Raw genomic sequence first — 57,671 nt, forward strand, 5'->3', positions numbered from 1 at the left:
CCTTAGTGAAGAACCTATTGGCTTAGGTTCAGTAACAGTGGGTTCAGCATGCTGAACCCACTGGTTTATTTTTAATGCGAACTGCCCTGGGAAATTCCCAGTCCGGTTTGCGAACGAACAAACTGGGCACGGAAGCGTTCACGTTCCTGTTGCCCGGCCAGTGAGCTGTCGCTGACCGAGAACAGCCAGGTGCCGATAAAGGCGACCAGCATCGAGAACAGTGCCGGATACTCATAAGGGTAAATGGCTTTTTCGTGTCCCAGGATCTGTACCCAAATTGTCGGGCCAAGGATCATCAGGAGCACCGCCGTCAGCAGGCCAAGCCAACCTCCAACCATGGCGCCGCGAGTGGTCAGGCGTGACCAGTACATCGAAAGAATGATAATCGGGAAGTTACAACTGGCAGCGATAGAGAAGGCCAGCCCGACCATAAAGGCGATGTTCTGTTTCTCAAACAAAATCCCCAGCGCAATGGCCACGATGCCCAGGATGATCACGGTAATTTTGGAAACCCGCAGTTCATCACGTTCAGTTGCCTTACCGTTTTTAATCACGCTGGCGTACAGATCGTGAGATACCGCAGAAGCCCCTGCCAGCGTCAGGCCGGCAACCACCGCCAGAATGGTGGCGAAGGCGACCGCCGAAATAAAGCCGAGGAAGAAGTTACCGCCGACGGCGTTGGCCAAATGCACCGCCGCCATATTGGTGCCGCCTAACAGCGCGCCGGTTGCATCTTTGAACGCCGGATTAGGGCCGACTAATAAAATCGCGCCGAAGCCGATAATAAAGGTCAGGATATAGAAGTAACCGATAAAACCGGTAGCATAGAACACACTCTTGCGGGCTTCTTTGGCGTCGCTGACGGTAAAGAAACGCATCAGAATATGCGGCAGGCCGGCGGTACCAAACATCAGTGCCAACCCCAGCGAAAGCGCAGAAATGGGGTCAGAAACCAGGCCACCCGGGCTCATGATAGCTATGCCTTTCGGATGCACCTTCACGGCTTCGGCAAACAGGGTATTGAAGTCAAAATTGACCGACTTCATCACCATCAGCGCCATAAAACTGGCACCGGCCAGCAACAATACCGCTTTGATAATCTGTACCCAAGTGGTTGCCAGCATGCCGCCGAACAAGACGTACAACACCATCAGGATGCCGACCAGGATCACCGCCACATGGTAGTTGAGACCGAACAACAACTGAATGAGCTTACCGGCCCCAACCATCTGTGCAATCAGGTACAGCGCGACCACCACCAGTGAACCGCAGGCCGAAAGTGTGCGGATGGGTTTTTGCTTCAGGCGGTAGGAAGCCACGTCGGCAAAGGTATAGCGGCCCAGGTTGCGCAGGCGTTCCGCAATCAGGAACAAAATGATCGGCCAGCCGATCAGGAAGCCGATGGAGTAAATCAGCCCGTCATAGCCAGAGGTGTACACCAGTGCGGAAATACCCAGGAAAGAAGCGGCTGACATAAAGTCGCCGGCAATCGCCAGACCGTTCTGCAGGCCGGTGATTTTGCCGCCGGCGGTGTAATAGTCCTGCCGTGAACGAGTTCGTTTGGAAGCCCAGTAGGTGATGTACAGCGTGGCTCCGACAAACAGCACGAACATCACGATCGCCTGAATGTTCAACGGCTGGCGATGTACTTCGCCACTGATGGCATCGGCAAAAGCCAGGCCCGGCAGCATCAGCAGGGCGGCGACAGACAATAAAGGCCTCATTTCTTCACCTCACGCAAAATTTCTGCAGTCAGGCGATCGAACTCGCCGTTGGCGCGGAATACGTAGATCCCGGTCAACACGAAAGAGATCACGATCAGGCCGACACCTACCGGGATCCCGCGGGTAATGGTCGATCCTTCAGCGATCGGTGTGCCCAACCACTGTGGTTCGAAGGCGATCAATAAAATAAAGCTGACGTACAGCGCCAGTGTAATCAGTGAAAGCAGCCAGGCGAATCGGCTACGTTTTCGCACCAGTTTTATAAAGCGCGGGTTTTCCTCAATCCCTTGATAAATGGTGTCATTCATCAGAGCATCTCCAGTAGGTATTGATAGAGTACGCCGCGCTTAATGCCGAACACCGGGTTATTTTCCCGCTGCTCGGCCTGAGGCGGCGGAAATTACGACGGAACTTTCATTGATTGTTTTTCTTCCAACAGCTTATCGACTACGGCCGGATCCGCTAGCGTTGAGGTATCACCCAAATTGCTGGTATCACCGGCGGCAATTTTGCGCAGGATGCGGCGCATGATCTTGCCGGAGCGCGTTTTTGGCAGAGAGTCTGTCCAGTGCAGCACGTCCGGTGTGGCGATCGGTCCTATTTCTTTACGTACCCAGTTACGTACTTCGGTATATAGCTCAGGCGTCGGTTCTTCACCGTGATTCAGCGTGATATAGGCGTAAATCGCCTGGCCCTTGATGTTATGTGGAATACCGACCACCGCCGCTTCGGCAATTTTCGGGTGGGAGACCAGGGCCGACTCGATCTCGGCGGTCCCCAGACGGTGGCCAGACACGTTAAGTACGTCATCGACACGGCCAGTGATCCAGTAATAGCCATCTTCGTCACGGCGTGCGCCGTCACCGCTGAAATACATCCCTTTAAAGGTGGAAAAGTAGGTTTGTTCGAAACGATCGTGGTCGCCGAACAGCGTGCGAGCCTGCCCTGGCCAGGAGTCGGTGATCACCAGGTTGCCTTCACAGGCACCCTCCTGCACAGTGCCGATATTATCGACCAGCGCCGGCTGAACACCAAAGAACGGCCGCGTAGCGGAACCGGCTTTCAACTCGGTGGCTCCGGGCAGTGGGGTGATCATAAAGCCGCCGGTTTCGGTCTGCCACCAGGTGTCGACGATCGGGCATTTGCCGTTGCCGATTTTATTGTAATACCACTCCCAGGCTTCCGGGTTGATTGGCTCGCCGACCGACCCCATGATGCGCAGTGAGTCGCGTTGGGTGCTTTCGATAGCTTTGTCACCTTCGGCCATCAGGGCACGAATGGCGGTAGGAGCGGTATACAGGATATTGACCTGGTGTTTGTCGATCACCTGTGACAGACGGTTAACGCCAGGGTAGTTGGGCACCCCTTCAAACATCAGGGTAATGGCACCGCAGGCCAACGGGCCGTATAACAGATAGCTATGGCCTGTGACCCAACCGACGTCGGCGGTACACCAATACACATCGCCGTCGTGGTAATCGAAGACGTATTTAAAGGTCATGGCGGCATACACCAGATAACCGCCGGTGGTGTGCAACACGCCCTTGGGTTTACCGGTCGAGCCAGAGGTATAAAGGATAAACAGCGGATCTTCCGCATTCATCTCTTCTGGTGGACAGTCGGCTGACACACCCTGAGTCAGTTCATGCCACCACAGATCGCGGCCTTCCTGCCAGTAACCCGGTTTGCCGGTACGCTGGAACACGACGACGTTGGTAATGCTTTTCACGCCTGGATTTTTCAGCGCGTCATCGACATTTTTCTTCAGCGGAACCGCGCGTCCGGCGCGCAGGCCTTCGTCGGCGGTGATAACCAGTTTGGAGTTAGAATCAATAATGCGCCCGGCCACGGCTTCCGGCGAGAAACCGCCAAAGATCACCGAATGTACGGCCCCGATGCGGGCGCAGGCCAGCATGGCGACAGCTGCTTCCGGCACCATTGGCATATAGATAGCTACGACGTCGCCTTTCTTGACGCCCAGTTTTTTCAGCACGTTGGCGAATTGGCAGACATCATGGTGCAGCTGTTTATAGGTCACCTGTTTTGACTGGGTGGGATCGTCACCTTCCCAGATAATGGCGGTTTGGTTGCCGCGTTCGGCCAGGTGGCGGTCGAGGCAGTTGGCTGCCAGGTTCAGGGTGCCGTCTTCAAACCAGCGAATGCTGATATGGCCCGGATCGAATGAGGTGTTTTTTACCCGGGTATAAGGTTTTATCCAGTCGAGGATTTTTCCCTGCTCACCCCAGAACGTTTCTGGGTCTTGCACAGATTGTTGATAATATTGTTGGTATTGCGTCGGATTAATCAGGGCGTGTTCTGCAATTGCAGAAGGAATAGCGTGTTTATGCACTTGGCTCATGGCTTTTCTCCTTGAAGTTGTTAATGATATGTCAAATGAAGGTTAAGTATAGTTTGCTCCGATTCTTTGTTTCTTTTTTGGGCGGCAGATCACGCAACGAAGATATTGATTTGTAATAGTTCTACCCCATTTGTGTGGGGTATCTACCTGTTTGGCGGGAGAAAACGGTTAGATAGGAAGTTTTAGTCAGAAAACGTTATATAAAGAACTAAAAAGAATAACCAATTCGGTCATGAATGTACGTTTTATAGATAATAGTGAATATAAAGAACGCATTTAAACTATTCAGGAATATAGTTTGACTGAATTGCTATAAGTAAAGCGCCTAGAAATTGTTATTAATTAAATAGAGTGTGGCTTCTCCAGACGATGATCATCATTATTTTTCATTTTAAAAACTTACGCGTAACATAATAGAAACATAATCATCAGACTAAATATGCAGGATTAGCGAAAGTTAACGTACTTTTATCCACCTTGGAACGCCGGGTCTTGGAAGGTTCTGTGAGATATTTCACAGGAAATTATGCTTTTAATTACAATAAATTATGCCTTTCGAAATTGACAATCAGATTCTGTATGGGGTGTGATTTACAGAAAAGCCAGCTAAAACAAGTCTTGCAGACCATGCTGTCCAAATGGTACAGATTTAGACAGCGTTGCACTAAGGGCAGGTGGGCGCCTCCTGGTTATTAACATAAGCCTGTATTAAATGATTAAGTATTCTTTTCGGCGCGTTATTATAAATGTGCCGAAAAGAGTCTTTGAGGACTTTTTGGGTATGAAGAGTGTAAAAATAAGTCTTGCCTGGCAAATTATGATTGCATTGGCGTTGGGTATTGTCGTTGGGGCGGTGCTCCATAATCAAACTGAATCCCGAGAGTGGTTGGTCAGTAATATTCTCAGCCCGGCCGGTGATATATTTATCCGCCTGATTAAGATGATTGTGGTGCCGATCGTTATTTCGACGCTGGTGGTGGGTATTGCCGGAGTGGGGGATGCGAAAAAGTTAGGCCGGCTCGGGTTGAAAACCATTATTTACTTCGAAGTAATCACTACTATTGCCATCGTGGTCGGGCTGACGTTGGCTAATGTTTTTCAACCCGGTCATGGCATCGACATGTCGACGCTGACTGCGGTGGATATCTCGCAGTATGAACAAACCACCGAGCAGGTGCAAAGTGGCTCACACAGCCTGGTTGCCACCATTTTGTCGTTGATCCCGTCAAATATCTTCGCCTCAATGGCGAAAGGCGACATGCTGCCGATTATCTTTTTCTCGGTGCTGTTTGGCCTGGGTCTGTCGTCACTACCGAAAGAAACCAAAGAGCCATTGCTGAAGGTGTTTAAAGCGGTTTCCGAAAGCATGTTTAAAGTTACGCATATGATTATGCGTTATGCGCCGATTGGGGTGTTTGGTCTGATTGCAGTGACGGTGGCCAACTTTGGCTTCGCCTCGTTGTTACCCCTGGCCAAACTGGTACTGCTGGTGTACCTCGCGATTGTCTTCTTTGCGTTGGTGGTACTGGGGGCAGTCGCCCGTTTCTGTAACCTGCGTATCTGGACGCTGATCCGCATCCTGAAGGATGAGTTGATCCTGGCCTTTTCCACTGCCAGTTCGGAAACGGTGTTGCCGCGTATCATTGAAAAGATGGAGGCTTATGGCGCGCCGAAGGCGATCACCAGTTTTGTAGTACCGACCGGTTACTCCTTCAATCTGGACGGTTCAACGCTGTATCAGAGCATTGCCGCTATCTTTATTGCGCAGCTGTATGGGATTGAGCTGTCCCTGGGCCAGGAAATTGTGCTGGTGGTGACGCTGATGCTTACCTCCAAGGGGATTGCCGGTGTGCCGGGTGTTTCCTTTGTGGTGCTGTTGGCGACGCTGGGAAGTGTGGGGATCCCGTTAGAGGGTCTGGCGTTTATCGCCGGCGTAGATCGAATCCTGGACATGGCGCGGACCGCACTGAACGTGGTAGGCAATGCGCTGGCGGTGCTGGTGGTAGCAAAATGGGAACATCAGTTCGACAGTAAAAAGGCTTTGGCCTTCGAGAAAGAGTTCTTGTCTGGCAAGGCCAGGCAGATAACAGACTCTTAACCACTTTTGGGCGAGATCGTTATGACGAATAAACCCGCCTGATGGCGGGTTTAGGTTGCTGACAAAGCAGGAAAAAGCGTGGTTTTTCCTGCTTTGTGGTGAGCAGCCGAAAATCAATAAATTGATTTTCCTGATTTTTTTTTATCGGCCTCTACTCGCTCTGGGCAGGAATGAGGTTTGTCATCAGTCTGAACCCGCCTGATGGCGGGTTTTTTATCGTATCGGGCTCAGCAGGAAGGGGAAGAACCCTGAGCCGGCAGGAAGCGCAGCGGATCCAATGCGGTAGCACGATAACGGATCTGGAAGTGCAGCATCACCTTATCGGTTCCTGTGCTGCCCATGGTGGCAATCTTCTGCCCGGCTTTCACTTCCTGAGCATTGCGAACCAACAGGGTATTGTTGTGGGCATAGGCACTGATGTACTCATCATTGTGTTTGATCATAATCAGATTGCCATAACCGCGCAGTTGGTTGCCGACATACACCACCCGTCCTTTGGCTGCGGCAAAGACCGGTTGTCCGCGGCTACCGGCGATATCGATGCCTTTATTGCCCCCGTCGGCGGTCGAATACTTGCTGATAATGTTGCCCTGGGTGGGCCAGCGCCAGCATTTGATACTGCTGCGGATCGGTGGCGCAACGGCTGCAATCTGGCTGGTTGACTGTGTTTTGCGTGTCTTGCCTTTCTTTGCCGTCGCGTTATTTAATGCCAGCTTTTGGCCAATCTTGAGGTTGTAGGGTTTGGGGATTTTATTGCGCCGGGCCAACTCGCTGACTTCGCTGTTGGTGATCCAGGCAATGTAGAAGAGCGTATCGCCACGTTTGACGGTATAAGTGTTGCCGTTATAGCTGCCTCTGGCCAACCGATCATAATCGCGGTCATAGCTGTTCGATTTCTTTCCGGAGCCGCACCCCAGTAATCCCAGACTGATTACGCACACGGCAATCAGCCGCCATACAGCGAATGTGCTTCCCATACTCAAATATCGTCCTTAAACGTCGTCGCGTTCTATTGTGATCTGCCTATAGTAACATCAACGGTCAGGTGGTCAAAAACGCCGCCATGGACTAAATTTTGCCGGCTCAGGCCGAAGGTTTTGCCGTTTGGCTCAAAAATGTTCATGGATTGGGAACAACTGATATGCAAGAAACCTTAACGCTTTCCGGTTATCTGGTGCTGGCCGCCACACTATTAGTGGCTTATGTGATCTTCGGCATTGCCGGTTTTGGTTCCGCGTTAGTCGCCAGTCCGATAATGGTACTCTATATGCCGGTGGCGAAAATCGTCCCGTTGCTGGCTCTGCTGGATATGTGCGCGGCTATTGTTAACGTCAGTCGCGATGGGCGGAATGCCCAATGGCCTGAATTAAAAAGGCTGGTCCCATTGATGGTTATCGGCAGCCTGTTGGGGGCAGCGATTCTGCTAAAGACTCGACCCGAAATTCTGTTGCTGGCGCTGGGGGTTTTTGTGGTGTTCTACGCGCTCTATTCACTCAGTGGTTTAAAGCCCGCTCGGCAATTTTCACCCAGAGCGGCCGTGCCTTTTGGTTTGGTGGGGGGAATATTCAGCGCACTATTTGGCAGCGGTGGCTTTATCTACGCCATTTATCTCAGCGGCCGGATCGAGAAAAAAGAGGCTTTCCGCATAACCCAAACCACGCTGATTGGTATGAGTACCCTGACTCGGGTGGTCATTTTTGCTCTGGCGGGTGTTTATCTGGACGTTGACTTATTACTGCTGGCACTAGTGCTGGTGCCGGGCATGCTGGTGGGGATTATCCTGGGCCGTTACTTCACGCTGAAGATGTCGCGTGAGCAATTCCTCAAGCTCATCAATGTGATCTTGTTTGCTTCCGGCGCTATGTTGATTGTTAAGTACTTTAGTTGACGGCGATGGCGGGGCGAAGTTGAACTCCCAACGGTTATAGCTCACCAGATTGTTCACGATGATTTTTTTATCAAATTGACATGGACTGCTGCTTTTATAATCCCAGCTCAAACCTTTAAACACATTGATCACACCTCGCTCAATGCTGGTGTACCAACAGTGGATTCGCTGTGGCGTGGCAGCCTGTGGGGAGAAGGCATTATACCCACCAGGATTCCCCTCGACGATATGTCAATGGATGGGTATTTGAGGCAGAAAAAAATTTCCGAATGTCGTTGAGTATTCGTATGAAAATTAGATGGATAATTGTTTTTAGACTGAATGCTTGATTTTGCAAATAATATTATTCTACGGATATTTTTATACATAAGTAACGTATGAGTAGAGACCGATTATTTTTTTTTTGCTGGCAAGTTGCTAATGCATCACCTATAACTAACTGGGTTTTTAATTATTGCAATTGTAAGCGTGCTAACGATTAATAATACATTAATATCTAATCGATAGGATATTTATTTAAGGAACAGGCCAAGTCTGAACTGGCAGTGATTAAAAACTTCGAGCATGATCTTTTGGATAAGGTGTGTTGCCTTTTTTATTGTAAAAATACAGTAAAAATAATGTGTTGTGCGTAAATTACTTGGAGGTGGGCAGGGGCGTTACAAGGGTTGATTTTATTATTTAGAATAATGAGGTGTTCTTGTTTTTCCTGCTTTACCCGTAATTATAACCGGTTGAAAATAATATTTTTTAACCGGTGGTGGGGTTGTGGGTAATTAGGTTTTGAGGGGGCGACTCGTGTGAGGATATATCGCAGAGTTAATTCTGAAACGGAATTTGCACTTTTTAGATTAGATTCTAGTCTGAATTAGAACCTAATTTAACATCTCCACTACTTCCTATGGGAGAGTGTCATGAGCAAACCGATCAAGAATATCGTCATTGTGGGCGGCGGTACTGCGGGCTGGATGTCCGCCTCATACCTCGTCCGGGCGCTCCAACAGCAGGCGCACATTACGCTCATCGAATCTGCGGCGATCCCCCGGATCGGCGTGGGCGAGGCGACCATCCCGAGTTTGCAGAAGGTGTTCTTCGACTTCCTCGGGATACCGGAACAGGAGTGGATGCCCCAGGTGAACGGTGCGTTCAAGGCTGGCATCAAGTTCGTTAATTGGAGAATGTCTCCCGACCACTCGCGTAACGATTACTTCTACCATTTGTTCGGCAATGTGCCGAGCTGCGACGGCGTGCCGCTTACCCACTACTGGCTGCGCAAGCGCGAACAGGGCTTTCAGCAGTCGATGGCGTACGCCTGCTACCCGCAGCCCGGGGCGCTCGACGGCAATTTGGCACCCTGCCTGCACGACGGCACCCGTCAGATGTCCCATGCGTGGCACTTCGACGCGCACTTGGTGGCCGATTTCTTGAAGCGCTGGGCCGTCGATCGCGGGGTGAACCGAGTGGTCGATGAGGTCGTGGAGGTTAACCTGAACGAGCACGGCTTCATATCCAGCCTGATCACCAAGGAGGGCCGGAAGCTGGAGGCGGATCTGTTCATCGACTGCTCCGGCATGCGGGGGCTCTTGATCAACCAGGCCTTGAAAGAGCCCTTCATTGACATGTCCGACTACTTGCTGTGCGACAGCGCGGTCGCCAGCGCCGTACCCAACGACGACGCGCAAGTGGGGGTCGAACCCTATACCTCCTCGATCGCCATGAACTCGGGGTGGACCTGGAAGATCCCGATGCTGGGCCGGTTCGGCAGCGGCTACGTCTTCTCGAGCAAGTTCACCTCCCGCGACCAGGCCACCACCGACTTCCTCAACCTGTGGGGCCTCTCGGACAATCAGCCGCTCAACCAGATCAAGTTCCGGGTCGGGCGCAACAAGCGGGCGTGGGTCAACAACTGCGTCTCTATCGGGCTGTCGTCGTGCTTTTTGGAGCCCCTGGAATCGACGGGGATCTACTTCATCTACGCGGCGCTTTACCAACTCGTGAAGCACTTCCCCGACACCGCGTTCGACCCGCGCTTGGCCGACGCGTTCAACGCCGAGATCGTCTACATGTTCGACGACTGCCGAGACTTTGTTCAGGCGCACTATTTCACCACGTCGCGCGAAGACACGCCGTTCTGGCTCGCGAACCGTCACGACCTGCGGCTCTCTGACGCCATCAAAGAGAAGATTGAGCGCTACAAGGCGGGGCTGCCGTTGACCACCACGTCGTTCGACGATTCCACGTACTATGAGACCTTCGACTTCGAATTCAAGAACTTCTGGTTGAACGGGAACTACTACTGCATCTTTGCCGGCCTGGGCATGCTGCCCGACCGGTCGCTGCCGCTCTTGCAACTGCGACCGGAGTCGATCGAAAAGGCCGAGGTGATGTTCGCCCGCATCCAGCGTGAGGCCGAGCGTCTGCGGGCGAGCCTGCCGACGAATTATGACTACCTGCGGTCGCTGCGAGAGGGGGAGGTGGGGCTGTCTCGATCCGGGCCGACGCCCGCGTCGCCGGGGTTCCGGTAGTGGAGCGCGCTCTGGACCGAGCATGCGTATTCGCGGCCACGCACGCTGCCGTGGCGGCCTGCGATCCGCTGCAGGCCCGCTCGCTCGTTCTGCAACTGCCGAACCTGAACCGTAACAAGGACGTGCCCGGCATCGTCGGCCTGCTGCGTGAGTTCCTCCCGGTGCACGGCGTGCCCTCCGGCTGGGGCTTCGTCGAAGCTGCCGCCGCGATGCGGGACATTGGGTTCTTCCTGGGGTCGCTCAAGCGGCACGGACACGAGCCGGTGGACGTGGTGCCCGGGCTCGAGCCGGTGTTGCTCGACCTGGCGCGGATGACCGACCTGCCGCCGCGCGAGACGCTCCTGCATGTGACGGTCTGGAACCCCGCGGCAGCCGACGCGCAGCGGAGCTACACTGGGCTCAGCGACGAAGTGCACCTGCTCGAGAGCGTGCGCATCTCGATGGCGGCCCTCGAGGCGGCCATCACGGTGACCGTCGAGCTGCACGAGGTGCCCCTGAGATCGCCCGCGTTCGCGCAAGGGTGCGACGAGCTGGCAGCCTATCTGCAAAAAATGGTCGAATCGATTGTCTATGCGTACCGCTTCATTTCGCCGCAGGTTTTCTACGATGAGCTACGTCCCTTCTACGAACCGATTCGCGTCGGGGGCCAGAGCTACCTTGGCCCCGGCGCCGTAGAAATGCCCCTTTTCGTGATGGATCACGTCCTGTGGGGCTCGCAATCGGACCACCAGGCTTATCGAGAATTCAAAGAGACGTACCTGCCTTATGTGCTTCCCGCGTACCGGGCGGTCTACGCTCGGTTCGCTGGGAAGTCGTCGCTCGTCGACCGCGCGATCGGTGAGGCGCGAGCGGCCGGTGCGCAGGGTGAACCCGTCCGGGCCGGGCTGGCGGCCCTCAACCGGGTCTTCGTGGTCCTGCTGCGCTTCCGGGCACCTCATGTTCAATTGGCGGAGCGGGTGTACGAAGTCGGGCGAAGCGGCCCGGCAATCGGCAGTGGGGGGTACGCGCCCAGCATGCTCGGCGATCTGGCCACGCTCACGCTTGACGCGCGCTCCCGCATCCGCGCCGCTCTCAACGCGTCCTGACGCGCGTCCATCTGTTCCCTTTCATAAGGAGATTTGCCTCCATGACTCAGAAGAGCCCCGCGAACGGGCGCGATAACAACCACTTCGACGTGATCATCCTCGGCTCGGGCATGTCCGGCACCCAGATGGGAGCTATCCTGGCCAAACAGCAGTTTCGCGTGCTGATCATCGAGGAGTCCTCGCACCCGCGGTTCACCATCGGCGAATCGTCGATTCCCGAGACGTCTCTTATGAACCGCATCATCGCCGATCGCTACGGCATTCCGGAGCTCGACCACATCACGTCGTTCTACTCGACGCAGCGTTACGTCTCGTCGAGTACGGGCATCAAGCGCAACTTCGGCTTCGTGTTCCACAAACCCGGCCAGGAGCACGACCCGAAGGAGTTCACACAGTGCGTCATCCCCGAGTTGCCCTGGGGACCGGAAAGCCATTATTACCGGCAAGACGTCGACGCCTACCTGTTGCAAGCTGCCATTAAATACGGCTGCACGGTCCGCCAGAAGACTAAAGTGACCGAATATCACGCCGATAAAGACGGCGTCGCGGTGACCACAGCCGAGGACGAACGGTTCACCGGCCGGTACATGATCGACTGTGGAGGACCCCGCGCACCGCTCGCGACCAAGTTCAATCTTCGCGAAGAGCCGTGTCGCTTCAAGACGCACTCGCGCAGCCTCTACACGCACATGCTCGGGGTCAAGCCGTTCGACGATATTTTCAAGGTTAAGGGGCAGCGTTGGCGCTGGCACGAGGGGACCTTGCACCACATGTTCGAGGGGGGCTGGCTCTGGGTGATCCCGTTCAACAACCACCCGCGGTCGACCAACAACCTGGTGAGCGTCGGCCTGCAGCTTGATCCGCGTGTCTACCCGAAAACGGACATCTCCGCGCAGCAAGAGTTCGACGAGTTCCTCGCGCGGTTCCCGAGCATCGGGGCGCAGTTCCGCGACGCTGTGCCGGTGCGTGACTGGATCAAGACCGACCGTCTGCAGTTCTCGTCGACCACCTGCATCGGCGATCGCTACTGCCTGATGCTGCACGCGAACGGGTTTATCGACCCGCTCTTCTCCCGGGGGCTCGAGAACACTGCGGTAACCATCCACGCGCTCGCGGCGCGCCTTATCAAGGCGCTACGCGATGATGACTTTTCCCCTGATCGCTTCGAGTACATCGAACGCCTGCAGCAAAAGCTTTTGGACCACAATGACGACTTCGTCAGCTGCTGCTACACGGCGTTCACGGACTTCCGCTTGTGGGACGCGTTCCACAGGCTGTGGGCAGTCGGCACGATCCTCGGGCAGTTCCGGCTCGTCCAAGCCCACGCGAGGTTCCGTGCTTCGCGCGACGAGGGCGACCTCGATCATCTCGACAACGACCCCCCGTACCTCGGGTACCTGTGCGCAGACATGGAGGGGTATTACCAGTTGTTCAACGACGCCAAGGCCGAGATCGAGGCCGTAAGCGCCGGGCTCAAACCGTCCGGGGAGGCCGCGGCGCGGATCCACGCCCTCATCGACGAACGAGACTTCGCCAAGCAGATGTTCGGTTTCGGGTACTGCATCACCGGGGACAAGCCGCAGCTCAACAACTCGAAGTACAGTTTACTGCCGGCGATGAAGCTGATGCACTGGACACAAACCAGCGCGCCGGCAGAGGTGAAAAAGTACTTCGACTACAACCCGATGTTCGCGCTGCTCAAGGCGTACATTACGACCCGTATCAGCTTAACTCGTAAGAAGTAATCGGCCGTCGAGGACACAAAAATGATGAGCGACATTCAATGGGTTCAAACGAGCGTCGAGGAACATCCTTCGAGGGTGTACGACGCGACCACGAGCGTGGCCGCGAGTTGGTACGTCGCGATGCGTTCGGACGACCTCAAGGACAAGCCGACGGAGTTGACGCTCTTCGGCCGTCCGTGCGTGGCGTGGCGCGGCGCGATGGGGCAGGCCGTGGTGATGGACCGCCACTGCTCGCACCTCGGCGCGAACTTGGCCGACGGACAGGTCAAGGACGGGTGCATCCAGTGCCCGTTTCATCACTGGCGGTACGACGAGCAGGGCCAGTGCGTTCATATCCCCGGTCACAACCAGACGGTGCGTCGGCTGGAGCCTGTGCCGCGCTCGGTGCGCCAGCCGACGTTGGTTACCGCCGAGCGATACGGCTACGTATGGGTCTGGTACGGCTCTCCAGAGCCACTGCACCCGCTGCCCGAAATCGCCGCAGCCGACGTCGACAACGGCGACTTTATGCACCTGCACTTCGCGTTCGAGACAACGACGGCTGTCTTGCGGATCGTGGAGAACTTCTACGACGCGCAACACGCGTCCCCCGTGCATGAGCTCCCGATCTCGGCCTTCGAGCTCAAGCTGTTTGACGATTGGCACCCGTGGCCGGAGGTTGAGTCTCTGGCACAGGCGGGCGCGTGGTTCGGTGCCGGGATAGACTTCACCGTGGACCGGTATTTCGGGGTCTTCGGCATGCTGGCACGTGTGCTCGGCCTGAACATGTCGCAGATGAACCTGCACTTCGATGGCTACCCCGGTGGGTGCGTCATGACCGTCTCCCTGGACGGAGACTTCAAATACAAGCTGCTCCAGTGTGTGACGCCGGTGAGCGACGGCAAGAACGTCATGCACATGCTCATCTCGATCAAGAAGGTGGGGGGCGCTTTGCGCCGCGCGACCGACTACGTGCTGTTCGGGCTGCAGACCCGACAGGCGGCGAAGTTCGACGTTAAAATCTGGAACGGGATGAAGCCGGACGGCGGCGGCGCGTACAGCAAGTACGATAAGCTCGTGCTCAAGTACCGTGCGTTCTACCGGGGCTGGGTCGACCGCGTTGCGAGTGAGCGATGATGCGTAAGTCGGCGGCCCTAAACGAGCCGGTCTCGGACAGGTCGTTCCGCCAGGCGCTCGCGAACCTGGCGAACGGCGTCATGGTCATCACGGCGTATGGCGCGGCGGGTCCGCTCGGGCTCGCGGCCAGCAAGTTCGTGTCGGTGCCGCTTTTTCCGAGGTATTCATGACTGTCTGGCTGTTGCAACTGGTGCTGGTGATCGCGCTCTGCAACGTCTGCGGCCGCATTGCCGAACGGCTCGGTCAGTGCGCGGTCGTTGGCGAGATCTCTGCCGGTTTGCTGTTGGGTCCTTCGCTGTTGGGCGTTATCGCACCGGATTTTTACGACGCATTGTTCGGCCCACGCGAGCTGTCGGCGATGGCGCAGGTCGGCGAAGTCGGCCTGATACTGCTGATGTTTCAGGTGGGTCTACATATGGAGTTGGGCGAGACGCTGCGCGACAGGCGTTGGCGCATGCCCGTCGCGATCGCCGTGGGTGGGCTCGTCGTACCGGCTGCGATCGGCATGATCGTCGCCATTGTCTCGAAAGACATGCTCGCCAGCGATGCACCGGCGCTGCCTTATGTACTCTTTTGCGGTGTCGCGCTTGCGATATCAGCGGTACCGGTGATGGCGCGCATCGTCGACGACCTGGCGCTAAACGCCATGGTGGGCGCACGGCACGCAATGTCTGCCGCGATGCTGACGGATGCGCTCGGATGGGTACTGCTTGCAACTATTGCTTCGCTATCGAGCGGGCCTGGTTGGGCATTTGCGCGCATGCTCGTCAGCCTGCTCGCGTATCTGGTGTTGTGCGCGTTCCTGGTGCGCTTCGTGGTTCGACCGATGCTTGTGCGGCTCGCATCGACTGCGCATGCGGCGCGCGACCGCTTGGCCGTGTTGTTATGTTTCGTAATGGCGTCGGCACTCGCGACGTCGCTGATCGGATTTCATAGCGCATTTGGCGCACTTGCCGCGGCGCTGTTCGTGCGGCGCGTGCCCGGCATCGCGAATGAGTGGCGGGATAACGTCGAAGGTTTTGTCAGACTTGTGCTGATGCCGGTGTTTTTCGCGTATGCGGGGCTGCATGCGTCGATAGGCACGATCGATGACGCGGCATCATGGATGTGGTTCGGTGTATTCTTCGCGGGCGGATTCATCGGCAAGTTCGGCGGCAGTTATCTGGGCGCGCGTGCCACCGGGCTTGTGCCACGCGATGCGATGCTGGTGGGTTCGCTGATGAATACGCGCGGCTTGATGGAGCTCATCGTCCTGTCAATCGGTCTGCAGATGCAGATCCTTCCGCCAAAGGTCTATACGATCCTCGTAGTGTTCGCGTTGGTGACGACGGCGCTGACCGTACCGCTGGTTAGATTCACGCTGCGCGTGCAATTGCGAGCGACGCCGGCAATCCCGGACGCCGATAAGTGACGCGCATCTGGCAGGCTGCGCTAATTGAAAATTGCTGCCTCTGGCGGATCGCTACGCATACGCACCATGGCTATAACCAGCGATCGAAAAAAGGACGCCTGTGCTTTCACACTGGCGTCCTTTTTAAGAGGAACCTGGTTATTAACATCGAGTGCGCAAATTCGAAAAACACTGCGCTCTTAACTTTCTAGTTCTGTAACGGTCACCTAAAACCGGACACAGATTTAGGCACATTGCTGTAGTCGGCGTTCATATTCGTCCGGCGATATATTTCCCAGCCGATAATGCCGCCTTTTCAGATTATAAAAACTGTCGATATAATCGATAACGTCTGCAATACCCTGACTTCGGGTTTCATAACAACGGTAGTTAACTCTCTCTGCTTTCAGGCTGCGGAAAAACCTTTCCGTAACAGCATTATCCAGGCAGTGACCTTTTCGGCTCATGCTACCTGTAACTGAACCGTACCGGTTTTGTGGGAGAGACCCTCTTAATGACAATTTTCCGCGTTACCGCGCCTCACGGCGTTTTACGCCCCTCTTTACGCACCCGCTCAATATGGATAGAGAGAAACATAATCTCCTCCGTACTCAGATCACGCTGGTAACTGCGGTGCAGGTGCAAGGCAATCTTTTCCGCGCAGGCCCAGGCTTTAGCATAGTTATTCTTCACCGCGCTGTGCAGGGTTTCGTCATCATCGGGCACTACCGTTCGCGTTAGCATCCGTTGGGTGAAAAATTTCAGGTGAGTGACAAAACGCTGATAGTTTAGCGAATTCTCATCATAATCCAGCCGCAGTTGATACTTCACGAGATGCAGGATCTCTTGCATCACCCGGGTAATATGCATCACTTCCGGTATTTCATTGTTAAGCTGGGCGGTTACCAGGTGCAGGGCGATGAATCCGGCCTCATCCTCCGCCAGTTCGACGCCGAGGCGCTTGTCGATAATCGCCCGTGCTTCCTGCCCCAGTTCGAACTCGCGCGGGTAAAGACGCCGGGTTTCCCACAGCAACGCATTCTTGATAGCCAGTCCTTTCTTTTGCCGTTCGATCGCGTAATGGCAGTGATCTGTCAGGGTGATATAGAGGCTCTCCTGCAGCTTGCCCAACCGGGTACGCGCCAGTTCAATGATGCGATCGCAGGCAGCCATCACCTCCAGTGGGATCTGGCTTAACAATTCACCGAGGCGGTTAACAAGCTCGTCGCTCTGCAGCGAGAATACTTTTTCGATACGTGTTTCGTCGAGAACGTCGCCCACCCGCTGCTGAAAAGCCAGCCCACGGCCCATTACCACCTGTTCGCGTTGCTGCTCATCCAGGATAACAACCACATTATTATTAAGTATTTTGGCGATTCTCATCCAAGCCCCGAAAACAAAAAAACCTGACTTCCGACATAGTCAGAAAATCAGGTTTTGCCTGCAGATGCAGCTACAATCCATTTCTGCAATTTAACACTTTTTCTCTTAGGATTGAACTTCCTACGGGAGAAACGTGATTCGGATCGCGAACACCGGTTACGAATATCAGAACATACGGAAACGGTATTCGATAATCACTTCCGACGAGAGCGTATGGGTCCGCGTATAGCGTCCATCCGTCAGAACCGGCGTTTTTCCGCTGCTTTTATACGACCATCCTGGACCGAACATCGCCCATACCGTCAGGTTTTTAAACGTTGGGTCGGAAGGAACCCAGCGGGTGAAGGCGTTAATTTCACCGGTGCGCACGTGATTGCCTTTGTAATTGAAATTGGCAATGTTGCCGGCTAACCCTACTGCCAGATCCGGCGTCAACTTATAGTCCGATATCGTTGCAAGCATGAGTTCCCCGTCGCGCATGTAGTCATCACCCGCATAGGCCATGGAGATAAAAGTACCGCGCGAGTTTTTACTCATATGCCGCGGGTAAAAGCCGACTTCATTATTGGCTTTCTGAGCATCGGTATAGCCTATGCCCCACTTGCTGCTCCAGCGATCCGCTTTCCATGTCGCGTCGAGAGCGAAATGCCAGGCATTGTTGTCGAAGTCTCGTTTGCTGGCGGGCATGGAAGCATATTCGTCAAGGGCATGGGTCGCGTATATCTGTGTACCGATATTCAGCCGCTCCATGGGTTTGAGATTGGTGAATAGCAGGTGACGGCGCAAGTAGTTGTCGCTTTCGCCATAACCGTATTGCACATCCAGCAGCCGGCTTTTCCACTGCAGGTCACCACTGGTGAGGTGGTTGATTTCACGTCCTGTGTTGGTCTGGAAGTGTTTTTTGTCCGGCGAGTTACGGTCCATCGAGTTTTCGACGTACGCTCCGCGCAGGGTCAAGCTATCATAGCTGACAGCTCCGCTCCAGCCGGAGTAGGTGGTTGGCGACAGGCGCGTTGAGGTAGAGATGACGCCAAAATTTTTCAATACTTGCCAGCCCCATCGGGCGTTGAGCTGTACGTCCGCCACGTCATATTTCAGCTTGATGTTGCGCTGGCCAAACTTGGAATACCCTTCCGCGTTGCTTTTCTTATTTCCGCTCCCGTTGTTATAAAGTACGCCGCGAGAGTTAAAATAATCACTGGCACCCAGTTTGACGGCACTGTAGTAGACGACATCAACGCCGATAATATCAGAAAAGTAACCGGACTGATAATCAATGGAGACACCCTGCGCCCAAGCATTATGCACGCGCTTGGGGTTGGAGTTTTCCTCCTTAAGATATTTCCAGTAATTCTTAAGTGATAATCCCATCTGTGAATCTCGGAAGAAGGGATCGGCAATCACGTTATCCATTAGCGTGGTTTGTTTAATGCCGTCATTATTATCGGCGGCCAAGCAGGTTGCTGAAATGCCGAGCGAAATAAATGCCATAGCAGTACGATTCAGATTCATAAAATACCTTAATAACGGGCTGCGGCGCGCCCTTACCTACGCGCGGCAATATTATCCGAGGCCAATAAAAATAAATTGGCCAATTTTTTATTATTGGTTTTTTAACGCTTTCTTACCGGCTTCGACATATTTTAGTGTGCCGATTTCAGGTACTGTATAGCGGCCGTCTTTATAAACAATTTTTACCACGGCAGCATTGGACAGCGGCTTATTTTTTGCCGGATCATCGGTCAGGCCAGAGATCATTATTTGCATCGATGTTCCTGATGATATCGCCAGAATATTTTTGTCGCCTTCGGTTTTGGCTTTCTTGATGATGGTGTCCAGAGCCGCCTGAGTACGCTCCTTCACCTGGTCATAATTTTCCGCCAACCCTTTGGGGTCGGCTTTGGCCAGCGCGTTTTGGTTATCGCGCACCGCCAGCGTCCCTGCCTTCATGGCGCTGAACAGCGCCGCGCCATCGGCCAGCCCCAGTTGACGCGCTCCGGCGTCAGCCATCTCTTTATTAAAACCGCCTTCAAAGCCGCCGAAGAAGGCTTCGCGCAACCCGGTCAGTTCGGTGAGCTGATAATCCGTGACGCCCGCCTGCTTCAGGATGACAGCCATGGTTTCGCGTTGTCGTCCGGCGTCACTGGTGTAGAAACGGTCAAATTTAATTCCTTTTAATCCTTCGCCTAAATAACGAGCCACCCGTACACCGTCTTCTGTCAGCGGCGAATCGGCCCATCCCTGAACGCGATCAAAAGTATTAAAAAGAGTTTTTCCGTGGCGGGCGAAATAAATGGTAACCGTATCATCAGGAGATATTTTTACGTCATTTTCCGCTGAGCAGGTTGCCGTAATTACAACAACCATTAAAGCTAAAATCCATTTTTTCATTTTATATCCTTCCTTCTATATTCTGTTTTTCCAGATCCCCAAAAATAAAAAAACCACGTCCTGTTTCGGGAGTAACGCTGGCTACTCGCGATATCTGACGTGGGTTTTGCCTGTATTCACAGTAACAATCCAATTGCCGCAAAAATATCACCGAAAATGGGAAATAACATCCACTTTTTTGATACCACATGAATAACCGTGATCGTGTTCACATCATCAAGGGGAAGATAAAAACGCCGGAGGCTCGCCAATGCAAGATAAGGCGAATAGGGAGGTGGGTATGCATAAGAATGACAGTGTCATAACTAAAAACGATTTTATTCTCTGCTGCGGGACGTCTTATTTTATTTGTTGAGCGCTGTCACAGAAAATAGTTAGTGCCTCTGGACAGAAATAAATTCCGGGCGTATTTTCGTTCCCATCCTGGGGTTGTTACTGAAAACAGGCAAAACCTAAGATACTTGTTGCAGCAATATTGCGTGCAGGTGTCTTAGGTTTTTTTTTGCCCCTCATTCAGGCCCTGGCCATCAGACTCAAGGAGCACTCATGAAAACCAAAACCTTCGCCCTCGCACTGCTTTCTGCCTTTGCTTTCACGGCACAGGCAGCACCGTTGAAGATTCTGATCGTCAATGACGACGGTTGTGAATCTTCGGGCAGCACCTCGCTGCAGGATAAGCTGGCGGCTAAAGGCTATGACGTCTGGATGGTCGCCCCGTCCACCAATCAGAGCGGCATAGGCTCTGCTATCACCTTTAAAACCGGAAAGCTTTTCGATGTTAAGAAGGTTGGCGAGAAGCGCTATTGCTTCCCCGGTACGCCGGCTGACGCTGTGGATTTCGGCCTGTGGGGCGTGCTGAAGGATACGCCGCCGGATCTGGTTATTTCAGGCGTCAATGATGGCCCGAACACCGGTATGATGCAGGTGAATTCCGGCACCGTCAGTGCTGCTGTCCGTGCTGTGCGTTACGGTTTTCCGGCGATCGCAGCCAGCATCGGCTATATCTTCACCGAAGAGGAAATGAAGAATAAGTGGCCGAGCACACATAAATACTGGCCGGACTCCGTTGACTATGTCGTCAGCATGGTCGACACGCTTAACGCTAAGCATACGCCGGGGACGTCCGTGCTGCCCAAAGGGTCCGGGCTTAGCATTAATTATCCGGCGCTGGCGAAGGCCGACATCAAGGGGGTGCACTACATCAGCAACGAAGCGTTCCCCATTCCACAGATTGGTTATGAACTGACGGCGGACGGCAAAGCGAAGCAGACCATTAATCCGGCAGCGTTGGTACCGGCTGAGAACGATACGGATTCCGGCTGGCTCAACAAGGGGTATATCACCTATACCCTTTTTGATGGTATGTGGGACGCCCCGCAGTTTCGGGCACAGTATGAAGCGTTGTTGGGTCAGTAAGAGTACCGGCTTACCCAGCATGAGCCGTATGGAATAAGGATTGTCACTGCATTTGCAGGCAAAACCTGATGTGCCGTCCTGCCAGTCAGGCCCGGCACTCAGGTTTTTTTGTGCCTCGGTACAGATAACAGGAATGAATATGAAATACGCTGAATTGGCCGGTGACATTCTCCGTCACGTCGGCGGTCGGGAAAACATCAACAACTTGGTGCACTGTGCAACCCGATTGCGCTTCAAACTGAATGACAGCAGTAAGGCGGATGCGGAAGGCCTGAAAGAAAATCCTGAGATTATCATGGTGGTTGAAAGCGGCGGTCAGTTTCAGGTGGTGGTCGGCAACCATGTTCACGATGTTTGGCTGGCCGTGTGTCAGGCCGCGGGCCTCAGTGATGACGCTCCGGCTCAGAAAGCAAAAAGTGAAGATAAAAACGGGATGGTGGCGACATTCATCGATGTGGTTTCCGGCATTTTTACGCCGTTTCTCGGGGTGTTGGCGGCTTGCGGGATCTTAAAGGGCTTTCTTGCCCTCAGCGCGGTAGGCGGTTGGCTGGAGGAGAGCAGCGGTACCTGGCGCATTTTGTTTGCCGCCAGCGACGCGCTGTTCTACTTCCTGCCGCTCGTGCTTGGTTATACCGCCGGTAAAAAGTTTGGCGGTAATCCTTTCTTAACCATGATCATTGGCGGTGCATTGGTACACCCGATGATGCTTGAGGCTTTCCAGGCCAGCACCAACGGTGCGACCGAAACCTTCTTTGGGATTCCGGTGGTGTTTATCAATTATACCTCGTCGGTGATCCCGGTAATTTGTGCGGCCTGGTTCTGTTGCTGGCTTGAACGCCAGTGCAACAAGGTAATGCCATCGGCGGTGAAGAATTTCTTTACCCCGCTGGTGTGTATTGCGCTTACTGTGCCGCTGACTTTCCTTGTCATTGGGCCTCTGGCCACCGGGTTAGGCGAGTTGTTAGCCGCCGGATTTCAAATAGTTTACAAATTCGCGCCCTGGTTGGCGGGCGGCATTCTTGGCGCGCTATGGCAGGTTTGCGTGATTTTCGGCGTGCATTGGGGATTGATCCCACTGATGATGAACAACATGGCGGTACTCGGCCATGATCCGATGTTGGTGATCCTGCTGCCGGCCGTGTTTGGTCAGGTGGGGGCTACGCTGGGGGTGTTCCTGAAAACTCGTGATGTGCGCCTCAAAGCACTGGCCGGTTCAGGCTCCATTGCCGGGATCTTCGGTGTTACCGAACCGGCGGTTTATGGCGTTACCCTGCCGTACCGCTGGCCGTTTATCTTCGGTTGTATCGGCGGTGCTCTCGGTGGGGCGATTGTCGGTTTCAGCCTGAGTCAGGTCTACTCCTTCGGCCTGGCGAGTATTTTCACCCTCGCGCAGATCATTCCTCCTTCCGGCCTTGATGCCTCGGTATGGGGCGCGATTATCGGCGTAGCCATATCGTTTATCCTTGCCTGCCTGTTGACTCTCATCGCCGGGGTGCCGGGGGCTGAGGTCGTTCCTGAAACGAAAGCGGCGGTAGTTCCCGTGGCTGGTGAAGAAGACATTCTGGCACCGCTGAGCGGTGTCACCATCCCCCTTGAGGATGTGCCGGATCCGACTTTCGCCAGCGGCGTGATGGGGGGCGGGGCGGCGATTATCCCTTCTGAAGGGCGTGTGATCGCGCCATTTCATGGAGAAGTCGCTTCGCTGTTTACCACCCGTCATGCCATCGGTTTGCTGAGCGATAGCGGCATTGAGGTATTGATTCATGTCGGTATCGATACGGTGAAACTCAATGGCGAGCATTTTAATGCCTACGTCAAAGAGGGTGACAAGATCCGGCCCGGCGATCTGCTGATTGCTTTCGATCGCGACGCGATTCTTCTTGAGGGCTATGACCTGAGCACGCCGATTATCATCAGTAACAGCGAAGATTTCACAGGAATAGAGCAGAAGCATACCACTCCCTACGTTCAGGCGGGTGGACCATTCCTACATATTAATCGCTGAAGTTTAAGGAGAGAGAAATGAGCAAAACGTTTCCTGACGGTTTTTTATGGGGGGGCGCCCTGGCGGCTAACCAGGTTGAAGGCGCATGGGTAGAAGGGGGGAAGGGGGTATCGACCTCTGACATGCAGCCGAACGGTATTTTCGGCGGCGTGGTGGCGAGGAGGCCTGGCGATCGCAGTATCAAAGATGTCGCTATTGATTTTTACCACCGCTATCCGGAGGATATCGCCCTTTTTTCCGAGATGGGGTTTACCTGCCTGCGGGTCTCTATTGCCTGGACCCGCATTTTCCCGCAAGGGGATGAGCTGGAGCCGAATGAAGCGGGCCTTGCCTGGTACGATGCGCTGTTTGATGAATTAGCCCACCATAATATTCAGCCCATGGTGACGTTATCACACTACGAAATGCCGTGGGGATTGGTGGAAAATTACGGTGGCTGGGGAAACCGGAAACTTATCACTTTTTTTGAACGCTATGCCCGAACTGTCTTCACCCGCTATCGCGATAAGGTGAAACTGTGGCTGACCTTTAATGAAATCAATATGTCGCTGCATGCGCCGTTGACGGGGGTTGGCCTGCAGGAAGGCTGCACGATGGAAGATATTTACCAGGCTATCCATCATCAGCTGGTTGCCAGTGGTATGGCCGTGAAAGCTTGCCACGAGATTATTCCCGACGCGAAGATAGGCAACATGTTGCTCGGTGGCCTGATGTATCCGCTCTCCTGCAAACCTGATGATGTCTTTGCTACCCTGCAGGAGAACCGTACTTGGCTCTTTTTCGGCGATGTTCAGTGCCGCGGGGAATATCCGGGCTATATGCGGCGTTATTTCCGCGACAACGGCATCGTGTTGCAGATGGAACCCGCGGATGATGAGGCGCTGAGCCATACCGTCGACTTTATCTCCTTTAGTTACTACATGACCGGCTGCGTTACCGCCGATCCTGAACTGGTGGAAAAACTGCGCGGTAATATCCTTGATATGGTGCCGAACCCGCATCTTGAGAGCTCTGAGTGGGGGTGGCAAATTGATCCGCTTGGCCTGCGCACGCTGCTCAACGTGTTGTGGGATCGCTACCAAAAGCCCTTGTTTATCGTCGAAAACGGCCTTGGCGCACAGGATAAGCCTGATGCCGACGGCCACATTCACGATGATTACCGTATCAGCTATATCAACGATCATCTGGTTCAGGCGCGGGAAGCGATCGACGATGGCGTGGAGCTGATGGGGTATACCGCATGGGGGCCGATTGATTTGATCAGCGCCTCGAAAGCCGAAGTGAACAAACGTTACGGCTTTATCTACGTCGATTTGCAACAGGACGGCTCCGGCACCCTGGATCGCCGCCATAAAGAGAGCTTCTATTGGTATCAGGGCGTCATCGCCAGTCACGGCGCTTCGCTGAAACCCTGATCTTAACGCGACGACGTGGCTCCGCCAGGGGCTGCGTTTTTGCATGTCGCGACGGTAGGTATCCCGCATCACCATACATTCACAGTCAGAGATCTTCCGGCATAAGGGGGAACTTAGAGGCTATCTGAGTCGCATCATTCACAAGCCGCGGTTACTGGCTGTTGATGAGCGCGGCTATCTCCCGTTTGGTAAGGAAGAGGCCAACTTGTTCTTTCAAGTTGTCGCAAGGCGCTATGAGTCAGGCAGCCTGGCGTTGACCAGTAACCTGCCAATGAGGTGAGGCTATCGGATGTCTGAAAGATTATTTGAAACGGTAACCCGAGCCAAGGTATGTTTACATGATGAGGCGGAGGGTACAACGCCTCCGTGATGATCCCGGGTTTGTGCCGCACTATCCGAATCGGGCTGTCGTTGAAGGGACTGGTTGGCTATATTGCCGATCCTGCTGCATTACACTACCTGCAAAACTAGGAATATGCCGACAGCGAAGCGGCCGGATAAACCGATTTACCTTGCCGTCTGGCCTTTTTAACCGAGCCCATTTTCATTAATAAATAACAACGTAAACAAAATACCCGAACTAAAAGCCAACGCCATTAGGGCGAACCAATCGTGCATATGTATTCTCTTTGCTAAAAAAAGCCCTGAGACCGCAAGGTCACTCAGGGCAAACGGGTTGGGAGCAGCTATCTTTGGGTACTGGTACTTTGCCAGTGTTAAAATTGTAGTGGGGTAAAAATGGTTCGCAACCGCTTGGATATAAAGACGTTATAGCATCGTAAAATGAGATGATTACCGAGAGATCTGTTGGAGAGGGCAATGATGGCGACAGGTTGCTGCAAAGAAGCGCAGTGAGATTTTCCCCTTTTCAAAGGCCTAAGCGTAGGCATGTGCCATAGCGTCAACAGACGGCGGTACGCTGTTGAGAGACCCGGGCCTGGTACTTCTGGTTGAAGGTGCCAGGCGATTGTCTAAGAGCGTGCATTTTTCCACCACGACGTTTTTGGTCAACAGGCTGCCTTCCCGCTCGACTGTGAGGGATAAGGTGCTTCCAGGGGGGCGATCTGCGATGAGATCTAACGCTTGTTGCACGTGGGTGATTGGCTGACCCGTCAGGGTCGTTAATAAATCCCCTTCCTGAATCCCCGTGTTGTCAGCGACTCCTGATGGGTTGACCTTGAGTACACGAGCCAGGGCGGTCACTGTCCCATCGGGCGCGGGGCGAATGCCCTCAGCGACGTCGAGGCCGAGACATCCACGGATGATCGTGCTGTCTCTCAGGAGTTTTTTCATGATGCTGTTCACCAGGGGCGTGGGTAAGGCAAAACCCAAACCATTGATCCCTTGCGTTCCCGGGATGCGAGCCAGATTTAGGGTGGTTAACCCCACCATTTCGCCGGCCGTGTTGAGCAGCAGTCCGCCGGAATTTCCCTTATTAATCGAGGCGTCCGTTTGAATAGAACTCTGTCGGCTAATGCGGTCCACGGCGCTGATAATACCTTGTGTGGCCGATCCCAACAGGTTATAGGGATTACCGATGGCGAGAGCCACATCCCCGATGGCCGCGTGCGAGGACAGGGTAATGGAAGCGCTCTTTTTCCCTGCAGTACCCACCGTGCGGTAGAGATACTTCCACTGGCCTTTGACTTTGATGTAGGTTTCATCCATTCGCCACCACCGACCTACGGTGCGCTTGTGTCGGCGAAAAACCTTATCCAGTAGCGGCACCAAGCGGATAACCCAACGATGCAACGTGGAATGGTCAACGACAATACCGCGCTCTGCCATCATCTCTTCGAGGTTTCGCAGACTCAGTGCATAGGCAAGGTACCAGCGGATACACCGAGCCATAATATCGACGGGATAATGTAGGCGACTGAAAGCGTTTCGAATGAGAGACATAGGCAGGTAATAACATCAAAAAACAACATTTTATCTAACAACACCTTAATGCGACAGAGCCCCTAAACCCGTATCCAGTTTTAGTTGACCGTTACACTTTGGGACCGGCTATCTATTAGATTACTCGCAGAAGGCAGACAGATTTTTTATCAAACCATTTTATCTGCGTTCCTTGACGTTTATATTTTTCCCAGCAATGCTCATCCCTTCTCGGGCCGAAGACATAGTTGCAATAGGCCCCTTCATATTCTAAAAAAATTGGCCCACACGTTAAACAATATATTTCCCATCGCACCACTTTTTTCCCTGACCTAAAAGATTCTGATACGGAAAAACCACGCAGGGCAATTTTTTGGAAGCAGAGAGATACACTACAACATGCCCTGTCTGAATGCTCTTATTATTAAAGATCAATCTTTTTTACAGAGTATCGGCGTTTCAATCGGTAATGAAAGCATATATTCACTATTTTCTAATTCTTTTATTTTTATTTTTATTTTATCGTACTGTAATACTTTGAATGTGGCTGAAATCTCAGAGCTTCGCTCTCCCAGCTGTATAGAGTAATAGTTACCCTCTTTTTTGTAGGTTAAGTTGACTATGCCGTCAACTAATTTTGATGGCTCATTCGGACATGAATAATTACCCAAAACTATCATGTAGCCTTTTTGGTTCCCTTGCATAGACAGGAAAAAATCAAATTCACTGGTCATGTCATAACCTTTGCAAATTCTGGTAGCCATTACGGTTTTCAATTTCGCACGACATTCAAAGCTGTGATCATTCTCTTTTTCTTTCCAGATTAAATAAATTGGGTAAAGAGCAACCGATGCTAATAAAATATATAATAAGAATTTAATTTTCATTTGGAATGTTCTTTTTTTCATAAATTTTGAAATTTACACAAGGGGATTTACTTTGCGGCTCGCAAAAGCTGATTGCATAGTTCACAACGGGATCACCAACAAAATCAACTCTATCATTAACGAAGTAATAGGCATTGATTTTGTTTTTGCAGTTCAAACCTGATTTATCAGCAAGTAGTTTTATTTTTTTTATGGCTTCATTTTTCTCGGAATCACTCATGTTATGATTAATTGAATAAAATTGGCACTGTTGATTTCTGAAAATCGTTGTCTTCTCAATTTCAGGAGTGAAATCTTTGTAAATTGAATAGGAAATGAATGCGATAAAAGAAATTAATGCTGTTATTATTAATTCATTCTTTTTAGGTGGCCTGAATGCAATGAACGCCTTGATTTTTTTATTTATATTCAGTGGTGATGAAGAGTTTTTTTTCCCTTTATTGCTTTGTTCTTCATTTTCTTCTAGTGGGTTTTTATTTTCAAGGTCTTCAATGATATCTGCGTTAAATGAAAAACCGTACTTGGGAATTGTAGTGAGAACATCATGACAATTGCATAGCGCCAGAGATTTTCTCAGCATGGAAACGTAGTTGCTTAAATTATTGCTTGAGGAACTCAATCCTCTTTTTTCCCATATTTCGTTTAAAATGTCTTCCCTGCTTAATGATTTTCCGTTGCTTTGGATGAAAAATGATAAAAGTTCGTTAGTGATACGGGGCAGTGTAATCATGTCGATACTGTTATCGATAACGAGTAGTGTACCGTCGGAAGAATTATATTTCACAATGTCATTAATGATGTATCTCATGAGTCCTCTAGGATAGGATAATTATTGAATTAGACGTTTTTTGTTTTATTAAAGATTTTTTTATTTTAAAGTTTTATATTTATCTATGATTTTCGGTAATAAAAGCCACCTTGGATTTATTAAAATACGAAAATTAAATGCGATGGTAACTTAGCTGCGGGCTATAGCATGCAAGTTGATATGGCTATTTTTTGGTGTTTAAATCTAATTTAATTTATTCAACAGAATTAAAATATATTAAACTTTGATTTTTAAATATAAATGGCTGCGTTGTTTTCTTGGTGTTAGGATTAATTAATTATTTTTGGCGAATTCGACATTATGGAAACGTGACCTTATGAAATATTGTTTTAATATTAAAATAAAAACAAAAAGTGGTATTTTTATTTTAACTCAGAGTAAGTTAATCATTGATGGCGGTAAGCAAGAGGTGGTTTTGAGTAAGAATCAGAAAAAATTATTTCTTTGTTTATTGAATGATATAAATGATAAGAAAGAAATAATAAATAAAATATGGCCTAATATAGACTGTAAATTGGCGGATAATAACTACTCTCAGTTGATATGTAGAACTCGTGTTTTATTATCAAAAAATGAATTTCCACCTAATGTGATTGTTACTATTCCTAGGTATGGCGTTTGCCTTAATAGGCGCTTAGTTGTAGAGGAAAGCTTAAGACATGGCGGATCAATAAGTATGTTAAACGATCATGCTATTCTCTTAAGTAAGATGCCTAGAGATTGTAAATAGTGAAACCCATCAGTGGTGTGTTGACGATTTAGGTTCTGTTACCAGCTCAACATTACGACGCTAAGAGGATAATTTCGATACGCGGTTTTGGTGTGACAAGGTAAGTGTGTGTTGGCTTGCTTAGGTTGAAGTACTAATGTGTTTGTGGTATGTCACGTTCTGGCTCCAGTATTTTCAGCATAAAATTACGATTTTAAAATCTGCCTCATTATTCAGTTGGAACAACTCATCAAGGTTTCTCGTTTAGTCGTTAACGTGCTTTTTCCTACCCCGCGTCATTTTCTTTAACGTGTATAAAAAACCTCCTATCTCATCGTGTCCCTTATTAATTTAAACTCTATGATTCCTTCAGTGTTTAATGGGTAGGATGCTAGATCACATGCTTTGGATAAAGCTACCGCATGTTTCTCTGCAAGAAAGAAATTGATATTTTAAACAATGATAAGACGATTTCGTATTGTATTTTATAATACAGAACTAATTTATTAATTAAAATGTGAAAAATTGAATTATATGAAATTCACAATAAATCTCTAATAGACCGTTAATAATGTAACTAATGCGGGTAAAGTAACTATTATTTAATTAATTAAAAGTGTTAATGACCAAATTTATGGTTTTTACGATATTAAAGTTATTAAATGACCTGATTTGCGATACAATCTAGGTTGTGGAGGGGTGGGAAACCCATTGGTTCATCCCTTGGTGGGCTTGATTTTTTGTATGCAAGGAGGTTCTGCCGATATCAAGATAATGGACCCGGCTGTTGAGCGAGTTAGCTCCCTTGACTCATATTTTATTATTCCCAAAAGTATGAGAGAGGAAAGAAAGCATGCAATTCCTGAAACTTTTAAACTTATCAGTCCAGTATTGATTTGACTAAAGTTTTCGACAAAATTCTGGGCGATAAAATTACGCATCGTTATACCGCGTTAGATACTCCTAATGCATTAGTGTTGGATTTTACGGTGCGGTAGTGAGAGGTTATGTATTATTTTTCTTTAGGAATGGGGGGCAGGGGAAATGAAGATTAATAAGAAGGCTGTCAACAGTCATAAAAGAATAGTTATAAATAAGTTAAGTTTTAGTCGGATGGCTGAAGCTCACAAATGGTTTGTTAATAATCTCATGATAATTGAGAAATAATGGTAATGTTTTTAATCTAATCACGCCACTATTATATAATTTCGGGTTTTCTTAGCCTTTTGGGCTAGTGCCTGTGTTTATAATTAATGGTTAATTTTGTCAGAGATATAATTTATTATGGTGTCACGGATGATGTTTGCAGAAATTATCATGATATTTATTTTTTCTTTTATTGGGGTTTTTAGTTTCTATAAGCATATTAAAATGCGTCGTAGTCGGCGTATTTTAAAACCGAAGGAAAGGCATAGGGGGTTTTAGCTAGAATTTCTTTATGGGAGCAGGAGGTATGAAATCGAGTGGCAGTAGAGGGTGTGTTTAATCACTGCTCTTTTTTATAATATGCTTCGATACATTGATACATTGATACATTGATACATTGATACATTGATACATTGATACATTGATACATTGATACATTGATAAGGTGAAATCTGCTGGGTTCTTATCTTCTTTGCCAAAGCCAGTAAAACAAAGGGAGTTATATGAAATGGCCATTATTTTTACTATTTTCTGTCCTGTTATCAGGCTGTACGGGACCATTAGGGGGGAGTTGGGGTTTTATTCCGCAAAGTACTGATGTCTGTCCCCAGGGAAAAAATATGGCAACAGGAGAGTGTCGTTGAGGTGCGAATCCTGAAGCCCTGGTGGGTGGCAACCTGCAATAAATTAATTTTTAACCATCTCTATTATCTTTCCGTAAAAATAGCAGGCGCTAAATATTGGGTTTTACTTGGCCTGCGAAGCTGATCAGATTGGCGTTTTGTCCATAGAGATGGTTACTCTCATTGTTCTTTACTCTCTCATACATCTCAATTTTATTATTTTCCCAATGCTATTGATGTTAATGGTGAAATGTATTTCGCTGTTAATGATCTTTGTCTATTTTTAAACCTCTATATACACTGGTTCTAGTGCCTTCACCGCAATTCAATTTTTCAAATCCCAGTTGAGCTTTAATCTTAACAAGATTTTTTAGTAAAAAAATTAACATGGGGATTTTTTTACCCTATATATAGGGTTATTTCTTATATTTTTATGTTTTTATATTTATCAATTATGATCATTGTTTGTTTTTATTGATGTTTTTGGGATTAAATTTTATTAAAATATTAATTTTGGAATAAAAATCTATATAGTTTGTTTTTTGCGATATAAATAACTAATTTATTTTTTTTTATGTAAAGTGTTTTCCATCGCAACAACGGTGAAAAAGTGTATGTGGTTGGGTTTTCATACTGGTTTGTTGTGTGTGCTACGTAAATACTAATGCTAAGTACGTAGGGAAGCTAAATTTACTTAATAGGAAATAACATGAAACTGAACAAAATCATGATGGCTGCTGTAATTGTTTTTGGTGCTTCTTCTTTGGCTAACGCTGCAGTGAAAGATCAAGGCCACGGAACCATTACTTTTACTGGTTCTATCATTGATGCACCGTGCTCCATTACCCCTGAGTCTGTGGATCAGACTGTTGATCTGGGTCAGATATCTAATGTAGCTCTTAAAGACGGTGGTAAATCAAAACCACGTCAGTTCCAAATTGCCTTGGAAAACTGTGAATTAGTTAGTACTGGTGCTGGCAAAAACAACACAGTATCTCTGACCTTCACCGGCATGGAATCTGCTGCCGGTAACGGCCTGTTGGGTATTACAGGTACCGCACAAGGCGCGAGTATTGCTATTACTGATGGCTCTGGTCAAGTGATTGAACTGGGGAAAGCAACCAAGACCCAGACTTTGCAGAACGGTAACAACACCTTGGGCTTCGCCGCTTACCTGCAAGGTGATAATGCATCTGCTGGTGTTATTCCGGGTGACTTCCAATCCATTGCTGACTTTACCCTGGCTTACCAGTAATTGATTATTTGGGGATAATATCTCCTGCATGCGGGGAAACCCGCATGCTATTTTCACACGGAAGTTTCCGGATTAAGGATAAATCAATGAAACGCTGTGTATTTTACCTTGTATATCCTTTCATATTGCTCGTGCTGTTAATTATAAAAGTGCAAGCAGTTCAGCAGACCCAGGGGTGGGGGCGCGTCAATATGAAAGGGGCCATTATTGATACTGCATGTGCCATTGCTGCTGGGAGCCGAGAGCAGGTCATAGATATGGATACGGTACCAATGGGGGATATTATGCGTGACGGTCAGGGAACGGCCAGATCTTTTAGCGTGGACTTAATTAATTGCGCATTGACCCGCCCAGACCCAACATTACCGGATTGGCGTTACTTTCAGGTGACCTTTGATGGTGATGCTGACGGTGCCTTATTTGGCGTTAGTGGTGAGGCGAAAGGAATTGCACTGGAAATTACCGATAGCCATGGAAATAAAGCCGAGCCTGGGGAACCATTGCCCATAGGGGGGTTAACGCCTGGCACGATGAAACTCGATTATACGATGAGGCTTGTCTCTAATAGTCAGGTGCTAAAGTCTGGCGCCTATACCTCTGCTGTGCGCTTTAAATTGGATTATTACTGATAGCGAAAAATGATGATTGGCAGGTGTTATTCCTTATAAAAATTTAAAGGTTTATGGCTATGGTGTTTTCTCCTACAGGGAAGTTTTTTCGTCTTAAGGCATTGGGGTTAAGTGTTTCTCTTGCGATGGGGAGTACCTGTTTATATGCCGCAGAAGACATCCAGTTCAATATGGATATCTTGGATGTGAATGACAGAAAAAATATCGATTTGAGCCAATTCTCGCGCAGTGGTTATATTATGCCAGGAACCTATAACCTGACGGTGCATATCAATAAAAATGAGTTACCGGAAGAGAATATCAATTTTTATGCCCCTGAAGATGATCCCAAAGGCAGTGTGGCCTGTTTGTCACCTGAGTTGGTCGGGCAACTGGGGTTAAAGCCGGATGCCATGAAAACGTTGACCTGGTGGCGTCAGGATAGCTGTTTGAATATTGACAGCCTGAAGGGCATGGAAGTACGTACGGATCTGGCCACCTCAGCACTGTACTTGAGTGTTCCCCAGGCCTATCTGGAGTATTCGTCGCCGGACTGGGATCCACCTTCCCGCTGGGATGAAGGTATTCCGGGGTTGTTGTTTGACTATAACGTCAATGCCCAGACTCAGTATCAGCAGCGTGACAGCAGCCGTGAGTACAGCATCAGTGGTAACGGAACGGCAGGGGCCAATATGGGCGCTTGGCGTCTGCGAGCGGACTGGCAGGGGAATATGGCTCACCAGACCGGAACCGGGCAGGGCGAAATAAAGAAACTAGAATGGAGCCGTTATTACGCCTACCGCGCGATACCTGCGTTGCGCTCCAGGTTGCTGTTAGGAGAGAGCTCACTGGATTCAGGCATGTTCGAGAGCTTCCGGTTTACCGGTGCGAGCTTAGTGTCGGATGACAATATGTTGCCGCCGAATCTGCGTGGTTATGCTCCGGAAGTGGTGGGCATTGCCAAGACGAATGCCAAAGTGATCATCAGCCAGCAGGGGCGGGTGTTGTACGAAACGCAGGTCGCGGTCGGGCCGTTTCGTATCCAGGATATCAACGATGCGGTATCCGGTGAGTTGAACGTTCGGGTGGAAGAGCAGGATGGCGGTGTGCAGGAATTCACCATGAACACGGCCAACATTCCTTACCTGACGCGCCCTGGCTCAGTGCGCTTCAAGCTAGCGACAGGCAAACCGTCTGACTGGCAGCACCGTTCCCGCGGGCCGATGTTTGGTAGCGGGGAGTTCTCCTGGGGGATAAGCAACGGTTGGTCGCTGTACGGTGGTGCCCTGATGGGGGGCGATTATAACGCACTGTCAGTGGGGCTCGGCCGTGACTTACTGGTCTTCGGTGCATTGTCTTTTGACGCGACTCAGTCGCGTGCCCGAATTCCATCGGAAGATGGGACGCTTAGCGGGGGGTCGTATCGGGTGAGCTATTCGAAGACCTTTGAAGAGCTAGACAGTCAGGTGACGTTCGCCGGCTATCGGTTCTCGGAAGAGGACTTTATGAGCATGAGCGAATACCTGGATGCGCGTTATTACGGGAGTCGGGTGGGAGGTAATAAGGAGATGTACACCATCACCTTCAACAAACAGTTCCGTGACCTGGGACTCAGTACTTACCTGGACTACTTCCATCAGACTTATTGGGATCGTCCGGCCAATGAACGATACGCCCTGACGATGTCGCGCTACTTTGATATCGGCCGATTTAAAAATTTGAGTGTGTCGATGTCGGCATATCGCAACAAATATAACAGCGCCAATGATGATGGCATGTACCTGTCTCTGTCGATGCCGTGGGGCAATGGTGCCAATGTCAGCTACAACACCACGGTGAATCGTAACGATACCACTCACCGGATGAGCTATTACGACCGGATTGACGAGAGCGATAACTACCAGTTGGCGGCGGGTACGTCACGCAGTGGCGTAAGCCTAAGCGGGTATTACAACCACGAGGGTGATATAGCCCGCGTGAGTACCAATGCCAGCTACCAGGAAGGTCGTTACAGTGCGGTCGGTTTCTCCGCCCAGGGGGGGGCGACTCTGACGCCGGAGGGCGGTGCACTACACCGGAATGGGATGGCTGGCGGGACACGCCTGCTGCTTGATACCGAGGGCGTGGCCGGCGTACCCGTCCGCGGCTATGGCGCGACCTCGCAGACCAATGCGTGGGGCAAAGCCGTGGTGGCGGATGTGAACAGCTACTACCGCAATAAGGCGAGCATTGATCTGAACAAACTGGGGGACAACGCCGAGGCCACCAAGTCGGTGGTGCAGGCCACCCTGACGGAAGGGGCGATTGGTTACCGCAAGTTTGGAGTGATTGCTGGCGAAAAAGCGATGGCCGTCATCAAGCTAGCTGATGGCAGTACCCCACCGTTCGGCGCCACGGTAATGAACAGTCGCAAGCAAGAAACCGGGATTGTCAACGACGGCGGCAGTGTGTACCTGAGCGGGATTAACGCGGGTGACCGTATGACGGTGCACTGGAATGGAGCGGTGCAGTGTGAGGTTCGCCTACCAGCCCTGCTGCCTGCGGACATGATGAGCAGTCTGCTGTTGCCGTGTATACCCGCTGCTGAGGCGGTGGTTTCTGATGCCCTGCCGACCGACAAGCCTGTGGAGGATAGGGCACCGTAGAAACGACTTACAACAGAACACGAGGCTGCGCCGTAAAAGAAACGGCATAGGCGGCCAATGCGCCACCTCGAGATGAACCGGAGACGATTAACCTCATGATGAATTTTGGAGTAAAGAAGAACATGCGTATTAACACCCTAAAGACGACGGCGGTTGCCATCACCCTGCTGGGAACCTTGGTTAGTCTGCAGGCTCAGGCGGCCATTGCTCTCGACCGTACCCGCGTGATTTTTGACGGCGACCAGAAATCGGTGAGCCTGAATATCAGCAATCAGAACAAGCAATTACCGTACCTGGCACAGGGTTGGCTGGAAGATGATAAGGGTAACAAAATTCAGAGCCCGTTAGCGGTGTTGCCACCGGTACAACGTGTTGAACCGGGCAAGCCGAGCCAGGTGAAAATCCAAGCGTTGCCGATGCTCAAACAGTTTCCACAGGATCGCGAGACGCTGTTTTATTTTAACCTGCGTGAAATTCCGCCGAAGAGTGACAAGCCGAATACGCTGCAGATTGCGCTGCAAACGCGCATCAAATTGTTCTACCGTCCGGCAGGCATTGCCCTGCAGAAGAATGCTGCGCCGGCACAAGAGCAACTGACGCTGAGTAAGCAGGGTGACAAGTATGTGGTGAACAACCCAACGCCGTACTACGTGACCATTGTGGACGCGAGCAGCAAGAAAGATACGGCAGGGGCGAAAAACTTTGAGCCATTCATGGTGCCGCCGAAAGGTAACGCTCCGCTAACTGTGAGCGCTGCCAGCGTGGGCAATGCGCCGGTGCTGACTTACATCAACGACTATGGCGGCCGACCACAACTGAGTTTCAGTTGCAGTGGCAGTCGCTGTCAGGTGGTGCTGGATAAGAAGGCATCGTAAAGGCCTCCTGAAGCATCACGCCGTTAAGTCGGAAAACAGAATGTCGGGAGAACAGAATATGGCAGGGAAGACAGGTAAAAAGTGGAAGTCGGCATTCTGGCGCAGTGGACTGATTTACTGCGGGCCCGGATGGGTACTGGCCATGATGGTTTTTTCACCGTCATTACAGGCGGCGGATAATTGGGCAGTTGATGGGGCCAACGGCACGCTGTATGTGCGGGGGGCGTTGACCGAGAGCGCCTGCCGCCTGGAAATGAGCAGTGCGCACCAGGCTATCTGGCTAGGTGAAACCGGTACGGCACGTCTGGATACACTGGGTGCGCAGGGAACCCCTGTGGCTTTTGAACTGCGGTTAAAAGATTGTCTGCGTACGCCAGCCAGCCAGCGTGATGTGCGTACCGGTGCGCTAACTTGGGCACCCAATCAACCGTCAGTGAGCGTGAGTTTCCGGGCACCGTCCGACATGGACAACCCTCAGTTGGTGAAGGTGCGGGGCGTCTTTGGTTTAGGTTTGCGCCTGCTGGATAGCACTGGGCGGGATGTGCGTCTTGGCAGCCGCGGTGAGCCGTTGTTTTTGACGCCGGGTCAGAGCAGTCTGACTTACACCGTCACACCCGAGCGCACTTCGGCACCTCTGGTGGCTGGGTCTTACCGCGCCGCCGTGGATTTTCAGCTGAATTATGACTGAGGTTGATATGAAAGGACGCGCAACGATGCAACAACGGACATGCCTGGCGCTGGCAACGCTGTGCGCTGTCATGCCGTTGCTGGCCGGCGCTGCGGCAACGAGCACGGTAACCATCAAGGTGAAGGTGGTACAGAAGCCGTGCACCATTAATGCGGGCAAACCGATTGAGGTGGATTTCGGCGAGGTAATGACGACCCAGGTAGACGGCAACAATTACCGGACACGGGTGAATTACACCTTGAAATGCAACTCGTCGCCCTGGGTGAAACTGCAGGTGAAAGGAACGGGGGCTGCATTTGACACTAAGCTGTTGCAAACCACCAAGGCGGGGTTGGGTATTCAAATGCAACTGGGTAGCAATTTATTGCCTGTGAATAGCTGGCGGAACTTCTACGGCGGCTTCAAAGAACCGGACTTATGGGTTGTGCCAGTCAAACAGAGTGGAGTCACCCTCAGTGGGGGTGAATTCACTGCGGGAGCCACGATGCTCGTGGACTACCAGTAGCATGAGGCAGTGCATGAACAACACAATGATTTGCTATGCCTGTCTCTTGGTCGTCCAGGTGATGATAAATTCACCGGTTATGGCTGAGGGGGAGGTGAGGATACGCGGAACGTTGATAGAGCCGCCGCCCTGTACCATCAATGATGGCAATAGGGTTGACGTGGACTTCGGGGAGCGGGTGGGTATCAGCAAAGTGAACGGGGTTAACTACCGCCAAGCGATGAACTACCAGATAACCTGTGGCGGCTCTGCCAATGGCGGTGGGGCATTGAAGTTGAGCTTAAGCGGCACGTCGGCGGCGTTTGACAAAGAGGCGCTGCTGAGCAGCAAGACGGATTTTGGGATCCGGGTTTACCGAAATGATGTCCCGTTCACACCCGGCAGTACGTTGGTGATTAATCCCCAGGCGCCGCCGCGACTGGAGGCAGTCCCTGTCAAGCGCCTGGGGGCAACCCTCGCAGAGGGGACGTTCGAGGCCTGGGCAACGTTACGCGCCGAGTATGACTGAGGAGAGAGTCATGAAAGATACCATGGAGACGCGTCCTCTGTATCACGAAATCTGGGGGCTTGCCTCAGCGCTGTTGCTGCTCATCGGAGGAATGTCATCATCGGCACAGGCTGCCAATGATGACAAGAACCTACACTTTTACGGTGCACTGGTGGCGGAACCATGCGTTATTTTGCCGGGTGATGAAGAGGTGCAGCTGGATTTTGGCACCATTATAGATAAATACCTGTATCTGAATACTCGTACAGGGGGGCAGCAAGTTGAGATAAATCTGGCGGAGTGCGATCTGTCGTTGGGGAAATCGGTAAAGGTGACGTTCAAAGGGACGGAGAACCTGGCCTTACCCGGTTTATTGGCCATTGATGGGAGCAGTACGGCGACAGGAATAGGGATAGGGCTTGAGACGTTGGGGGCAAGACCTTTGCCTGTCAATAAAGAGAGCGGTGAATATCCGTTGCAGAAAGGCAGCAACCAAATCACCTTTAAGGCTTATGTTAAAGGGGAACCCCAGGCTATTACTAAAAAAACGATAGGGCTGGGTTATTTTAGTGCCGTGGCTACCGTAAATCTGGAGTATCAGTAAAATGACGCGTTTCCTCTATTTTATTATTGCCTTGAGCTGGCCGGTTTCGTACTCACATGCCATACAATGGCCATTCGTATCTAATCCAAGCATAACATCTTGTAAGAATACGACAGCGAGCTCCTGTGTGGCTAACGTTAATTATTATCATAGTGGAACTGTCATGCAAGAAATTGGCATGCCAATAGGTAATCCAAGAATTAATTCAACAGATATATTAGCGTACGGGGTCCACTGTAATGATGGCGAGGCTGCCAAAGGCCGTCCGTATACAAATTGTTACTGGACAACTCATGGCCATGCTCCACAGATGACAGGATTCTGTAGGCTTCGAACTCCAGGGAAATGGGAGCTGGATAATAATTCGACCTGTCAAACGGCCTCATCATGGGGGGAGCACACAGGGGCTGCTCCTGGTGGCGAGTGTGTCTTGTTCGGGCAATTGATTGGGCCACTTATGTCGACGACGCTCAGCACACCTTTAGGGGACAGGGATGCCCTGACCGTAGCGAATGCTGGCAATAGCTTTTGTGTGAAACCACTGGCGCCAAGTGTTACATGTGCCATCAACCTCCCTTCAGAAATCGATCATGGTGTTATTTCCGAGGGCGAGGCTGGGTTTAGCCGAAGGTTCATCGATGGCGCGGTGGATTGTGGGGGAAACCCCGTGGTTGCAGTGATAGGACGTTCTGATATTGAATTAGCCACTGGGGTGTCTGTTAAGGTTTCTGCCTCGATGATATCCAGAAATCAGGTACGTGTACAATCCGATATGGATATTAAATCTAATGCCGCTCCTGGGGAGTATTCTGCATCGGTTGTCATAGCAGTTTCTCCGTATTGATTTTTATCGAATTGAATTTTTATCTGAGTTGGTAACTATTTGGGTGAATTTAGTTTTTCTTTAATGAACTTCAACCTGGTGCGTGAATAAAATGATTCGTTTTATCTATATAATTATAACCTTGGCTTGGTCAATTCAATATTCTAACGCCATGCAGTGGCCATCCATATCCAATCCAATAATAACATCGTGTAAAAATTCAGACAATGGTGATTGTTCAATCTCTGTTTACTATGCCCATGATGGGACAGTCATGCAGGAAATAGGTGAGCCGATAACTAGGCCAATATCTGGTGAATTAAAGATAGCAGCATACGGTATCCATTGTGAGAGGGGAGATCAGTCCAGAGGAGTGCGATATGAGGGATGCTATTGGGCGGGAGGGTATACTGGTCACGCGCCAATGACCGAGTATTCAGTTTGTAATCTCCAAACTGTAGACGGATGGCAACTGAGTAGTTCTTCGACCTGTAAATCGTATTTAGCATGGGGGGAGCACTCAGGGGCTGCTCCTGGTGGCGAGTGCGTCTTGTTCGGGCAATTGACTGGGTCGCAATTAGTGTCGACGACTCTCAGTACACCGTTAGGCGTCTTGGATGCCACTGTTGTCGCGAATGCCGGTAATGCTTATTGTGTGAAAGCATTACCGCCTAATGTTAAATGTGAAATTAACCTGCCGTCAGAAATCGATCATGGTGTTATTTTCGAGGGCGAGGCTGGGTTTAGCCGAAGGTTTATCGATGGTGTAGTGGATTGTGGGCGGGCACCGGTAGTTGCGGTGGTAGGGCGTTCTGATATTGAATTAGCCACTGGGGTGTCTGTTAAGGTTTCTGCCTCGATGATGTCCAATACTCAACTACGTGTACAATCCGATATGGATATTAAATCTAATGCCGCTCCTGGGGAGTATTTTGCATCGGTTGTCATAGCAGTTTCTCCGTATTGATTTTTCATCGGAATGCATTTTTTTTGTTTTTTTTTGTCGGATTTTTCCTGATTTAATTAAAATTAAAAAGAGGGTGGTTTATGCGGTTAATATATATTATTATGCTTTTTTTATCACCTGTTAAATATTCACAGGCCATACAATGGCCTTTCATTTCCAATCCAAAAATAATATCTTGTAGCGCTACCGAGGCTGGGCAATGCGCAAGTCACGTTTATACCACTCATGGTGGGACGGTCATGCAGGAAATCGGTGCGCCGATAGGTAAACCAGGGGGTTATGCACTAGATATAGTGCCAGTTGGAGTTCACTGTGATAAAGGGGATATATCCAGAGGTATTCCGTATGAGGGATGCATGTGGGTGCCTTATAGTTATGTTTCTCATTCGCCACTCAGCGTGGGGCCTTGTCGTCTCCAATCGCTAGAAGAATGGAAGCTGAGCGATGACTCAACCTGTACAACGACGTTATCATGGGGGCCACACGAAGGGGCTTCTGCCGGTGGCGAGTGTGTCTTGTTTGGGCAAAAAATGTCTGGGTCTAAGTTTTTCACGGCATTAGGCGTCATGGATGCCACTACTGTCGCGAATGCGGGTAATGCTTTTTGTGTGAAAGCGTTACCGCCTGATGTTAAATGCGAAATTAACCTGCCGTCAGAAATCGATCATGGTGTCCTTTACTCGAACGAGGGCGGATTTAGCCGAAGGTTTATCGATGGTGTAGTGGATTGTGGGCGGGCACCGGTAGTTGCGGTGGTAGGGCGTTCTAATATTGAATTAGCCACTGGAGTGTCTGTTAAGGTTTCTGCCTCGATGATGTCCAACACTCAACTACGTGTACAATCTGATATGGATGTTAAATCTTATGCCCCTGCTGGGGAGTATTCAGCCTCTGTTATCATATCGGTTTCACCGTATTGAGTTGTCTTCTAAATGAAAACATTATGCCTATATAAATATATATTCTATAAATTATAAAAATTCCCATCTCCATTGGTATTGGTTTTTTTGTGCGGGTTTTATTAGTCATCTTAAACCTGACGACCATCATTTCATTAAAAGGACTATACCAATGATAAAGGGTGTTTCCTCTCTTTTGTTTTTTTGGGCTGCCACTGTATTCTGTGGGGGGTACTATATCATTAATAACGGCACGTCAGGGCTTTCAATTCCGCTTAATAATATGGTTTGGGGTGTAATGGCCGTGCTGGTTTTATTTATTAGCGTTCGTGTCGCCCCAGATAAATATCGTGTGACGACGACATCTCTGCCGTTATTTATTGCGGGCATTGTCGTACTGACCATTCCGCTGTTGTATGCCTCTCCTGCCGGGTTACTCCGTGCTGACTGGCGGGTTGCGGGGCTGGTGGCTGGCGCTGTGTTTTACTCCACCTGGCTGCAGGTGCGCCTGTCACGTCTGCAGCGTCAGGGCGTGTTGTTTATCGTACTACTGGCCGTGTCCGGCCAGGCAGTGCTGGCGTTGGTACAGTTGTTTGCCCCCGCATGGGCCTGGGTGCCAATGAAGGCGGGAAGCCGTGTGTACGGGATTTTCCAGCAGCCTAACGTGCTGGCAAGTTTTATGGCCACTGGACTGGCGCTGGCGCTGATGCTGTTTCTGTTGCCGGGTTTTGCCCTGGTGCGGGCGCGGTATGAGCACTGTCGCCAGGCATATTTGGGCGTGTTGTTGTTGGTGTTACCGATGCTGCTGGTCTGGATCCAGTCCCGCGTCGGCTGGCTGGGAGGCGGGCTGGTAGCTTTGCTGTTTCTCTGGCGTTTTAACGCGCGCTTTCCCGCTCGCTGTAAGCAAGCCACAGTTCTGTTAGGCGCGGGGGTACTGATAGGGCTGATCGGCATGTTGGCGGCAGGCCCGGAGGACGGGCTGCGCTACCTTAACCACGAGGCCTCCAACCATGCGCGTTGGACCATGCTTCACGACACCTTGCGAATGATCGCAGAGAAGCCCTGGTTAGGCTGGGGTTATGGCAGCTTTGAGTACAATTTCCTGCATTTTCGCATCAACCTGCAACCGCCAACGGTAGTGAGTGAAATCGCCAATCATCCGCATAACGAGATTTTACTGTGGTGGGTTGAAGGCGGTCTGGTGGCACTGCTGGGGATAGGGTTGATTATGTTGGGCTGTGTGCGACTGGTGCTGCGTGTCTGGCGCTGGGATGCGGGGGCCTTTGAGGCTGGTCGGCGTGGTGCGGGTGAAGCCAGCGGCCTGTGTCTGGTGCTATTGCCTATGGCATTACATACCCAGCTGGAGTACCCGTTTTACCTGTCGGCGCTGCACTTCATGGTGTTTCTGATGGTGCTGGCGATGCTGGAACGCCAGGTCAGCGGTGTTATGGCGAGTCGACCGCTGCCGGCCTTTTGGGGCTGGGTATTGCGGGGGGGGTTGCCGCCTGTCTCGGTCGCAATTCTATTGCTGATGGTCTCTTCTTTGCAGGGGGGACTTATTTTGACCCGCGCAGAGCGCGCTGGATTGGTGGATATGCGTGACGTGCAGGCGATGCCGACTCTGGCACGTTGGGTACATTGGGAGCGCGTACGTTTTGATGAACAGGTCAACGCGCTGCTGACTTACAACCGGACACGTGATGAGCATCTGCTTGAGCGTTACGTCCATTGGGCACAGGACTATCTCACGCGGCGTATCGACGCGAATGTGTATGCCAGCCTGATCATGATTTTGCACCATCAGCGACAAGAGGTGTCGGCTGAGCATTATCGTCAGGACGCTCGTCTGTTTTTCCCTGCGGACACCCGCTTTCAGGCGGTGATTATACCCCCTCAGATTTCGGCCCGGGAGGCCTTATGAAAAAGATCGTTACAGTGTGCATTTTGGATGAGAACCGCTTCTTTGTTCAGGGTATTCAGTTCATTTTGCTGTCTTATTTTCAACGTCGAGGACAGCGGGTGCACTTTGTCGACGAGAGGGAAGTGGCCCAGGCCAACCTGGTTTTCTGGTCCGTTCGCAAGGGCTGGCCGCTTCAGCTTTGCCTGCATGCTTGCCCTCAGTCAGCCCCGCCTGTGTACATCAGCGTACGAGCCAGTCTTGCCGACAACCACAGCGGCTGCCAGCATGAAAAGGGCAACCTCTGGCGACGTGCGCGCCCCCAAGCGGTGCTGACACTGGTCGAACAGGGGTTGCAGGCGGCGGGAGGCATCGAGGCGTCGATAGCCCTTTGTTCTTATTGCACGACACTGGCCCTGACCGAGCGCGAGCGGGACGTGATGCGCTGCTTAAGTCAGGCTATGCCGCTAAAAAGCCTGCATAGCCATTTGAACATCAGCCCAAAAACCGTCAGCAGCCATAAGCGAACCGTGATGCGCAAGCTGGGGTTCCGACGCAATACCGAATTATACCACTGGCTGAGGCTGGGTGGATTGGACCAGATAAAGGGAGCTTGATCAGTAAAAAACGTTGAATGACCACCTGGACAATTATCGCATTAATAAAACTAACTTGCGCAAAGAGTTCTAACGGGTGGCGCTCAGCAAGAATATTAAAGAATTTATTGCATCGCATAATGAGTTTTTTAGGGTGAATGTTTTATCCATGATAAGCGTTGCGTTTCACGTTAAAGCGCCAGCCATATCCACGGCAGGGTTATAGCTGATAATGCCTGACTGAGCAGCATAGCGCATGATTGCAGTGATACGTTTCTGAAGACGGGCTGCAATCTCATTTATCTCTTTAGCTTCGGCTGCTTTATAGCGAGCGTTTTCTCTTTTCCCAGAAACCGGTAGCGGAGCCGCCAGTAGCGGGAGCCGTTAGGCTGAACGAGCAAAAACATATTTGTTAGTACCGTTGTCGGCAAGTTTATAAGGCTTTTCATCCGGTTTAGCAGCTCGGATTTTAGCGTCAGTGAGCGCCATTGGCGGTATCTCCTGATAGTAAAAGGGGGTATAAATTTTATCGAATCAGACTATACCCTCAGTTGTACCCTCGCAAGGGACTTGATGCGGGTTGAAGTTGATTGAGTTGGGTAGAGTTAAGGGATTGTCGAAGTGTTGATTTGTGCGGGCTTAGAATGCAAAAACGGACCTCCGTGGAGGTCCGTTGATATGAATTTGGTGCCCGGACTCGGAATCGAACCAAGGACACGGGGATTTTCAATCCCCTGCTCTACCGACTGAGCTATCCGGGCAACGCGCAGCATTAAACCGTATTGGCCGAAGGCAGTCAATGGCTTTATGAATGAAATCAGGTAAAACGCGTCTGGTTGCTGGCTTTTCGGTCAAAGGGCGCAAAAATCGCACCGGGTTGGCCAAAATTTTGCGGCAGCGGTACACCACCGCACGATGAATTAACTTAACGCCCCGTTTCTGCGGCACTGAGCTACCTGCAAAATGTCTTCCGCCAGCCGCTTGGCGACGGAAACATCCTGTAGCTGGCGTTTTATCAGCAGTTTGCTCAGGCAACCTTCCTGAATCAGCTCCATCTGTTGTGCCACCATATCGGCGTCATCGGCATCCATTTCACGCAGTAAATCGCGGGTAAAATCCAGCGACGTCAGCTTCTGTTGCTCTGCCAATTGGTGGATAGGGTGGTCCACCTCCGGGAAAAAGCTGCAGGCAGCGATAAACAAACAGCCGGGGTAGCGGTCGTGTTTGACGTACTCTGCCAAAACGTCATAGCGCGCCAACAGTTTTTGCTGTGGGCTCAGGTTTTCGTCCAGTAGCAGCTGTCGACGCCAGGTATCAATTTGCTGACCATGGTAGCGTAGGCAGTCATACAGCAGCGCTTCACGATCCGGCCAGAACCGTTTCAGGTCGCCCGGCTGTACATCGAGTTTCTCCGCCAGCATTTCCAGTGTGGCGGTCGCCAGGCCCTGTTGTTCTAACAGCCCCAGTGCCGTATCAAGGACGTGTTCACGTTGCACTTGTGCTTCCTCCAAATTCGGTTCCGATCCTCAGTGTTATTTATTGCACCGTTTTCTGCAAATGCGCGTTGAACGTCGCGGCATCCATAAATCCGGTAACCCGTTGGCTGGTTAGCTCTTGCCCCGTGCCGTTAAAGAACAGAATAGTTGGTAATCCCAGGACTTTCAGGTGTTTAAGGAGCGCGACCTGCTCGGCATTGTTCGCCGTGACATCCGCCTGCAGCAGCACCGTGTTGGCAAGTGTGGCCCGAACACCTGTATCACTAAAGGTATACTTCTCGAACTCTTTACAGGCGACGCACCAGTCGGCGTACAGATCCAGCATCACCGACTTCCCCTTGGCCTGCTGTAGTGCCGCATTGAGCTGATCTATGTTACTGATACGCGTGAAGTTTAGGTGTTGTACCTCTGCCTGTTGTGCGCTGTTGGTGCCAAAGACCCAGTCTTGCAACGGTCGCGCAGCAATGACGGCCGCTGCCAGCAACAGTAATTGCAACGCCCGCACCCAGCCGCGGGAAGTCTTCAGGCTCAGCGCGAAGGCCCAGCCGAAGAACGCCAGGCCAAGCAGGCTCCACAACCGTAGTCCCCACACGTCACCGATCACTCGTTCCAGCAGGAATACCGGCAGCGCCAGGATCACAAACCCGAAAGCCTCTTTGACATACTGCATCCATGGGCCACTGCGTGGCAACAGACGGTTACCGAACAGAGTCACCAGCACTAGCGGGATACCCATCCCCAGTGCGTACAGATACAAGGTACCGCCGCCGGCCCACATATTGCCGCTTTGGGCAATGTACAACAGGATGGCGCTAAGCGGCGCGGTGGTACAAGGGGAGCAAATAAGCCCGGCCAGAGCGCCCATCAGGAACACGCCAGGCAGCGAACCGCCTTGTTGGGTGTTGCTCCAGCCTGCCAGCCGGGTTTGCAGCGAAGAAGGTAACTGCAGCGAATACAGACCGAACATCGACAGTGCCAGGGCGATAAACAGCACCGACAGGCCGATGAGCACATACGGATGTTGCAGCGCTGCCTGAAATTGCAAGCCGGCGGCGGCAACCACCAAACCCAGCAAGGTGTAGGTCAGCGCCATGCCCTGCACATAAACCACCGCCAGTGCCAGTATACGGCCGCTACTGTGCGGCTTTTCACGCCCAAGAATGATGCCGGAAATCAGCGGATACATCGGCAATACGCAGGGGGTGAAAGCAATACCAATGCCAATCAGCAGTGCCCATAGCGGGGAGAATGGCAGGTTGGCTGGCACCGGTTCTTCTGGCGTGCTGACTGGCAGTGTGGTTGTGGCACTTACCGCATCCAGAGGGATCACTCGCGTTTCAGGCGGGTAGCAGAAACCGGCTTCCGCGCAGCCCTGATAGGTTACGCTCAGGCTGGCGCCGTTGGCCGCCTGTTGCAGTGGAATGTTCAGTGCGAGCTGTTGCTTGAAAATAGCGACTTCACCGAAGAACTCATCCTTGTGGCTCAGTCCTTCGGGCAACGTAAAGGTGCCTAGCGTCGCCTGCTGCGGCACCAGTTTGATCTGCTGACGATAGAGGTAGTAACCGGGGCGGATTTGCCAGCTCAGGGCCAGTTGGTGGTCCTGTTGCTTAAAGTCAAAGGCGAATGCCTGATCGACGGGCACGAACTGGCTATCGCCGCTTTGGCCGAACAAAGATGCCTGAGCCGCTTGCGGTAAAAAAAACAGGCTGCAGAGCAGGAATATTACTTTAATGAGGCGTTGATCCATAACAGGTAGTCTTTATCTCCAGCCATCACCGGCAGCACCAACAGCTCGGGCGTTTGATACGGGTGATGTTGTTTCAGGGTGTTGAGCAGGGCGTCTTGATGGTGGCGGTCGCTTTTGAACAACATTTGCACTTCGTATTCCTGTTCCAGTTTCCCTTCCCAGTAATAGAGCGATGTCACACCAGGCAGCAACGTGGCGCAGGCTGCCAGCTTTTCCCCCAAAACCCGGGCTGCCAGGTCTTGCGCGGTGGCCTCATCGGGCGCAGTGCAGAGTATGACGACAGCTTCGCAATCAGACATCTTCAGCCCTCTCATCGAGATTATCAGTGAGCACTATACCTTGAAGGACGCTCGGCTAGAAGGCGAGTTTATCGCCAATGGGGCGGGGGGAGAAACCGGGGCCGTAGCCCCGGTGAAAGCATTACAGCATCACGCTGCCCAGCAGGAAGCCGAACAACACCGCCAATATCACCCCGATGGTGCCGGGAATAAAGAACGGATGGTTAAACACAAAACGCCCGATGCGCGTGGTGCCGGTGTCATCCATCTGTACCGCGGCGACCAGCGTAGGGTAGGTCGGCAGGATGAACAGGCCGGAAACGGCGGCAAAGGACGCGACGGCGGTCAATGGCGAAACGTTCAGCGCCAGCGCCATTGGCATCAGCGCCTTGGCGGTAGCGGCCTGAGAGTACAGCAGTGCCGAGCAGAAGAAGAAGATCACCGCCAGCAGCCACGGGTGTGATTGGATCACGCTGCCCGCGGTCTCTTTGATCCAGTCGATGTTGGCCTGCACAAAGGTGTCACCCAGCCAGGCTACGCCCAGAATACAGATACAGGCGCTCATACCGGCCTTAAAGGTGCTGGAGTTGAGTACCATATCGGTATCGACGCGGCACAGCAGAGTGGTCAGGGTCGCGACGCTCAACATGATGATCAAAATCGCGTTGGTGGTGTTCATCAGCGGTTTCGCTACCAGCCCCAGACCCGGACTGTTAATGATGGCGTAGGCCACCACGCACAACACACCCAGCAGGAACAGCAGTACCGAAACTTTGGCACGCGGTTTGATTTCAACAAGCTTGTTGCCGCGCAGGGTGACAAGGCCTTCTTCAAGGCGTTTCAGATAAACCGGATCGTCAGACAGTTTGGCGTCGAATAACCAGCTTACCAGCAGCGACATCAGCACCACGGCGCAGAAGGTAGAAGGCATGACAACCATCAGCAGGTGCAGGTAGCTGACGCCGTGACCTTCCATCACTGAGGACATGTAGACCACCGCCGCGGAAATGGGTGAAGCGGTAATGGCAATCTGGGCAGATACCACGGCGGTTGATAGCGGACGGCAAGGCTTGATGCCCTGTTCTTTCGCTACTTCGGCAATCACGGGCAAGGCAGAAAGAGAAATATTGCCGGTACCGGCGAAGATAGTCAGAAAATAAGTGACGATCGGCGCCAGAATGGTGATGTGTTTAGGGTTCTTGCGCAGCAGCTTTTCAGTTTGCTGCACCAGATAATCCATACCGCCCGCGACCTGCATCGCTGAGATCGCGGCAATCACCGCCATGATGATGGAGATCACGTCGAACGGAATGCTGCCCGGCTTCACGCCAATCAGCGCCAGGACCAACACCCCCAGCCCGCCTGCAAATCCAATCCCGATACCGCCCAACCTGGCCCCTAAAAAAATGGCCAGCAGAACGATAACCAATTCTACGGCTAACATAGTGTCTACTCCTTAAGATGAGATGTCCCCGTCATCCTTGAAGCCGCATCTGCGTTGGCTGCCAGTGCTCACACCAGTCACTTACTTGAGTAAGCTCCTGGGGATTCACCCTCTTGCCGCCTTGATGCAGCTCCAATTATTTTGGGTGTAAATTGAAAATAAAAAGTTAAAATTTTGTGGGCAATGGAAAGTAAAAAGGCACGCTATCCAGGGGACTTAGCGTGCCTTTTTGGGCTACCGGGTGTCTCTGTTATTGTTCATTTTCATCCGTATAGCGTTTGGCTTTATAGGCTGGATGCATCAGGTTCTCCACGGAGAAGATATCATCGAGCTCGGCTTCGGTCAGCAGACCGCGTTCCAGCACCACTTCACGCACGCTCTTTCCGGTTTCAGCGCAGATCTTCCCGACGATGTCGCCATTGTGGTGGCCAATAAACGGGTTCAGATAGGTGACGATACCGATAGAATTGAACACATAATGCTCGCACACTTCTTTGTTCGCGGTGATGCCATTAATGCATTTTTCCAGCAGGTTATAGCAGGCGTTGGTCAGGATGTGGATTGACTCAAACATCGCCTGGCCAATTACCGGCTCCATCACGTTCAACTGCAGCTGGCCTGCTTCGGCCGCCATGGTAACGCAAGTGTCGTTGCCGATCACCTTGAAACACACCTGATTGACCACTTCCGGGATCACCGGGTTGACCTTGGCAGGCATGATGGAGGAGCCGGCCTGCAGTTCCGGCAGGTTAATCTCGTTCAGACCGGCGCGTGGGCCTGAAGACAGCAGGCGCAGGTCATTACAGATTTTGGACAGTTTGACCGCCAAACGTTTCAGTGCGCTGTGCACCATAACGTAGGCACCGCAGTCGGAGGTGGCTTCGATCAAATCTTCGGCCGGCACGACCGGCAGGTTGCTGACTTCCGCCAGTTTTTGTACAGCCAGGTGCTGGTAGCCTTCCGGCGTGTTCAGCGCAGTACCGATAGCGGTGGCACCCAGGTTCACTTCCAGCAGCAGCTCGGCGGTGCGATGCAGGTTGCGGGTTTCTTCTTTCAGCAGCACGCTGAACGCATGGAATTCCTGACCCAGGGTCATAGGCACCGCATCCTGCAACTGGGTACGACCCATTTTCAGGATGGTTTCGAACTCTGTGGCCTTGCGGTCAAAACCTTCGCGCAGTTGGTTGATGGCGTCGATCAGTTTCTGGTTGGAAGCGTAAACCGCAATGCGGAAGCCGGTAGGGTAGGCGTCGTTGGTGGACTGGCATTTATTGAGGTGATCGTTAGGGTTCAGGTATTGGTATTCGCCTTTCTGATGACCCATCAGTTCCAGACCAATATTCGCCAGCACTTCGTTGGTGTTCATGTTCAGTGAAGTGCCTGCACCGCCCTGGAACACGTCCACCGGGAACTGGTCCATGCATTTGCCTTTGTCCAGCACTTCATCACAAGCCTGGATGATGACATCAGCGATTTTGCGTGGAATGGTTTTTAACTCTTTATTTGCCAGCGCTGCGGCTTTTTTTACCATCACCATGCCGCGGACAAACTCGGGCACGTCGCTGATTTTACTGTTGCTGATATAAAAGTTTTCAATCGCACGCAGAGTGTGAACACCGTAATAGGCTTCTGCGGGGACTTCACGTGTTCCTAACAGGTCTTCTTCGATACGAATGTTATTTGACATGAGAACCTTCTTTGTATTGCTGCCGAATTAATTGTCAGGTAACCAAATTATGTTGCCGAAGGCTTCAGGCGTGAAACGATTAACCACAGTGCCCGTTGCAGCCCAGATCATATGCTGGTTAGTAATAAATGAATGAATCCAGATCACCTTCTGAGCCTTCTAAAATCACGTGTTATTCGTTCTGTGATCTCTTTCACGTTTACTAACTTTAGCAATAAAAAAGGACCTTTGGTTGAAATGACCCTCGGCTGACCCCATTGTATTTAGGTCGGCCGTTTACCGGCCCCTTTTTCGCGTTGTCGCTTCCTTGCGGCAACGTAGATCTGCCAGAGGAGAACCAGGTGCGCTGGTTACCGTTACTGCTGATATTTTTATTGGCTTACATAGAAATATCGCTATTTATCAAAGTCGCCGCCGTTATGGGCGTAGCGATCACCCTGCTGTTGGTGGTATTTACCTCTTGTGTCGGCATTTCGCTGGTGCGTAATCAGGGCATGAAAACTTTCATGCAGATGCAACAGAAGCTGGCCGAGGGTGAAAGCCCGGCAGCGGAAATGGTAAAGAGCGTTTCACTGGTATTGGTGGGCTTCCTGCTGCTGGTGCCGGGATTCTTTACCGACTTCCTTGGCCTGCTGCTGCTGTTGCCGCCGGTGCAGAAGTCGCTGACGCTGAAACTGATGCCACACCTTTCGGTCTACCGTCCCGGCGGCTGGAGCCAGGGCGGCGATGCTGCCAACGGCAACACCTTCGATGGCGAATTTCAACGTAAGGACGACGATCGTTATACGTTGGGAAACCAGCCGGACGATCATGACAAGCGTAACGATCGTTAAAAAAACGCGGCTCCGCCGCGTTTTTCACATTTGTCCCCTCTGGATTGCCGTCAAAAGCGAAAATTTTTTTGGTCTGGCCCTTGAAGGGGGATGGAATGCCCCCATTTCAAATCCCACGAGGCCGGTAATAACAATCCGGTGACAACCCTAAGTCTGATAGAAACCTTCTTACAGGAGAGCGTTCAATGAGTATTCGTCCATTGCATGACCGCGTTATCGTCAAGCGCAAAGAAGTTGAATCAAAATCTGCTGGCGGCATCGTTCTGACTGGCTCTGCAGCGGGTAAATCTACTCGTGGTGAAGTTGTGGCAGTGGGTAAAGGGCGTGTTCTGGAAAGCGGCAACATCCAACCGCTGGATGTGAAAGTTGGCGATATCGTGATTTTCAACGACGGCTACGGCGTGAAAGCAGAGAAGATCGACAATGAAGAAGTGTTGATCATGTCCGAAAGCGACATTCTGGCAATTGTTGAAGCGTAATAACGCTTTATCTTCTGAACTGAACGAGTTGAAGGGAAATACCAATGGCAGCTAAAGACGTAAAATTCGGCAATGACGCTCGCGTGAAAATGCTCCGCGGTGTGAATGTTCTCGCTGATGCAGTGAAAGTGACCCTGGGCCCGAAAGGCCGTAACGTAGTGCTGGATAAATCCTTCGGCGCTCCTACCATCACTAAAGATGGCGTATCTGTTGCTCGTGAGATCGAACTGGAAGACAAGTTCGAAAACATGGGTGCGCAAATGGTGAAAGAAGTTGCTTCTAAAGCGAACGACGCTGCGGGCGACGGTACCACCACTGCAACCGTACTGGCTCAATCCATCATCACCGAAGGCCTGAAAGCAGTCGCTGCCGGCATGAACCCGATGGATCTGAAGCGCGGTATTGACAAAGCGGTTATCGCTGCTGTTGAAGAACTGAAAAAACTGTCCGTACCTTGCTCTGACTCCAAAGCCATCGCTCAGGTTGGCACCATCTCTGCAAACTCCGACGAAACTGTGGGTAAACTGATTGCAGAAGCGATGGAGAAAGTGGGTAAAGAAGGCGTTATCACCGTTGAAGAAGGCACCGGCCTGCAAGACGAGCTGGACGTTGTTGAAGGGATGCAGTTCGACCGCGGTTACCTGTCTCCGTACTTCATCAACAAGCCAGAAACCGGTTCTATCGAACTGGAAAGCCCGTTCATCCTGCTGGCTGACAAAAAAATCTCCAACATCCGTGAAATGCTGCCAGTACTGGAAGCCGTGGCGAAAGCCGGCAAACCACTGCTGATCATTGCTGAAGATGTTGAAGGCGAAGCGCTGGCTACCCTGGTGGTTAACACCATGCGCGGCATCGTGAAAGTGGCTGCGGTTAAAGCACCTGGTTTCGGTGACCGTCGTAAAGCCATGCTGCAGGACATCGCTACCCTGACTGGCGGTACCGTTATCTCTGAAGAGATCGGCCTGGAGCTGGAAAAAACTACCCTGGAAGATCTGGGTACGGCTAAACGTATCGTTATCAACAAAGACACTACTATCATCATCGATGGTAATGGTGACGAACCTGCGATTCAGGGCCGTGTGTCCCAAATTCGTCAGCAGATCGAAGAAGCAACTTCTGATTACGACCGTGAAAAACTGCAAGAGCGCGTAGCTAAACTGGCTGGCGGCGTTGCGGTAATCAAAGTCGGTGCTGCTACCGAAGTTGAAATGAAAGAGAAGAAAGCTCGCGTTGAAGATGCTCTGCACGCAACCCGTGCTGCAGTAGAAGAAGGCGTAGTTGCCGGTGGTGGTGTTGCACTGATTCGTGCAGCGTCCAAACTGAGCGAACTGCGTGGCGTGAACGAAGATCAGAATGTGGGTATCAAAGTTGCTCTGCGCGCAATGGAATCGCCACTGCGTCAGATTGTTCTGAACTGCGGCGAAGAGCCATCCGTTGTTGCCAACACCGTGAAAGCGGGCGAAGGTAACTACGGTTACAACGCAGCAACTGAAGAATACGGCGACATGATCGCGATGGGTATCCTGGATCCAACCAAAGTAACCCGTTCTGCTCTGCAGTATGCGGCTTCTGTGGCTGGCCTGATGATCACCACCGAATGCATGGTAACCGACCTGCCAAAAGGCGACGCACCTGATTTAGGTGGCGCTGGCGGCATGGGTGGCATGGGCGGCATGGGCGGCATGATGTAATCATCCCCTACACGTTTGTGTGCTAAAAACCCCAGCCAATTGGCCGGGGTTTTTTATTTGCGTGCTTAGTCGCACTGTATTTGATGATATTTTTGCAGACCAGACAGATTTAGCTGGTAAACTGAGCTTTCATTAGCTGTCGCTCAAGACGTTGGCCAGGCACCAGTGGCAACGGATGCTTAAGAGATGGCATCGCTTTCTGATAAGCTTTTGCAGAATTCTCAATATCATATGGGGAACAAGATGCGGATTAAAGCCTTACTGGGTCTTTCGGCAGCCGTGCTGCTGGCAGGTTGCAGCAGCACCAATGAACTGTCCGCCGCAGGTCAGCAGGTTAAATTTACCGACACCAAACCGACTGCGGAATGCCAGCTAGTGGGTGAAGTGACTGGCACCCAGAGCAACTGGTTGTCCGGTAACGGTGGTGAAGGCAGCTCCATGCGCGGCGCGGCAAACGATCTGCGTAACAAGGCAGCGGCGATGGGCGGCAATGTCATTTATGGCGCTACCAGTCCAAGTCAGAACCTGCTTTCAAGCTTTGCCCCGCTGGACAGCAAAATGGCCGGCCAAGTTTATAAGTGTCCATAACGGCCTAATGAGCAACTCATAATATAAAAAAGAGGCATGCCACGGCATGCCTCTTTTTGTATCGGCAATCTACCGGGGATCAGTCCTGCATCAGGTGCAGATCGAGAGGGGTTTTGCTTGGCTTACCGCCGACTTCGCGGGTCAGGCGTGGCACCATATAGCCGGAGATCTTGCCCAGCAGCGCCTGCATAATAGTGCGTGCTTCATCATCACTGACCATAAAGTGTGCAGCCCCCTGTACCTTATCCAGTACGTGGATGTAGTAAGGCAAAATGCCTGCGTCAAACAGTGCGTTGCTCAGTGCCGCCAGCGTATCGGCATCGTCATTGATACCGCGCAGCAGCACGCTTTGATTCAGCAAGGTGACGCCAGCCAGACGCAGTTGTGCCATGCTGGCCTGCAGTTCGCGGTCAATCTCATTGGCATGGTTGATGTGCGTGACCATCAGGACCTGCAGGCGTGATGTCGACAGCCGTTGACACAGTTCCGGTGTAATTCGCGCAGGGATCACCACCGGCAAGCGGGTGTGAATACGCAGGCGTTTTAGATGCTCAATGGCTTCCAGTTCACCGATTAGCCAGTCCAGCTCATGGTCTTTTGCCATCAGCGGATCGCCACCCGAAAAAATAATCTCATCGAGTTCCGGGTGTTGGCGGATATAATCCAGCGCCTGACGCCAGTTGGCCTTATTGCCCTGGTTGTCCTGATACGGAAAATGGCGGCGGAAGCAGTAGCGGCAGTTGACCGCACAGCCGCCCTTAACCAGCAGCAAAGCACGATTACGGTATTTATGCAGCAGCCCTGGTACCACGCTACGCTGCTCATCAAGCGGATCGGTGGTGAAGCCAGGCGCTTTGATGAATTCTTCGCTGGCAGTCAGTACCTGGCGCAGCAGCGGGTCATTGGCATCGCCAGGCTGCATGCGGGCTACGAAAGAGCGCGGGACGCGCAGCGCAAACAGCCGGCGGGCTTCACGGCCCTGTGGCAATTCCGGATGCGTATTCAGTGACAAAAGCTGCAGTAATTCATCGGGATCGGTAATAACATCGGCGAGTTGATGCAACCAATCTTCTCTATATGCCGTATTTTGGGTTATAATGTGTGCCATTTTTTTGGCTAAGCTACCAGTTTAAATATTCAGAGGGGCCATCATGGCGACTTATTCTAGCAACGATTTCCGTCCGGGTCTTAAAATCATGTTCGAGGGCGAGCCTTACGCTATCGAATCCAGTGAGTTCGTTAAGCCGGGCAAGGGCCAGGCGTTTGCGCGCGTTAAAATGCGTCGCCTGCTGACCGGCAGCCGTGTAGAGAAAACCTTTAAATCTACAGACTCTTGCGAAGGTGCAGACGTTGTAGATACCAACATGAACTACCTGTACAACGACGGTGAGTTCTACCACTTCATGCACCCTGAGACTTTCGAGCAGCACGGTGTTGAAGAGAAAACCGTATCTGACGCGGCAAAATGGCTGCAAGATAACGCAGAATGTATCGTTACCCTGTGGGACGGTCGTCCTATCGCTGTTCAGCCACCTAACTTCATCGAAGCTGAAATCACTGATACCGATCCTGGCCTGAAAGGCGATACTGCCGGTACTGGCGGCAAGCCTGCGACCCTGAGCACCGGCGCCGTGGTTAAAGTGCCATTGTTCGTACAGATTGGCGAAGTTGTCCGTGTTGACACCCGCTCTGGCGAATACGTATCACGCGTAAAATAAGTTTCAATACAAAGGGGCCTCGTTGGGCTCCTTTGTTTTACCCCTTCCCGCAAATTGTTGGCAGAATCTGCATAATGAAGAAAACTCTGTTGGCCGTTATCTCCCTGTTGCTACTGATGTCCCTTAGCGGATGTAATACTTTCCGTGGGTTCGGTGAAGACGTTCAGCACCTTGGCGGCGCTATCTCGCGTACGGCCAGTTAATAAGTATCAGATGCACTAATGTATTAGTGCGAAATAAGACCATTCTAAACAGCAACTCTCGCTGATATTTACTAAGCTTAGAAAACCGTACTTTTTCATCACTGACAAATAAGGGCTTTCATATGCTGAAGAAAAGTATTATCGCGATTTTCTCTTTGATGTTCTTGGCCTCATTGACCGCATGCAATACCACTCAAGGCGTAGGCGAAGATATTCAGGCTGGTGGTAAGGCCATCCAGCGTAGCGCGCAATAACCCACCTTGATGATTTCTGCGGTATTCCGCGAACGGCCGTAAAAGGGCATCGTCGTGGGATACCGCTTTCTCTGCTGAGCCTTTCCTGGCAGTCACCTTTGTGCTGTTATCCTCCCAGGCTGCAGGTATAATCTCCGGGCATATCACAACGCTAAACGGGACGACCTGTTTACGCATCTGTATTCGGGGACGACCCCATAGTAATGGAGCCTGTTTCATGGCTTGGATTATTCTGCTTATTGCCGGTTTGCTTGAAGTGGTGTGGGCTATCGGTTTGAAATACACCCACGGCTTTACCCGCCTGACCCCCAGCCTTATCACTATTGCTGCCATGGTAGTCAGTATGCTGTTGCTGGCGCATGCGATGAAAACACTGCCCGCCGGCACGGCCTACGCGGTATGGACCGGTATTGGTGCGGTAGGTGCAGCGATTATGGGGATGGTGCTACTGGGCGAATCAACCAATATCGCGCGTATTCTCAGCCTGTGCCTGATTGTAGTCGGCATATTGGGGCTGAAGTTCAGCAGTCACTGATACCCGTCGTCTTTCAAGCTGTAGCGTTGTTACCTGCTTACAAGACCCATCCGTGGGTCTTGCCCCTTTGGGGCCGCTGCAAGCAGCGTTCAAATCTGTTCCCGACAGATTTGTCACTAACCCCAGTCACTTACCTGAGTAAGCTCCTGGGGATCAGTGAACTGGGCGCCTAGCTACAGCTTGAAATCCATAGGGTATGTCGATTTGATCGAACTGATAGCCCCTTAGAAATAATAACAGGCGACCAACGGAAGTGGCCGCCAGAAGGGGGTTACAGGGTGACTACGCCGATCAGGGTCACTACGCTGAGGATGGCAGCCAAACCGTAGAAGACCCATTTGCCGGCGGGCACATGGATTTTCAAATCATGCATCGCATGGTGGATACGGTGCAGACCGCACCATAGCGGCAGGATAATCATCAGCAGCAGGAACAGGCGGCCAATCAGGCTCTGGCAGAAGGCCAGTACGCGGTCATAGCCCAGTGCATCGCCTGGGAATAACCCCAATGGCAGAAGAATGCCGATCAGTAGCACTATGGCGGGGGCGATGATGGCTCCCCACATTCCGCCGGCGCCAAATAATCCCCAGAAAACCGGTTCGTCTGAGCGTTTAGGTGCAAGATTTATCATGTTTCCTCCGGATTACATCAAGGCCACGGCCAGAATGACCACGCTGGCAACTACAGTCACCGCCCACAGCGTTTTCACTATTGGCCCCGGGCCCATTTTCTCGCTGTTAACCACAATGTTGGCGGCTTTCGGCGCCAAATCGAACCAGGTCTTGGTATGCAGCAGTGCGGCCAGCAGCGCGACGACGTTAATCAGCAGCACCAGTGGGTTTTGCAGAAAACCGACGAAACCCGCCCAGCTATCTACCCCGCCTTTAAGCGCAAAGACGCCGTAGATCAGCACGATACTGAACCAGACTGCTGGCACCGAGGTGCTTTCGCGCAGCATATAGAAACGGTAGAAACCGAGCTTTTGCCACCAGGTCGGCGTCATGGTGCGCACGTAGGGCTTACGTTGTGTTGTCATTGCTGTTTATCTCCCTTATTGCGGCTTCAGCATGGCGATCATGAAGTCTTTGGCACTTTCCACCTTGCCCTGCTGAATCGCAGCGGCCGGGTCGACGTGCTTCGGACAAACTTCAGAGCAGTAGCCGACAAAGGTACAGCTCCAGACGCCGTTTTCACCGTTCAGCTGCGCCATACGCTGTTTCTGGCCGTAGTCGCGGTTATCCAGGTTATAGCGGT

General features: G+C 51.6%; 52 protein-coding genes, 1 tRNA gene and 4 pseudogenes (1 of these 57 running past the window's edge). 33 read left to right on the plus strand and 24 right to left on the minus strand.

Going from position 1 to position 57,671, the window contains the following annotated elements:
• Positions 1 to 71 precede the first annotated feature (71 nt).
• The 3 genes from actP to acs form a co-directional block, all read right to left on the minus strand.
• Entirely contained in the window at positions 72 to 1,724 is a 1,653-nt protein-coding gene (actP, locus tag ACUTQ5_RS19965; RefSeq protein WP_445652655.1) for a cation/acetate symporter ActP, read from the minus strand.
• Positions 1,721 to 2,032 (minus strand): DUF485 domain-containing protein, encoded by a 312-nt coding sequence (locus ACUTQ5_RS19970; protein ID WP_445652656.1) that lies wholly within the window; start codon positions 2,030 to 2,032, stop codon positions 1,721 to 1,723. The genes actP and ACUTQ5_RS19970 overlap by 4 nt, the downstream gene beginning before the upstream one ends.
• Positions 2,033 to 2,124: 92 nt before the next feature.
• On the minus strand, positions 2,125 to 4,083 hold the full coding sequence (gene acs, locus ACUTQ5_RS19975) for an acetate--CoA ligase (RefSeq protein WP_445652657.1): 1,959 nt from the start codon (positions 4,081 to 4,083) through the stop codon (positions 2,125 to 2,127).
• Between the two features lie 781 nt (positions 4,084 to 4,864).
• Between acs and gltP the strand changes: the two genes are divergently transcribed.
• The gene (gene gltP, locus ACUTQ5_RS19980) at positions 4,865 to 6,181 is read left to right on the plus strand and encodes a glutamate/aspartate:proton symporter GltP (protein ID WP_445652658.1); all 1,317 of its coding nucleotides are present in this window, start codon (positions 4,865 to 4,867) and stop codon (positions 6,179 to 6,181) included.
• A gap of 227 nt (positions 6,182 to 6,408) precedes the next feature.
• Here gltP and actS read toward each other — a convergent pair whose 3' ends face one another.
• Positions 6,409 to 7,158, minus strand: coding sequence for an amidase activator ActS (actS, locus tag ACUTQ5_RS19985; protein WP_445652659.1), 750 nt, complete (start codon positions 7,156 to 7,158; stop codon positions 6,409 to 6,411).
• A gap of 164 nt (positions 7,159 to 7,322) precedes the next feature.
• On the opposite strand from actS, the gene ACUTQ5_RS19990 reads away from it, so the two are divergent.
• Positions 7,323 to 8,069, plus strand: a complete 747-nt coding sequence (locus ACUTQ5_RS19990) for a sulfite exporter TauE/SafE family protein (RefSeq protein WP_445652660.1) — start codon at positions 7,323 to 7,325, stop codon at positions 8,067 to 8,069.
• A 20-nt stretch (positions 8,070 to 8,089) separates the two neighbouring features.
• On the opposite strand, the pseudogene ACUTQ5_RS19995 reads toward ACUTQ5_RS19990, so the two are convergent.
• Positions 8,090 to 8,210, minus strand: a pseudogene (locus ACUTQ5_RS19995) (DUF4942 domain-containing protein); the annotation flags it as partial.
• Positions 8,211 to 8,983: 773 nt separating this feature from the next.
• On the opposite strand from ACUTQ5_RS19995, the gene ACUTQ5_RS20000 reads away from it, so the two are divergent.
• From ACUTQ5_RS20000 to ACUTQ5_RS20020, 5 genes are all read left to right on the plus strand, one after another.
• The gene (locus tag ACUTQ5_RS20000) at positions 8,984 to 10,594 is read left to right on the plus strand and encodes a tryptophan halogenase family protein (RefSeq protein WP_445652661.1); all 1,611 of its coding nucleotides are present in this window, start codon (positions 8,984 to 8,986) and stop codon (positions 10,592 to 10,594) included.
• Positions 10,594 to 11,679: a monodechloroaminopyrrolnitrin synthase PrnB family protein gene (locus ACUTQ5_RS20005; RefSeq protein WP_445652662.1), complete on the plus strand. Its 1,086-nt coding sequence runs from the start codon at positions 10,594 to 10,596 to the stop codon at positions 11,677 to 11,679. The genes ACUTQ5_RS20000 and ACUTQ5_RS20005 overlap by 1 nt, the downstream gene beginning before the upstream one ends.
• Positions 11,680 to 11,720: 41 nt before the next feature.
• The gene (locus ACUTQ5_RS20010; RefSeq protein WP_445652663.1) at positions 11,721 to 13,424 is read left to right on the plus strand and encodes an NAD(P)/FAD-dependent oxidoreductase; all 1,704 of its coding nucleotides are present in this window, start codon (positions 11,721 to 11,723) and stop codon (positions 13,422 to 13,424) included.
• Positions 13,425 to 13,445: 21 nt separating this feature from the next.
• Positions 13,446 to 14,540, plus strand: coding sequence for a Rieske 2Fe-2S domain-containing protein (locus tag ACUTQ5_RS20015; protein WP_445652664.1), 1,095 nt, complete (start codon positions 13,446 to 13,448; stop codon positions 14,538 to 14,540).
• A gap of 166 nt (positions 14,541 to 14,706) precedes the next feature.
• Positions 14,707 to 15,951: a cation:proton antiporter gene (locus ACUTQ5_RS20020; protein ID WP_445652665.1), complete on the plus strand. Its 1,245-nt coding sequence runs from the start codon at positions 14,707 to 14,709 to the stop codon at positions 15,949 to 15,951.
• 224 nt (positions 15,952 to 16,175) lie between these two features.
• Here ACUTQ5_RS20020 and ACUTQ5_RS20025 read toward each other — a convergent pair whose 3' ends face one another.
• From ACUTQ5_RS20025 to ACUTQ5_RS20040, 4 genes are all read right to left on the minus strand, one after another.
• Complete coding sequence (locus tag ACUTQ5_RS20025) at positions 16,176 to 16,397, minus strand: IS3 family transposase (protein ID WP_445652666.1); 222 nt, start codon at positions 16,395 to 16,397, stop codon at positions 16,176 to 16,178.
• Positions 16,398 to 16,470: 73 nt separating this feature from the next.
• Positions 16,471 to 17,313: a BglG family transcription antiterminator LicT gene (gene licT, locus ACUTQ5_RS20030; RefSeq protein WP_445652667.1), complete on the minus strand. Its 843-nt coding sequence runs from the start codon at positions 17,311 to 17,313 to the stop codon at positions 16,471 to 16,473.
• Positions 17,314 to 17,478: 165 nt separating this feature from the next.
• Positions 17,479 to 18,825, minus strand: coding sequence for an OprD family outer membrane porin (locus ACUTQ5_RS20035; RefSeq protein WP_445652668.1), 1,347 nt, complete (start codon positions 18,823 to 18,825; stop codon positions 17,479 to 17,481).
• Positions 18,826 to 18,915: 90 nt separating this feature from the next.
• Positions 18,916 to 19,704, minus strand: a complete 789-nt coding sequence (locus ACUTQ5_RS20040) for a histidine phosphatase family protein (protein ID WP_445652669.1) — start codon at positions 19,702 to 19,704, stop codon at positions 18,916 to 18,918.
• A 546-nt stretch (positions 19,705 to 20,250) separates the two neighbouring features.
• On the opposite strand from ACUTQ5_RS20040, the gene surE reads away from it, so the two are divergent.
• From surE to ACUTQ5_RS20060, 4 genes and pseudogenes are all read left to right on the plus strand, one after another.
• On the plus strand, positions 20,251 to 21,120 hold the full coding sequence (gene surE, locus ACUTQ5_RS20045) for a 5'/3'-nucleotidase SurE (protein WP_445652670.1): 870 nt from the start codon (positions 20,251 to 20,253) through the stop codon (positions 21,118 to 21,120).
• A 139-nt stretch (positions 21,121 to 21,259) separates the two neighbouring features.
• On the plus strand, positions 21,260 to 23,125 hold the full coding sequence (bglF, locus tag ACUTQ5_RS20050) for a PTS beta-glucoside transporter subunit IIABC (protein WP_445652671.1): 1,866 nt from the start codon (positions 21,260 to 21,262) through the stop codon (positions 23,123 to 23,125).
• 17 nt (positions 23,126 to 23,142) lie between these two features.
• Complete coding sequence (locus tag ACUTQ5_RS20055) at positions 23,143 to 24,540, plus strand: glycoside hydrolase family 1 protein (protein ID WP_445652672.1); 1,398 nt, start codon at positions 23,143 to 23,145, stop codon at positions 24,538 to 24,540.
• A 91-nt stretch (positions 24,541 to 24,631) separates the two neighbouring features.
• Positions 24,632 to 24,811 (plus strand): annotated as a pseudogene (locus ACUTQ5_RS20060) (ATP-binding protein); the annotation flags it as partial.
• A gap of 605 nt (positions 24,812 to 25,416) precedes the next feature.
• On the opposite strand, the gene ACUTQ5_RS20065 reads toward ACUTQ5_RS20060, so the two are convergent.
• The 4 genes and pseudogenes from ACUTQ5_RS20065 to ACUTQ5_RS20080 form a co-directional block, all read right to left on the minus strand.
• Positions 25,417 to 26,154, minus strand: coding sequence for a S1C family serine protease (locus ACUTQ5_RS20065; protein ID WP_445652718.1), 738 nt, complete (start codon positions 26,152 to 26,154; stop codon positions 25,417 to 25,419).
• Positions 26,137 to 26,442, minus strand: a pseudogene (locus ACUTQ5_RS20070) (IS6 family transposase); the annotation flags it as partial. The gene ACUTQ5_RS20065 and the pseudogene ACUTQ5_RS20070, both read right to left, overlap by 18 nt.
• A 410-nt stretch (positions 26,443 to 26,852) precedes the next feature.
• A complete protein-coding gene (locus ACUTQ5_RS20075; RefSeq protein ID WP_445652673.1) occupies positions 26,853 to 27,308 on the minus strand; it encodes a hypothetical protein in 456 nt (151 codons plus the stop codon).
• Positions 27,298 to 28,116, minus strand: a complete 819-nt coding sequence (locus ACUTQ5_RS20080) for a winged helix-turn-helix domain-containing protein (RefSeq protein WP_445652674.1) — start codon at positions 28,114 to 28,116, stop codon at positions 27,298 to 27,300. Before ACUTQ5_RS20080 ends, ACUTQ5_RS20075 begins: the two co-directional genes overlap by 11 nt.
• 337 nt (positions 28,117 to 28,453) lie before the next feature.
• Between ACUTQ5_RS20080 and ACUTQ5_RS20085 the strand changes: the two genes are divergently transcribed.
• From ACUTQ5_RS20085 to ACUTQ5_RS20150, 14 genes are all read left to right on the plus strand, one after another.
• The gene (locus tag ACUTQ5_RS20085) at positions 28,454 to 28,867 is read left to right on the plus strand and encodes a winged helix-turn-helix domain-containing protein (RefSeq protein WP_445652675.1); all 414 of its coding nucleotides are present in this window, start codon (positions 28,454 to 28,456) and stop codon (positions 28,865 to 28,867) included.
• A 2,457-nt stretch (positions 28,868 to 31,324) separates the two neighbouring features.
• Positions 31,325 to 31,870, plus strand: a complete 546-nt coding sequence (locus tag ACUTQ5_RS20090; RefSeq protein ID WP_445652676.1) for a fimbrial protein — start codon at positions 31,325 to 31,327, stop codon at positions 31,868 to 31,870.
• Between the two features lie 86 nt (positions 31,871 to 31,956).
• The gene (locus ACUTQ5_RS20095) at positions 31,957 to 32,499 is read left to right on the plus strand and encodes a fimbrial protein (RefSeq protein ID WP_445652677.1); all 543 of its coding nucleotides are present in this window, start codon (positions 31,957 to 31,959) and stop codon (positions 32,497 to 32,499) included.
• A gap of 59 nt (positions 32,500 to 32,558) precedes the next feature.
• A complete protein-coding gene (locus tag ACUTQ5_RS20100) occupies positions 32,559 to 35,123 on the plus strand; it encodes an outer membrane usher protein (RefSeq protein WP_445652678.1) in 2,565 nt (854 codons plus the stop codon).
• 122 nt (positions 35,124 to 35,245) lie between these two features.
• Positions 35,246 to 35,998 (plus strand): fimbria/pilus periplasmic chaperone, encoded by a 753-nt coding sequence (locus ACUTQ5_RS20105; protein WP_445652679.1) that lies wholly within the window; start codon positions 35,246 to 35,248, stop codon positions 35,996 to 35,998.
• A 58-nt stretch (positions 35,999 to 36,056) separates the two neighbouring features.
• Positions 36,057 to 36,686 (plus strand): fimbrial protein, encoded by a 630-nt coding sequence (locus ACUTQ5_RS20110; protein ID WP_445652680.1) that lies wholly within the window; start codon positions 36,057 to 36,059, stop codon positions 36,684 to 36,686.
• A gap of 7 nt (positions 36,687 to 36,693) precedes the next feature.
• The gene (locus ACUTQ5_RS20115; RefSeq protein ID WP_445652681.1) at positions 36,694 to 37,191 is read left to right on the plus strand and encodes a fimbrial protein; all 498 of its coding nucleotides are present in this window, start codon (positions 36,694 to 36,696) and stop codon (positions 37,189 to 37,191) included.
• Positions 37,192 to 37,204: 13 nt separating this feature from the next.
• Entirely contained in the window at positions 37,205 to 37,699 is a 495-nt protein-coding gene (locus tag ACUTQ5_RS20120) for a fimbrial protein (protein ID WP_445652682.1), read from the plus strand.
• 10 nt (positions 37,700 to 37,709) lie between these two features.
• Entirely contained in the window at positions 37,710 to 38,282 is a 573-nt protein-coding gene (locus ACUTQ5_RS20125) for a fimbrial protein (protein WP_445652683.1), read from the plus strand.
• Positions 38,283 to 38,739: 457 nt separating this feature from the next.
• Positions 38,740 to 39,126: a hypothetical protein gene (locus ACUTQ5_RS20130; RefSeq protein ID WP_445652684.1), complete on the plus strand. Its 387-nt coding sequence runs from the start codon at positions 38,740 to 38,742 to the stop codon at positions 39,124 to 39,126.
• 559 nt (positions 39,127 to 39,685) lie between these two features.
• Positions 39,686 to 40,072 carry a hypothetical protein gene (locus ACUTQ5_RS20135; RefSeq protein ID WP_445652685.1) on the plus strand — a complete coding sequence of 129 codons (387 nt, stop codon included), beginning with the start codon at positions 39,686 to 39,688 and terminating at the stop codon, positions 40,070 to 40,072.
• A gap of 239 nt (positions 40,073 to 40,311) precedes the next feature.
• Positions 40,312 to 40,992, plus strand: a complete 681-nt coding sequence (locus ACUTQ5_RS20140; protein WP_445652686.1) for a hypothetical protein — start codon at positions 40,312 to 40,314, stop codon at positions 40,990 to 40,992.
• Positions 40,993 to 41,254: 262 nt separating this feature from the next.
• Positions 41,255 to 42,892, plus strand: coding sequence for a Wzy polymerase domain-containing protein (locus ACUTQ5_RS20145; protein ID WP_445652687.1), 1,638 nt, complete (start codon positions 41,255 to 41,257; stop codon positions 42,890 to 42,892).
• On the plus strand, positions 42,889 to 43,485 hold the full coding sequence (locus tag ACUTQ5_RS20150) for a LuxR C-terminal-related transcriptional regulator (RefSeq protein ID WP_445652688.1): 597 nt from the start codon (positions 42,889 to 42,891) through the stop codon (positions 43,483 to 43,485). The genes ACUTQ5_RS20145 and ACUTQ5_RS20150 overlap by 4 nt, the downstream gene beginning before the upstream one ends.
• 168 nt (positions 43,486 to 43,653) lie before the next feature.
• Here ACUTQ5_RS20150 and ACUTQ5_RS20155 read toward each other — a convergent pair.
• From ACUTQ5_RS20155 to aspA, 7 genes and pseudogenes are all read right to left on the minus strand, one after another.
• Positions 43,654 to 43,953 (minus strand): annotated as a pseudogene (locus tag ACUTQ5_RS20155) (integrase arm-type DNA-binding domain-containing protein); the annotation flags it as partial.
• A gap of 196 nt (positions 43,954 to 44,149) precedes the next feature.
• A tRNA-Phe gene (locus tag ACUTQ5_RS20160) sits at positions 44,150 to 44,225 on the minus strand.
• Positions 44,226 to 44,384: 159 nt separating this feature from the next.
• Positions 44,385 to 44,960 carry a division control transcriptional repressor DicD gene (gene dicD, locus ACUTQ5_RS20165; protein WP_445652689.1) on the minus strand — a complete coding sequence of 192 codons (576 nt, stop codon included), beginning with the start codon at positions 44,958 to 44,960 and terminating at the stop codon, positions 44,385 to 44,387.
• Positions 44,961 to 45,000: 40 nt separating this feature from the next.
• Positions 45,001 to 46,707 carry a protein-disulfide reductase DsbD gene (locus ACUTQ5_RS20170; RefSeq protein WP_445652690.1) on the minus strand — a complete coding sequence of 569 codons (1,707 nt, stop codon included), beginning with the start codon at positions 46,705 to 46,707 and terminating at the stop codon, positions 45,001 to 45,003.
• On the minus strand, positions 46,683 to 47,006 hold the full coding sequence (gene cutA, locus ACUTQ5_RS20175; protein WP_445652691.1) for a divalent cation tolerance protein CutA: 324 nt from the start codon (positions 47,004 to 47,006) through the stop codon (positions 46,683 to 46,685). Before cutA ends, ACUTQ5_RS20170 begins: the two co-directional genes overlap by 25 nt.
• A 121-nt stretch (positions 47,007 to 47,127) precedes the next feature.
• Positions 47,128 to 48,429, minus strand: coding sequence for an anaerobic C4-dicarboxylate transporter (locus tag ACUTQ5_RS20180; RefSeq protein ID WP_445652692.1), 1,302 nt, complete (start codon positions 48,427 to 48,429; stop codon positions 47,128 to 47,130).
• Between the two features lie 250 nt (positions 48,430 to 48,679).
• Positions 48,680 to 50,116 (minus strand): aspartate ammonia-lyase, encoded by a 1,437-nt coding sequence (gene aspA / locus ACUTQ5_RS20185; protein ID WP_445652693.1) that lies wholly within the window; start codon positions 50,114 to 50,116, stop codon positions 48,680 to 48,682.
• Positions 50,117 to 50,457: 341 nt separating this feature from the next.
• On the opposite strand from aspA, the gene ACUTQ5_RS20190 reads away from it, so the two are divergent.
• The 4 genes from ACUTQ5_RS20190 to ACUTQ5_RS20205 all read left to right on the plus strand — a co-directional run bounded on the left by ACUTQ5_RS20190 (position 50,458) and on the right by ACUTQ5_RS20205 (position 53,707).
• Positions 50,458 to 50,949, plus strand: a complete 492-nt coding sequence (locus ACUTQ5_RS20190; protein ID WP_445652694.1) for an FxsA family protein — start codon at positions 50,458 to 50,460, stop codon at positions 50,947 to 50,949.
• 185 nt (positions 50,950 to 51,134) lie between these two features.
• The gene (locus ACUTQ5_RS20195) at positions 51,135 to 51,428 is read left to right on the plus strand and encodes a co-chaperone GroES (RefSeq protein ID WP_004952634.1); all 294 of its coding nucleotides are present in this window, start codon (positions 51,135 to 51,137) and stop codon (positions 51,426 to 51,428) included.
• Between the two features lie 44 nt (positions 51,429 to 51,472).
• Complete coding sequence (groL, locus tag ACUTQ5_RS20200) at positions 51,473 to 53,119, plus strand: chaperonin GroEL (protein WP_135314812.1); 1,647 nt, start codon at positions 51,473 to 51,475, stop codon at positions 53,117 to 53,119.
• A gap of 243 nt (positions 53,120 to 53,362) precedes the next feature.
• Positions 53,363 to 53,707, plus strand: a complete 345-nt coding sequence (locus ACUTQ5_RS20205; RefSeq protein WP_445652695.1) for a DUF4156 domain-containing protein — start codon at positions 53,363 to 53,365, stop codon at positions 53,705 to 53,707.
• Positions 53,708 to 53,786: 79 nt separating this feature from the next.
• On the opposite strand, the gene epmB is transcribed toward ACUTQ5_RS20205, so the two are convergent.
• Complete coding sequence (gene epmB / locus ACUTQ5_RS20210) at positions 53,787 to 54,815, minus strand: EF-P beta-lysylation protein EpmB (protein WP_445652696.1); 1,029 nt, start codon at positions 54,813 to 54,815, stop codon at positions 53,787 to 53,789.
• A 43-nt stretch (positions 54,816 to 54,858) separates the two neighbouring features.
• On the opposite strand from epmB, the gene efp reads away from it, so the two are divergent.
• From efp to sugE, 4 genes are all read left to right on the plus strand, one after another.
• Positions 54,859 to 55,425: an elongation factor P gene (gene efp / locus ACUTQ5_RS20215; RefSeq protein WP_004952647.1), complete on the plus strand. Its 567-nt coding sequence runs from the start codon at positions 54,859 to 54,861 to the stop codon at positions 55,423 to 55,425.
• A 74-nt stretch (positions 55,426 to 55,499) separates the two neighbouring features.
• Positions 55,500 to 55,628 carry an entericidin A/B family lipoprotein gene (locus ACUTQ5_RS20220; RefSeq protein ID WP_012004876.1) on the plus strand — a complete coding sequence of 43 codons (129 nt, stop codon included), beginning with the start codon at positions 55,500 to 55,502 and terminating at the stop codon, positions 55,626 to 55,628.
• A gap of 122 nt (positions 55,629 to 55,750) precedes the next feature.
• Positions 55,751 to 55,882, plus strand: a complete 132-nt coding sequence (locus tag ACUTQ5_RS20225) for an entericidin A/B family lipoprotein (protein ID WP_135314814.1) — start codon at positions 55,751 to 55,753, stop codon at positions 55,880 to 55,882.
• Between the two features lie 217 nt (positions 55,883 to 56,099).
• A complete protein-coding gene (gene sugE / locus ACUTQ5_RS20230; RefSeq protein WP_017891350.1) occupies positions 56,100 to 56,417 on the plus strand; it encodes a quaternary ammonium compound efflux SMR transporter SugE in 318 nt (105 codons plus the stop codon).
• Positions 56,418 to 56,688: 271 nt separating this feature from the next.
• On the opposite strand, the gene frdD is transcribed toward sugE, so the two are convergent.
• The 3 genes in view from frdD to ACUTQ5_RS20245 are tightly spaced (at most 15 nt apart) and all read right to left on the minus strand, a layout consistent with a single transcriptional unit that may run on beyond the window.
• Positions 56,689 to 57,048, minus strand: a complete 360-nt coding sequence (gene frdD / locus ACUTQ5_RS20235) for a fumarate reductase subunit FrdD (RefSeq protein ID WP_445652697.1) — start codon at positions 57,046 to 57,048, stop codon at positions 56,689 to 56,691.
• 12 nt (positions 57,049 to 57,060) lie between these two features.
• Positions 57,061 to 57,453 carry a fumarate reductase subunit FrdC gene (frdC, locus tag ACUTQ5_RS20240; RefSeq protein ID WP_261110230.1) on the minus strand — a complete coding sequence of 131 codons (393 nt, stop codon included), beginning with the start codon at positions 57,451 to 57,453 and terminating at the stop codon, positions 57,061 to 57,063.
• A 15-nt stretch (positions 57,454 to 57,468) separates the two neighbouring features.
• Positions 57,469 to 57,671, minus strand: the 3' portion of a protein-coding gene (locus ACUTQ5_RS20245) for a succinate dehydrogenase/fumarate reductase iron-sulfur subunit (RefSeq protein ID WP_445652698.1). Its footprint extends 532 nt past the window's final position; only the last 203 of its 735 coding nucleotides appear in the window; the start codon falls outside the window, past its right edge — the gene reads right to left on this strand; the stop codon is at positions 57,469 to 57,471.

Source organism: Serratia sp. NA_112.1, from assembly GCF_052691715.1.

Coding starts and splice junctions, on each gene's coding strand:
- ACUTQ5_RS20205 (WP_445652695.1), top strand. CDS start 53,363: ATGCGGATTAAAGCCTTACTGGGTCTTTCGGCAGCCGTGCTGCTGGCA.
- ACUTQ5_RS20150 (WP_445652688.1), top strand. CDS start 42,889: ATGAAAAAGATCGTTACAGTGTGCATTTTGGATGAGAACCGCTTCTTT.
- ACUTQ5_RS20095 (WP_445652677.1), top strand. CDS start 31,957: ATGAAACGCTGTGTATTTTACCTTGTATATCCTTTCATATTGCTCGTG.
- ACUTQ5_RS20105 (WP_445652679.1), top strand. CDS start 35,246: ATGCGTATTAACACCCTAAAGACGACGGCGGTTGCCATCACCCTGCTG.
- groL (WP_135314812.1), top strand. CDS start 51,473: ATGGCAGCTAAAGACGTAAAATTCGGCAATGACGCTCGCGTGAAAATG.
- gltP (WP_445652658.1), top strand. CDS start 4,865: ATGAAGAGTGTAAAAATAAGTCTTGCCTGGCAAATTATGATTGCATTG.
- ACUTQ5_RS20035 (WP_445652668.1), bottom strand. CDS start 18,825: ATGAATCTGAATCGTACTGCTATGGCATTTATTTCGCTCGGCATTTCA.
- ACUTQ5_RS20100 (WP_445652678.1), top strand. CDS start 32,559: ATGGTGTTTTCTCCTACAGGGAAGTTTTTTCGTCTTAAGGCATTGGGG.
- ACUTQ5_RS20220 (WP_012004876.1), top strand. CDS start 55,500: ATGAAGAAAACTCTGTTGGCCGTTATCTCCCTGTTGCTACTGATGTCC.
- frdD (WP_445652697.1), bottom strand. CDS start 57,048: ATGATAAATCTTGCACCTAAACGCTCAGACGAACCGGTTTTCTGGGGA.
- ACUTQ5_RS20010 (WP_445652663.1), top strand. CDS start 11,721: ATGACTCAGAAGAGCCCCGCGAACGGGCGCGATAACAACCACTTCGAC.
- ACUTQ5_RS20020 (WP_445652665.1), top strand. CDS start 14,707: ATGACTGTCTGGCTGTTGCAACTGGTGCTGGTGATCGCGCTCTGCAAC.
- ACUTQ5_RS20180 (WP_445652692.1), bottom strand. CDS start 48,429: ATGTTAGCCGTAGAATTGGTTATCGTTCTGCTGGCCATTTTTTTAGGG.
- ACUTQ5_RS20130 (WP_445652684.1), top strand. CDS start 38,740: ATGTCGACGACGCTCAGCACACCTTTAGGGGACAGGGATGCCCTGACC.
- ACUTQ5_RS20090 (WP_445652676.1), top strand. CDS start 31,325: ATGAAACTGAACAAAATCATGATGGCTGCTGTAATTGTTTTTGGTGCT.
- cutA (WP_445652691.1), bottom strand. CDS start 47,006: ATGTCTGATTGCGAAGCTGTCGTCATACTCTGCACTGCGCCCGATGAG.
- ACUTQ5_RS20055 (WP_445652672.1), top strand. CDS start 23,143: ATGAGCAAAACGTTTCCTGACGGTTTTTTATGGGGGGGCGCCCTGGCG.
- ACUTQ5_RS19970 (WP_445652656.1), bottom strand. CDS start 2,032: ATGAATGACACCATTTATCAAGGGATTGAGGAAAACCCGCGCTTTATA.
- ACUTQ5_RS20110 (WP_445652680.1), top strand. CDS start 36,057: ATGGCAGGGAAGACAGGTAAAAAGTGGAAGTCGGCATTCTGGCGCAGT.
- ACUTQ5_RS20125 (WP_445652683.1), top strand. CDS start 37,710: ATGAAAGATACCATGGAGACGCGTCCTCTGTATCACGAAATCTGGGGG.
- frdC (WP_261110230.1), bottom strand. CDS start 57,453: ATGACAACACAACGTAAGCCCTACGTGCGCACCATGACGCCGACCTGG.
- surE (WP_445652670.1), top strand. CDS start 20,251: ATGAAAACCAAAACCTTCGCCCTCGCACTGCTTTCTGCCTTTGCTTTC.
- ACUTQ5_RS20145 (WP_445652687.1), top strand. CDS start 41,255: ATGGTTTGGGGTGTAATGGCCGTGCTGGTTTTATTTATTAGCGTTCGT.
- ACUTQ5_RS20195 (WP_004952634.1), top strand. CDS start 51,135: ATGAGTATTCGTCCATTGCATGACCGCGTTATCGTCAAGCGCAAAGAA.
- epmB (WP_445652696.1), bottom strand. CDS start 54,815: ATGGCACACATTATAACCCAAAATACGGCATATAGAGAAGATTGGTTG.
- ACUTQ5_RS20000 (WP_445652661.1), top strand. CDS start 8,984: ATGAGCAAACCGATCAAGAATATCGTCATTGTGGGCGGCGGTACTGCG.
- actP (WP_445652655.1), bottom strand. CDS start 1,724: ATGAGGCCTTTATTGTCTGTCGCCGCCCTGCTGATGCTGCCGGGCCTG.
- ACUTQ5_RS20115 (WP_445652681.1), top strand. CDS start 36,694: ATGAAAGGACGCGCAACGATGCAACAACGGACATGCCTGGCGCTGGCA.
- ACUTQ5_RS20080 (WP_445652674.1), bottom strand. CDS start 28,116: ATGAGATACATCATTAATGACATTGTGAAATATAATTCTTCCGACGGT.
- acs (WP_445652657.1), bottom strand. CDS start 4,083: ATGAGCCAAGTGCATAAACACGCTATTCCTTCTGCAATTGCAGAACAC.
- ACUTQ5_RS20170 (WP_445652690.1), bottom strand. CDS start 46,707: ATGGATCAACGCCTCATTAAAGTAATATTCCTGCTCTGCAGCCTGTTT.
- aspA (WP_445652693.1), bottom strand. CDS start 50,116: ATGTCAAATAACATTCGTATCGAAGAAGACCTGTTAGGAACACGTGAA.
- licT (WP_445652667.1), bottom strand. CDS start 17,313: ATGAGAATCGCCAAAATACTTAATAATAATGTGGTTGTTATCCTGGAT.
- ACUTQ5_RS20120 (WP_445652682.1), top strand. CDS start 37,205: ATGAACAACACAATGATTTGCTATGCCTGTCTCTTGGTCGTCCAGGTG.
- actS (WP_445652659.1), bottom strand. CDS start 7,158: ATGGGAAGCACATTCGCTGTATGGCGGCTGATTGCCGTGTGCGTAATC.
- ACUTQ5_RS20040 (WP_445652669.1), bottom strand. CDS start 19,704: ATGAAAAAATGGATTTTAGCTTTAATGGTTGTTGTAATTACGGCAACC.
- ACUTQ5_RS20225 (WP_135314814.1), top strand. CDS start 55,751: ATGCTGAAGAAAAGTATTATCGCGATTTTCTCTTTGATGTTCTTGGCC.
- sugE (WP_017891350.1), top strand. CDS start 56,100: ATGGCTTGGATTATTCTGCTTATTGCCGGTTTGCTTGAAGTGGTGTGG.
- efp (WP_004952647.1), top strand. CDS start 54,859: ATGGCGACTTATTCTAGCAACGATTTCCGTCCGGGTCTTAAAATCATG.
- ACUTQ5_RS19990 (WP_445652660.1), top strand. CDS start 7,323: ATGCAAGAAACCTTAACGCTTTCCGGTTATCTGGTGCTGGCCGCCACA.
- ACUTQ5_RS20015 (WP_445652664.1), top strand. CDS start 13,446: ATGATGAGCGACATTCAATGGGTTCAAACGAGCGTCGAGGAACATCCT.
- ACUTQ5_RS20085 (WP_445652675.1), top strand. CDS start 28,454: ATGAAATATTGTTTTAATATTAAAATAAAAACAAAAAGTGGTATTTTT.
- ACUTQ5_RS20140 (WP_445652686.1), top strand. CDS start 40,312: ATGCAGGAAATCGGTGCGCCGATAGGTAAACCAGGGGGTTATGCACTA.
- ACUTQ5_RS20075 (WP_445652673.1), bottom strand. CDS start 27,308: ATGAAAATTAAATTCTTATTATATATTTTATTAGCATCGGTTGCTCTT.
- ACUTQ5_RS20025 (WP_445652666.1), bottom strand. CDS start 16,397: ATGAGCCGAAAAGGTCACTGCCTGGATAATGCTGTTACGGAAAGGTTT.
- bglF (WP_445652671.1), top strand. CDS start 21,260: ATGAAATACGCTGAATTGGCCGGTGACATTCTCCGTCACGTCGGCGGT.